53 protein-coding genes (2 of these 53 running past the window's edge) are annotated in these 56797 nt (G+C 68.4%); 20 read left to right on the top strand and 33 right to left on the bottom strand.

The window, feature by feature from the left end; translation table 11 throughout:
* A protein-coding gene (locus AB0I43_RS07360; protein ID WP_357431531.1) for a serine hydrolase domain-containing protein crosses the window boundary here: on the top strand, positions 1-648 show its 3' portion. It extends 429 nt beyond the left edge of the window; only the last 648 of its 1077 coding nucleotides appear in the window; its start codon lies off the left edge, out of view; its stop codon occupies positions 646-648.
* Positions 649-688: 40 nt separating this feature from the next.
* Here AB0I43_RS07360 and AB0I43_RS07365 read toward each other — a convergent pair whose 3' ends face one another.
* A complete protein-coding gene (locus tag AB0I43_RS07365; RefSeq protein WP_357431533.1) occupies positions 689-1867 on the bottom strand; it encodes an MFS transporter in 1179 nt (392 codons plus the stop codon).
* A 146-nt stretch (positions 1868-2013) separates the two neighbouring features.
* On the opposite strand from AB0I43_RS07365, the gene AB0I43_RS07370 reads away from it, so the two are divergent.
* Positions 2014-2598, top strand: coding sequence for a dihydrofolate reductase family protein (locus tag AB0I43_RS07370; RefSeq protein ID WP_357431535.1), 585 nt, complete (start codon positions 2014-2016; stop codon positions 2596-2598).
* A gap of 20 nt (positions 2599-2618) precedes the next feature.
* On the opposite strand, the gene AB0I43_RS07375 is transcribed toward AB0I43_RS07370, so the two are convergent.
* The 6 genes from AB0I43_RS07375 to rpsF all read right to left on the bottom strand — a co-directional run bounded on the left by AB0I43_RS07375 (position 2619) and on the right by rpsF (position 8654).
* Positions 2619-3623, bottom strand: coding sequence for an RNA polymerase subunit sigma-70 (locus AB0I43_RS07375; protein ID WP_357431537.1), 1005 nt, complete (start codon positions 3621-3623; stop codon positions 2619-2621).
* A gap of 9 nt (positions 3624-3632) precedes the next feature.
* Entirely contained in the window at positions 3633-6269 is a 2637-nt protein-coding gene (dnaB, locus tag AB0I43_RS07380; protein ID WP_357431539.1) for a replicative DNA helicase, read from the bottom strand.
* Between the two features lie 642 nt (positions 6270-6911).
* The gene (rplI, locus tag AB0I43_RS07385) at positions 6912-7364 is read right to left on the bottom strand and encodes a 50S ribosomal protein L9 (RefSeq protein WP_356972022.1); all 453 of its coding nucleotides are present in this window, start codon (positions 7362-7364) and stop codon (positions 6912-6914) included.
* Between the two features lie 16 nt (positions 7365-7380).
* Entirely contained in the window at positions 7381-7632 is a 252-nt protein-coding gene (gene rpsR, locus AB0I43_RS07390; RefSeq protein ID WP_209885537.1) for a 30S ribosomal protein S18, read from the bottom strand.
* Between the two features lie 50 nt (positions 7633-7682).
* The gene (locus AB0I43_RS07395; protein ID WP_356972023.1) at positions 7683-8237 is read right to left on the bottom strand and encodes a single-stranded DNA-binding protein; all 555 of its coding nucleotides are present in this window, start codon (positions 8235-8237) and stop codon (positions 7683-7685) included.
* A 129-nt stretch (positions 8238-8366) separates the two neighbouring features.
* Complete coding sequence (gene rpsF / locus AB0I43_RS07400) at positions 8367-8654, bottom strand: 30S ribosomal protein S6 (protein WP_356972024.1); 288 nt, start codon at positions 8652-8654, stop codon at positions 8367-8369.
* 168 nt (positions 8655-8822) lie between these two features.
* Here rpsF and AB0I43_RS07405 point away from each other — a divergent pair, with 168 nt between their 5' ends.
* Positions 8823-10277, top strand: a complete 1455-nt coding sequence (locus AB0I43_RS07405; RefSeq protein ID WP_357431541.1) for a hypothetical protein — start codon at positions 8823-8825, stop codon at positions 10275-10277.
* 36 nt (positions 10278-10313) lie between these two features.
* Entirely contained in the window at positions 10314-11276 is a 963-nt protein-coding gene (locus AB0I43_RS07410; protein ID WP_356972026.1) for a DUF389 domain-containing protein, read from the top strand.
* A 3-nt stretch (positions 11277-11279) separates the two neighbouring features.
* Here the strand turns inward: AB0I43_RS07410 and AB0I43_RS07415 are convergent, their stop codons facing one another.
* Positions 11280-11810: an ABATE domain-containing protein gene (locus AB0I43_RS07415; RefSeq protein WP_356972027.1), complete on the bottom strand. Its 531-nt coding sequence runs from the start codon at positions 11808-11810 to the stop codon at positions 11280-11282.
* Between the two features lie 82 nt (positions 11811-11892).
* Here AB0I43_RS07415 and AB0I43_RS07420 point away from each other — a divergent pair, with 82 nt between their 5' ends.
* A complete protein-coding gene (locus AB0I43_RS07420; protein ID WP_356972028.1) occupies positions 11893-12777 on the top strand; it encodes a DMT family transporter in 885 nt (294 codons plus the stop codon).
* Positions 12778-12829: 52 nt separating this feature from the next.
* Here the strand turns inward: AB0I43_RS07420 and AB0I43_RS07425 are convergent, their stop codons facing one another.
* Both AB0I43_RS07425 and AB0I43_RS07430 read right to left on the bottom strand, forming a co-directional pair.
* On the bottom strand, positions 12830-13951 hold the full coding sequence (locus AB0I43_RS07425) for a DUF475 domain-containing protein (protein WP_357431543.1): 1122 nt from the start codon (positions 13949-13951) through the stop codon (positions 12830-12832).
* Positions 13952-14124: 173 nt separating this feature from the next.
* Entirely contained in the window at positions 14125-14700 is a 576-nt protein-coding gene (locus AB0I43_RS07430) for a TerD family protein (RefSeq protein ID WP_356972030.1), read from the bottom strand.
* A 270-nt stretch (positions 14701-14970) separates the two neighbouring features.
* Here AB0I43_RS07430 and AB0I43_RS07435 point away from each other — a divergent pair, with 270 nt between their 5' ends.
* Genes AB0I43_RS07435 through AB0I43_RS07450 form a run of 4 tightly spaced genes read left to right on the top strand, consistent with a single transcriptional unit; the run spans position 14971 to position 20942 of the window.
* Positions 14971-16110: a hypothetical protein gene (locus AB0I43_RS07435; protein WP_356972031.1), complete on the top strand. Its 1140-nt coding sequence runs from the start codon at positions 14971-14973 to the stop codon at positions 16108-16110.
* Positions 16111-16168: 58 nt separating this feature from the next.
* Complete coding sequence (locus AB0I43_RS07440) at positions 16169-17380, top strand: HpcH/HpaI aldolase/citrate lyase family protein (protein WP_356972032.1); 1212 nt, start codon at positions 16169-16171, stop codon at positions 17378-17380.
* Positions 17377-20103 (top strand): phosphoribosyltransferase domain-containing protein, encoded by a 2727-nt coding sequence (locus tag AB0I43_RS07445; RefSeq protein ID WP_356972033.1) that lies wholly within the window; start codon positions 17377-17379, stop codon positions 20101-20103. Before AB0I43_RS07440 ends, AB0I43_RS07445 begins: the two co-directional genes overlap by 4 nt.
* Positions 20103-20942: an HAD family hydrolase gene (locus AB0I43_RS07450; protein ID WP_356972034.1), complete on the top strand. Its 840-nt coding sequence runs from the start codon at positions 20103-20105 to the stop codon at positions 20940-20942. Before AB0I43_RS07445 ends, AB0I43_RS07450 begins: the two co-directional genes overlap by 1 nt.
* A gap of 60 nt (positions 20943-21002) precedes the next feature.
* Here the strand turns inward: AB0I43_RS07450 and AB0I43_RS07455 are convergent, their stop codons facing one another.
* From AB0I43_RS07455 to AB0I43_RS07480, 6 genes are all read right to left on the bottom strand, one after another.
* Complete coding sequence (locus tag AB0I43_RS07455) at positions 21003-21410, bottom strand: hypothetical protein (protein ID WP_356972035.1); 408 nt, start codon at positions 21408-21410, stop codon at positions 21003-21005.
* A 123-nt stretch (positions 21411-21533) separates the two neighbouring features.
* The gene (locus AB0I43_RS07460) at positions 21534-22586 is read right to left on the bottom strand and encodes an alpha/beta hydrolase family protein (protein WP_356972036.1); all 1053 of its coding nucleotides are present in this window, start codon (positions 22584-22586) and stop codon (positions 21534-21536) included.
* A 112-nt stretch (positions 22587-22698) separates the two neighbouring features.
* Entirely contained in the window at positions 22699-24195 is a 1497-nt protein-coding gene (locus tag AB0I43_RS07465) for a hypothetical protein (RefSeq protein ID WP_356972037.1), read from the bottom strand.
* Between the two features lie 75 nt (positions 24196-24270).
* Entirely contained in the window at positions 24271-25032 is a 762-nt protein-coding gene (locus tag AB0I43_RS07470; protein ID WP_356972038.1) for an AIM24 family protein, read from the bottom strand.
* Between the two features lie 3 nt (positions 25033-25035).
* A complete protein-coding gene (locus AB0I43_RS07475) occupies positions 25036-25737 on the bottom strand; it encodes an AIM24 family protein (protein ID WP_356972039.1) in 702 nt (233 codons plus the stop codon).
* A gap of 9 nt (positions 25738-25746) precedes the next feature.
* Entirely contained in the window at positions 25747-26370 is a 624-nt protein-coding gene (locus AB0I43_RS07480) for an AIM24 family protein (RefSeq protein WP_356972040.1), read from the bottom strand.
* Positions 26371-26564: 194 nt separating this feature from the next.
* Between AB0I43_RS07480 and AB0I43_RS07485 the strand changes: the two genes are divergently transcribed.
* Positions 26565-27830, top strand: a complete 1266-nt coding sequence (locus AB0I43_RS07485) for a TerD family protein (protein ID WP_356972041.1) — start codon at positions 26565-26567, stop codon at positions 27828-27830.
* Between the two features lie 31 nt (positions 27831-27861).
* Positions 27862-29433 carry a TerD family protein gene (locus AB0I43_RS07490; RefSeq protein WP_356972042.1) on the top strand — a complete coding sequence of 524 codons (1572 nt, stop codon included), beginning with the start codon at positions 27862-27864 and terminating at the stop codon, positions 29431-29433.
* A 1-nt stretch (position 29434) separates the two neighbouring features.
* Here the strand turns inward: AB0I43_RS07490 and AB0I43_RS07495 are convergent, their stop codons facing one another.
* From AB0I43_RS07495 to AB0I43_RS07505, 3 genes are all read right to left on the bottom strand, one after another.
* On the bottom strand, positions 29435-31141 hold the full coding sequence (locus AB0I43_RS07495; protein ID WP_356972259.1) for a glycosyltransferase 87 family protein: 1707 nt from the start codon (positions 31139-31141) through the stop codon (positions 29435-29437).
* Between the two features lie 129 nt (positions 31142-31270).
* Entirely contained in the window at positions 31271-33445 is a 2175-nt protein-coding gene (locus tag AB0I43_RS07500) for a transglycosylase domain-containing protein (RefSeq protein WP_356972261.1), read from the bottom strand.
* Positions 33446-34190: 745 nt separating this feature from the next.
* On the bottom strand, positions 34191-34580 hold the full coding sequence (locus AB0I43_RS07505) for a DUF5318 family protein (RefSeq protein WP_356972263.1): 390 nt from the start codon (positions 34578-34580) through the stop codon (positions 34191-34193).
* A 198-nt stretch (positions 34581-34778) separates the two neighbouring features.
* Here AB0I43_RS07505 and AB0I43_RS07510 point away from each other — a divergent pair, with 198 nt between their 5' ends.
* Positions 34779-35336, top strand: a complete 558-nt coding sequence (locus AB0I43_RS07510; protein WP_356972043.1) for a PadR family transcriptional regulator — start codon at positions 34779-34781, stop codon at positions 35334-35336.
* Complete coding sequence (locus tag AB0I43_RS07515) at positions 35329-36441, top strand: inositol-3-phosphate synthase (RefSeq protein ID WP_356972044.1); 1113 nt, start codon at positions 35329-35331, stop codon at positions 36439-36441. The genes AB0I43_RS07510 and AB0I43_RS07515 overlap by 8 nt, the downstream gene beginning before the upstream one ends.
* A 63-nt stretch (positions 36442-36504) precedes the next feature.
* Here AB0I43_RS07515 and AB0I43_RS07520 read toward each other — a convergent pair whose 3' ends face one another.
* From AB0I43_RS07520 to AB0I43_RS07545, 6 genes are all read right to left on the bottom strand, one after another.
* Positions 36505-36930 (bottom strand): GyrI-like domain-containing protein, encoded by a 426-nt coding sequence (locus AB0I43_RS07520; RefSeq protein WP_356972045.1) that lies wholly within the window; start codon positions 36928-36930, stop codon positions 36505-36507.
* 2 nt (positions 36931-36932) lie between these two features.
* Positions 36933-37394: an effector binding domain-containing protein gene (locus AB0I43_RS07525; RefSeq protein WP_356972046.1), complete on the bottom strand. Its 462-nt coding sequence runs from the start codon at positions 37392-37394 to the stop codon at positions 36933-36935.
* 272 nt (positions 37395-37666) lie between these two features.
* Complete coding sequence (locus AB0I43_RS07530; RefSeq protein WP_356972047.1) at positions 37667-39925, bottom strand: transglycosylase domain-containing protein; 2259 nt, start codon at positions 39923-39925, stop codon at positions 37667-37669.
* Between the two features lie 167 nt (positions 39926-40092).
* A complete protein-coding gene (locus AB0I43_RS07535) occupies positions 40093-40968 on the bottom strand; it encodes a carbohydrate ABC transporter permease (protein ID WP_356972048.1) in 876 nt (291 codons plus the stop codon).
* The gene (locus AB0I43_RS07540) at positions 40968-41885 is read right to left on the bottom strand and encodes a sugar ABC transporter permease (RefSeq protein WP_356972264.1); all 918 of its coding nucleotides are present in this window, start codon (positions 41883-41885) and stop codon (positions 40968-40970) included. Before AB0I43_RS07540 ends, AB0I43_RS07535 begins: the two co-directional genes overlap by 1 nt.
* A 99-nt stretch (positions 41886-41984) precedes the next feature.
* The gene (locus AB0I43_RS07545; RefSeq protein ID WP_356972049.1) at positions 41985-43286 is read right to left on the bottom strand and encodes an ABC transporter substrate-binding protein; all 1302 of its coding nucleotides are present in this window, start codon (positions 43284-43286) and stop codon (positions 41985-41987) included.
* Positions 43287-43434: 148 nt separating this feature from the next.
* Here AB0I43_RS07545 and AB0I43_RS07550 point away from each other — a divergent pair, with 148 nt between their 5' ends.
* Both AB0I43_RS07550 and AB0I43_RS07555 read left to right on the top strand, forming a co-directional pair.
* Positions 43435-44277 (top strand): DUF2786 domain-containing protein, encoded by an 843-nt coding sequence (locus tag AB0I43_RS07550; RefSeq protein ID WP_356972050.1) that lies wholly within the window; start codon positions 43435-43437, stop codon positions 44275-44277.
* A 166-nt stretch (positions 44278-44443) separates the two neighbouring features.
* Entirely contained in the window at positions 44444-44950 is a 507-nt protein-coding gene (locus AB0I43_RS07555) for a TIGR04338 family metallohydrolase (RefSeq protein ID WP_356972051.1), read from the top strand.
* A gap of 12 nt (positions 44951-44962) precedes the next feature.
* Here AB0I43_RS07555 and AB0I43_RS07560 read toward each other — a convergent pair whose 3' ends face one another.
* Together AB0I43_RS07560 and AB0I43_RS07565 are read right to left on the bottom strand one after the other, a co-directional pair.
* On the bottom strand, positions 44963-45931 hold the full coding sequence (locus AB0I43_RS07560; RefSeq protein ID WP_357431545.1) for an o-succinylbenzoate synthase: 969 nt from the start codon (positions 45929-45931) through the stop codon (positions 44963-44965).
* 48 nt (positions 45932-45979) lie between these two features.
* Complete coding sequence (locus AB0I43_RS07565) at positions 45980-47149, bottom strand: acetyl-CoA C-acyltransferase (RefSeq protein WP_356972053.1); 1170 nt, start codon at positions 47147-47149, stop codon at positions 45980-45982.
* A gap of 92 nt (positions 47150-47241) precedes the next feature.
* Here AB0I43_RS07565 and AB0I43_RS07570 point away from each other — a divergent pair, with 92 nt between their 5' ends.
* Entirely contained in the window at positions 47242-47742 is a 501-nt protein-coding gene (locus AB0I43_RS07570) for a helix-turn-helix domain-containing protein (RefSeq protein WP_356972054.1), read from the top strand.
* Positions 47743-47860: 118 nt separating this feature from the next.
* On the top strand, positions 47861-48136 hold the full coding sequence (locus AB0I43_RS07575) for a hypothetical protein (RefSeq protein ID WP_356972055.1): 276 nt from the start codon (positions 47861-47863) through the stop codon (positions 48134-48136).
* 48 nt (positions 48137-48184) lie between these two features.
* Here the strand turns inward: AB0I43_RS07575 and ugpC are convergent, their stop codons facing one another.
* The gene (gene ugpC, locus AB0I43_RS07580; RefSeq protein ID WP_356972056.1) at positions 48185-49264 is read right to left on the bottom strand and encodes a sn-glycerol-3-phosphate ABC transporter ATP-binding protein UgpC; all 1080 of its coding nucleotides are present in this window, start codon (positions 49262-49264) and stop codon (positions 48185-48187) included.
* A gap of 123 nt (positions 49265-49387) precedes the next feature.
* Here ugpC and AB0I43_RS07585 point away from each other — a divergent pair, with 123 nt between their 5' ends.
* The 3 genes from AB0I43_RS07585 (at position 49388) to AB0I43_RS07595 (ending at position 52495) form a co-directional block, all read left to right on the top strand.
* Positions 49388-50182, top strand: a complete 795-nt coding sequence (locus tag AB0I43_RS07585) for an LLM class F420-dependent oxidoreductase (protein ID WP_356972057.1) — start codon at positions 49388-49390, stop codon at positions 50180-50182.
* Positions 50183-50260: 78 nt separating this feature from the next.
* Complete coding sequence (locus AB0I43_RS07590; protein ID WP_356972058.1) at positions 50261-52057, top strand: ABC transporter substrate-binding protein/permease; 1797 nt, start codon at positions 50261-50263, stop codon at positions 52055-52057.
* Positions 52058-52195: 138 nt separating this feature from the next.
* Positions 52196-52495 (top strand): hypothetical protein, encoded by a 300-nt coding sequence (locus tag AB0I43_RS07595; protein ID WP_356972265.1) that lies wholly within the window; start codon positions 52196-52198, stop codon positions 52493-52495.
* Positions 52496-52564: 69 nt separating this feature from the next.
* Here AB0I43_RS07595 and AB0I43_RS07600 read toward each other — a convergent pair whose 3' ends face one another.
* The 5 genes from AB0I43_RS07600 to AB0I43_RS07620 form a co-directional block, all read right to left on the bottom strand.
* Positions 52565-53338 (bottom strand): inositol monophosphatase family protein, encoded by a 774-nt coding sequence (locus tag AB0I43_RS07600; protein ID WP_356972059.1) that lies wholly within the window; start codon positions 53336-53338, stop codon positions 52565-52567.
* Positions 53335-54180 (bottom strand): DUF5919 domain-containing protein, encoded by an 846-nt coding sequence (locus AB0I43_RS07605; protein WP_357431547.1) that lies wholly within the window; start codon positions 54178-54180, stop codon positions 53335-53337. Before AB0I43_RS07605 ends, AB0I43_RS07600 begins: the two co-directional genes overlap by 4 nt.
* Before the next feature lie 733 nt (positions 54181-54913).
* A complete protein-coding gene (locus AB0I43_RS07610; RefSeq protein WP_357431549.1) occupies positions 54914-55336 on the bottom strand; it encodes a hypothetical protein in 423 nt (140 codons plus the stop codon).
* Positions 55337-55372: 36 nt separating this feature from the next.
* Complete coding sequence (locus tag AB0I43_RS07615) at positions 55373-55729, bottom strand: nuclear transport factor 2 family protein (protein ID WP_357431551.1); 357 nt, start codon at positions 55727-55729, stop codon at positions 55373-55375.
* A 106-nt stretch (positions 55730-55835) separates the two neighbouring features.
* Positions 55836-56797 carry the 3' portion of a CHAT domain-containing protein gene (locus AB0I43_RS07620; protein WP_357431553.1) on the bottom strand. Its footprint extends 301 nt past the window's final position, so the window shows 962 of its 1263 coding nt (coding positions 302-1263); its start codon lies beyond the right edge, outside the window; its stop codon occupies positions 55836-55838.

Below are 56797 nucleotides of genomic sequence, written 5' to 3' on the forward strand. Positions count from 1 at the left end.
GAAGAACTGGTGCGGGTCGCGCTGGCCAACCCCGCGCGGTTCGAACCCGGCACCGACTGGAGCTACTCCAACACCAACTTCGTGCTGGCCAAGCTGGTCATCGAGCGGGCCACCGGCAGCACGCTGGCCGCCGAGATGCAGCGGCTGATCCTCGGCCCGCTCGAACTGACGGGCACGGTCGTCCCGGAAACCTCGACCGAGATCCCCGAGCCGCACGCGCACGCCTACTACCGATTCACCGACGCCGCGGGCGCCGAGCAGATCGTCGACGTCACCAGCCAGAACCCGTCCTGGATCTCCGGCGGCGGCGACATGATCTCCACGACCCGCGACCTGCACACCTTCATCACCGCCCTGCTGTCCGGGCGGCTGCTGCCGGAGGCGCTGCTGGCGGAGATGCTCACTCCCGAGGCCAAAGTCGGTTACGGCCTGGGCGTGTTCATCCAGGAGACCGGCAGCGGCACCGTCATCACCCACAACGGCGGGCACGGCGGGCACGGTGCGCTGATGTACAGCACCCGCGACGGCGCCAAGACCCTGACCGCCGCCCTGAACTACGTCGACGACGCCGACCTGTCGCTCTCGGCGGAGTTCCAGCAGGCGACCCAGCGGCTGGTCGGCGAGGTCTTCGGCCCGGTCGCCGAATAGCGCCGGAGGCCACGCCGAACCAGGCGTGGCCTTCGCCGTGTCAGCAGGAGGCGGTGTCGTCCGCCCGCGTCATGACCATGGCCGCGCCGATGGCTCCCGCGGCGAGCAGCGCGGTCAGCGGCCAGCCGAACCAGGTCACCGCCGCCGCGCCGAACGCGGTGCCCGCGCTGCCGCCGACGAAGTAGACCACCATGTAGGCGCTGTTGAACCGGGCCGGGGCACCGGGATCGAGGGCGAGCACGGTGCTCTGATTGGCGACTTGCGCGGCGAACAGGCCCGCGTCGAACAGGGCCAGGGCGAGGACCGTCGCGACCACGCTCGGCAGGGCGACGCCGAGCACCAGCGCGGCCGCCGCGGCGAGCGCCAGGCCCCCGAGGATCACCCGGCGCGCGCCGAACCGATCGGTCCACGCTCCGGCGACCCGGGTGGCCACGATCCCGAGCAGACCGGCCGCCGCGTACCAGCCGATCCGCTCCGCGGACAACGAATACGGCGGCTGCGACAGCGCGACCGCCACCCCGGCCCACACCGCACAGAAGGCGAAGAACCACAGCGCACCCCGCACGGCCGCGAGCCGCAGCGCCGGAAAATGCCGCCACAGCCCCGGCATCGACCGCAGGGTGCCGAGATACCCGCTGCTCGCATTCGGTGCGACGGCCGGAATCAGCAGCGCCGCCACCGCCAGCGCAGCGCACCCCACCGCCAGCGTCACCAGCGTGCCCCGCCAGCCCACCGCGTCCGCGAGCCAGCCGCCGACCATCCGGCCCGCCAGAATCCCCGCCGAGATCCCCGCCGTCACCGCCCCGAGCACCGTCGCCCGCCGACCGGGCGCCGCCAGCCGCCCCGCCAGCGAACTGAGCGCCGCGCCCACCGACGACGCGGCCCCGATCAACACCATCGCGCCGCCCAGCAACCACACCGACCCGGCCACCGCACTCGCCGCCAGCATCGCGGCCAGCGCCCCGAACTGCACACTCAGCAGGCGTCGCGCCGGCATCTGATCGATCAGCGGAACCACCAGCGCCAGCCCGGCCAGATAACCCAGCGGCCCACCCGCCAAGGCGAAGCCGACCGCCGCCACCGAAACCCCGAGCGCTGCCGCGACTTCGGCGATCGCGGGCTGCAAAGGATAAATCGCCGACGTACCCCACGCGGCCGCCACCGCCAGGAACACCACCACCGGCGCGCCCAGCCCCGCCTGTTTCGTCTCGAATGCCATGCCTCGACGCTAAGCAGCGAACCAGCCCGAGTCCGGCGGCTTTTCGCCCTGAACAGCCCGAACGCGGAGCCGCGGAGCGCACCGATCAGGTTTTCCCGCCGCGCTCGTCTGTACAGGTGCGAAATCGACTCACGAAAGGCTCAACCATGCGCAAACTGACCTTCGCCATGAACGCGACGCTGGACGGCTACATCGCCGCCCCCGGCGACGACCTCGGCTGGAGCGCCGGGGAGGGACCGGACTCCTCGCCGGACGACGAACTGTTCCAGTGGTGGTCCGACCGGGTCGGCGCGACGGACCTGGCGCTCTACGGGCGCAAACTGTGGGAGGTGATGAGCTCGCACTGGCCGACCGCGGACCAGCAGCCCGGTGCCAGCCCGGCCGAGATCGAGTACGCCCGCCGCTGGCGGGACATGCCGAAGGTGGTGTTCTCCGCGACCGCCGGCGCGGTCGACTGGAACACCCGCTGGGTCACCGGCGACGCGGTCGCCGAGATCACCCGGCTCAAGGCCGAAGACGCGGGCCCGATGGACATCGGCGGCGCGATGCTCGCCGGCGCGGCCATGCGGGCCGGACTGATCGACGAATACGTGCTCGTCACCATGCCGGTGCTGGTGGGCGGCGGCACGCCGTTCTTCACGGCGCTGGACAACTGGGTGAACCTGACCCTGGCCGAGACCAGGACGTTTCCGGGCGGCGTGGTGCTGACCCGATACGAGACGCGGCGCTGACGATGTTCGAGGGTGCTCGATCACAGCGTTTGCGGTAGCGCCAACCACGGTTTGCCGGTGGCGTCGAACCCGGTCAGCTCGGCGATCTTCCCGTCGACGATGTGCAGGACCGCGAGGTTGAACAACCGGTACTCCGGGTCACCGGGGACGCGCCGGTACAGCACGGCGGCGGGCATGCGGTTGACCGTCGTGGCGACGCAGCGCCAGTCGTCGTAGCCGGGCTGGAAGAGCCCGCCGGAGACCCAGCCGTCCACCGCGTCCTCGGCCGTGGTCGCGGTGCCCGGCTCGGGCAGCATCGCGAAGCGCAGGTCCTCGCGCAGCAGTGCGGTCAGCCCGGCGAGGTCGTTGCGTTCGTGGGCCGTCATATACGACTTCACCACGTCGCGTTCGTCATTCGACACCTCGTGGATGGCGGGGCTGCGCCAGTCGAGGCGGCGGCCGGGCAGCTCCGCGCGCACCGTCACGCGCGCCCGTTGCAGAGCACTGGTCACCGAGGCGACCGTCAGCTCGAGGGCGTCGGCCGCCTGCGGCGCCGGCCAGCCGAGGATGTCGCGCAGAATGAACACCGCCCGCTGCCGCGGCGGCAGATGCTGGACGGCGACGATGAATGCCAGCTCGATCGTTTCCCGGGCCACCACCGAATCCTGGGGATCCTCGGGCAGCATCCGGTCAGGGTAGGGCTGGAGGTAGAGCACCTCGGTGCCGACCGCCGTCGGATCGGCCGGCACCGGCGTCCGGTCCTTGCGCTTGGCCAGGAAGTCGAGGCAGGCGTTCGTCGCGATCCGGTACAGCCAGGTCCGCAGCGCGGCGTGCCCCTGGTACGACTCCCGCTTGTGCCACGCTCGCAGCAACGTCTCCTGCGTCATGTCCTGCGCGTCTTCGTAATTCGCGAGCATCCGATAGCAGTGCACCTGCAATTCGCGCCGATACCGCTCCGTGAGCAGCGCGAACCGCGCCGAATCGCCGGAGCGAACCACCTCGAGGACCGTCGCCTCGTCCCCGTTCGGCACTCCAGCGTCGGCCATGGCGCCGCGCTACCCCCGTGCCATGTCCACGAAGCGGCTCAAATGCAGCTGGTGGGCGACGGTGATGGTGGCGGTGGGGCCGTTACGGTGCTTGCCGAGGATGAGGTCGGCCTCGCCGCCGCGCGGGTCGTCACGTTCGAAGGCGTCCGGGCGGTGCAACAGGATGACCATGTCGGCGTCCTGCTCGAGCGAGCCCGATTCGCGAAGGTCGGAGACCATGGGGCGCTTGTCGGTTCGCTGTTCGGGACCACGGTTCAGCTGCGAGATCGCGATGACGGGAACTTCGAGTTCCTTGGCCAGCAGTTTCAGGTGCCGCGAGAATTCCGAGACTTCCTGCTGCCGCGATTCGACTTTCTTACCCGACGACATCAGCTGGAGGTAATCCACCACTACCAGCTTCAAATCGTGCCGCTGCTTCAACCGGCGCGCCTTCGCCCGGATCTCCATCATCGTCAAGTTCGGCGAATCGTCCACGAACAGCGGCGCTTCACTGATCTCACTCATCCGCCGCGCCAGCTTCGTCCAGTCGTCGTCACTCATCCGACCGGACCGCATATCACCCAATTTGATTTTCGCCTCGGCCGAAAGCAACCGCATCACGATCTCGGTCCGGCTCATCTCCAACGAAAAAATAACGCTCGCCAAACCGTGCTTGATAGAGCAACTCCGCATGAAATCCATGCCGAGTGTGGAATTGTGGGTCGGCACCATGGCACGGCCGGCCAGGTAGAGGTGATCGGCGTTGTCGACCTCGACGCAGCGTACCGGCACGCTGTCGACCCGGCGGACGTCGACGATGTACCGCGAGCCCGAACGGGCCGTGCTCTTGGCGGCACGCCGTTCCTTGTGCAGCAGGGCTTTCCGATAGAGGCCGAAGACTTCGTCCTCGGTGGCGAAAGTGACGGTGTACGCCGTCGAGGAAGCCTCGGTGCGCCCGCGCACCCGCTTGGTCGAAACACCGCAGCGATAGCCCAGGCTGACCACGAGTTCGCACACATCGTGGAACAGCCGCTCATCGGTGACGGAGAACTGAACCGATCCGCCGTGTGTCACCGTGCCGTCGGTATCGAGCAGGCCCGCGAGCAGCGCGCGACGCTGCGGCTCCGAGGCGCGCAGGTACTCCACCGGAATGTGCTTGTCGCCCAGGACACCGATCGTCCGTAGCCGAGCCTGCACACTGCCGACGCTGTTGCGGCACTCCTGGCACAGCCGCAGCCCGATCGACGGCCCGCCGCAACGTGGGCAGCTCGGCGCGGGAACCGGCTCGGAGAAGAAGCGTGCCTTGCCGCCACACGACTTTCCGCAGGTGCGGATTTCACTGGTGAACGGGATGAATTCCGCGCCGCAAACCACACATTCCCGCGCGGAGATCGGCTCGTCGGCGGGCAGATGCAGGTAGTAGCGCAGCGCCGTCGATCGGGAGGGAACCGCGACGATGCCCTCGGCCTCGACGCGCGCGATGATCTCCGGGTCGGCCGAGGTGAGTTGCGCGGCGGCCGAGGTGCCGTCGCCCAGCCACGCACCCAGGGTGTAGGGCGGCACCAGCAGCGATCGGCTCGGCAGCTGAAGGGGTTTCGCGTTGGTGACCGAATGGTTGAGCCGGGCGTCAGCGGTGGCACAACGCAGCGTCCGCGCGATCTCCGCTGTGGTCCGGACCTCGGCGAACGTGCGCTGATTGCGGTAGCGGTTATATCCGCGCGCGGCCTGCTGCGCGGAACGACGCGAGCGGCGCGTCTCGGTCAGCCACTGGTGCTGTTCGTCGGCGACCAGCACTGTGCCGTCGGAGAATTCGACCTCGTAGCACGGCCGATCGGTCATCACCTCGGTGGCGGCGAGGACCCGGGTAGGTCGGCCTGCGGCATCGAGGAGTTCGTCGCCGACACGCACCGCGCCCATCGTGGTCCACCCGGTGGGCGTCGGCAGCGGTGTATCCAGGGCCAGGGCCTTGCCGACGCCCGGGCGCGCCGCGACGATGATCATCTGGCCGGGGTGCAGGCCGTTGGTGATCTCGTCGAGTTCGGTGAAGCCGGTGGGGACGCCGAGGGAGATGCCGCCGCGGGAGGCGATGGAATCGATTTCGTCCATGGTGGGCTGGAGGAGTTCCTCCAGGGGCATGAAATCTTCGGTGGTGCGGCGCTCGGTGACCTCGTAGATCTCGGCCTGGGCGCGGTCGACCACCTCGGCGACGTCCTGGCCGTCGGCGCCGGCGTAGCCGAACTGGACGATGCGGGTGCCGGCCTCCACCAGGCGGCGCAGAATGGCCTTCTCCGCGACGATTTCGGCGTAGAAGCCGGCGTTGGCGGCGGTGGGGACGGTCTGGGTCAGGGTGACCAGGTACGGGGGGCCGCCGATGCGCTTGAGCTCGCCGCGGCGGTCCAGGCCGGCGGCGACGGTGACCGGGTCGGCGGGTTCGCCGCGACCGTAGAGATCGAGGATGGTGTCGTAGACGGCCTGGTGCGCGGGGCGGTAGAAATCGCCGGGGCGCAGCACCTCGACGACATCGGCGATGGCGTCCTTGGACAGCAGCATGCCGCCCAGCACCGACTGCTCGGCCGACATGTCGTGCGGGGGCTGCCGGCCGAAATCTTCGCCGGGGGGTTCGGGCGGGAATTCCGAGGTGTGCCCGCGGTCATCGACGACTGCCACCAGACTCGACCGTCCTCTCGTCCCCTCGACCGGGATCACACTATCGATGAGTTGTTCTACTCCCGGGTACCGACACATCGGCCGAGCTGCCCACGCCACCAGGCGGTTTCGCCGCCGCTCACCGGCGGAGGCCAGCAAACCGTTGCGGCGGGGTGCAACCCGATCTTCGTACCCGTTGCTGCGACGAACCTAGGCGACGTCTCGGCGGGTCGCCAAACCGACCTGTGTACACAACTGTGGATAACTTGGGGAGTGTTCACCCAGCCGTGTGCAGCCGCTGTGGACTACTTGGGGAAAACCCAGGTCACACCGCAGAAACGTGCAGCTGGGAAATGGTTTCCCAGGCTATCGACATGTGGATTAATAAAGTGACGGCGTGTCGTTCGAGATGAACAACCGGGCGTGTTGGGTGAACGCGGGATGTGGAGAAGGCTGCCGCGCCTCACATTGCGATCGGTCTGTTTTCTAGTAATCCACAGGCCGAATAACCGGTGGTGGTACCAGGTCCGAAAAAGCGCCCGAGTTATAGCCGGGCGTCGCATGCGAGACAGAGCTAACTCGCGGTTATTAGGAATGGCGACCGCGGACGCGCAACCGAAGACCACCCCCGCGCAGTACGCGAGGGTGGTCTCGGAACCGAACTCAGTTGGCCGCGACCTGCAGGTCGAACTTGGCGACCACGTCGGGGTGCAGGTGCACCACGACGCCGTGCTTGCCAACGGTCTTGATGTGCGACTTCGGCAGCTCGATGCTGCGCTTGTCGACCACGGGGCCGCCGGCGGTCTTGATGGCCGCGGCGACATCCGCCTGGGTGACCGAACCGAAGAGCTTGCCGGTGCCGGCGGTCTTCACCGACAGCCCGACCGACTCCAGGCCCTCGATGGCCTGCTTCAGCTCGTTGGCGTGATCGAGGTCGCGCACCTTGCGGGCGTCCTGCGCCCGGCGGATGCCCTCGACCTGCTTCTGCGCGCCACGGCTGGCGACGATGGCCAGGCCGCGCGGCAGCAGGAAGTTCCGGCCGTAGCCGTCCTTGACCTCGACGGTGTCGCCGGGCGCACCGAGGTTGTCCACATCAGCAGTAAGAATGAGCTTCATTGCGATGCTTCCCTTCTCAGCGAGCCGTGGAGACGTAAGGCAGCAGGGCCACCTCACGGCTGTTCTTGACGGCAACGGCGACATCGCGCTGGTGCTGCACGCAGTTGCCGGTGACCCGGCGAGCGCGGATCTTGCCGCGATCACTGACGTACTTACGCAGCAGCGTGGTGTCCTTGTAATCGATCTTCACGGTGCCGGACTTGGCTTCCTTGCAGAAAGTGCAAGCCTTCTTCTTCAGCACCTTTTCGCGCGCGGGCGCTTTAGGCATGGTTTAACTCCGTTTGGTTATCGGGCCCGAGGCCCGAGGTATGCCGTTCGTCAGAACGGCGGTTCGTCATCAACGCGGCCGCCGCCCCCGAAGGAGCCGGCCGCGGGCGCACTGCCCCAGGGATCGTCTTCGGCGCCGCCGGAACGACCGCCGCCACCACCGGAACCGGAGGAGGAGGACGCGGCGAAGTTGTTGCCGCCGCCACCGCCACCGAAGCCGCCTCCGCCGCCGCCACCGCCGCGATTGGCCTTGTTGACCTTCGCGGTGGCGTAACGCAGCGAGGGACCGACCTCGTCGACCTCGAGTTCGACGACCGTGCGCTTCTCACCCTCACGGGTTTCGTAGGAGCGCTGCTTCAGTCGGCCGCTCACGATCACTCGCGAGCCTCGGGTCAGCGATTCGGCGACATTTTCCGCAGCTTCGCGCCAGATGTTGCAGCGCAGGAAAAGCGCTTCGCCGTCTTTCCACTCATTCGAATTACGGTCGAACACACGGGGAGTCGACGCGACGGTGAAATTGGCCACCGCCGCCCCCGCGGGCGTGAATCGAAGCTCGGGGTCAGCCGTCAAGTTTCCGATGACGGTGATGACCGTGTCGCCTGCCATGTGGTTCCTCCTGCTCGGTGTGCAGTCCGCCTTGCACTCGCTTTGCGCTAGAGCCTAGGCATAGGCACCGACGCTAGCCATGCGGGATCCCGGCTGAAATCGGGCCGGGACGACCGCGTCAGGCCGCGATCACTTGCCGTGGCGCAGAACCTTGGTGCGCAGCACCGACTCGTTCAGGCCCAGCTGGCGGTCGAGCTCGCTCACCGTGGCGGGGGTGGCGGTCAGATCGACCACCGCGTAGATGCCCTCGGCCTGCTTCGAGATCTCGTAGGCGAGCCGGCGACGGCCCCAGATGTCGACCTTGTCGACCTTGCCGCCCTCGGTCTTGACGACGTTCAGCATGTTGTCCAGCGACGGACCAACAGTGCGCTCGTCCAGACTCGGGTCGAGGATAACCATCACTTCGTAATGACGCACGGACCAATCACCTCCTGTGGGCTAAATCGGCCACGGACGGTCCGTGGCAGGAGGGTTCGTTGCGTCAGCAACCCGACAAGGCTACATGCTCCCCAGGTCAACACTGAAATCGATACAACAGGACTGGGGGAGGAGCGCGAGCGCGCGCGGCCACCTAGGGTGGTGCGCATGTCGACCGGACCGGCTGTCAGCGACCTGGTTTCGGACCGCGAGTCTCCGTGGTCCGCTCCGGCGCGCGGCTCCGAAGCCGTATCCGGGCGTGACGCGGACCACAGGCTGCGGGCGGCCACGGCCCGGCGCTTCGTCCGCCCGTCCCTGGTCCTGGTCGTTTTCCTGCTCTGCGCGCTCACCCTGATCCTGGCCTACGCGAACAAGGCGCGCTGCGCGGGCGGAGAGTTCTACGGTGACGGCCGCAGCACGGCCTTCGACGTCGTCAAGGATTCCGACGTCTGCTACTCCGACATCCAGTTCCTCTGGCTCGGCCGCGAGATCGATCAGCACGTCTTCCCCTATATCCACGGCGGCATCACCGCGGCCGGTGAGCTGACGGGCGGCGCGGTCGAATATCCGGTGCTCAGCGGCCTGCTGATCTGGCTGGGCGCGATCGGCGCGGGCAACGACGCCGAATTCCTGGCGCATTCGGCCTGGCTGCTCGCGCCGTTCGGGCTGCTGACGGCGGTGCTGCTGGCGCTGCTGGCCGGGCGCGCGGCCCTGCTGTGGGCGGCCGGCCCGCCGCTGGTGCTCTACGGCTTCCACAACTGGGATCTGCCGGTGGTGTGCACGGTGGTCGCGGCCGTCTACGTCATGACGCTGACCAGGTATTCGATCCGCACCCGGGGCGTGCTGGCCGCGATCTTGCTCGGTGTCGGCTTCTGTCTCAAGCTGTATCCGGGGTTGTTCCTGGTGCCGCTGCTGATCTATGTGCTGATCGGGGAGGGCCCCGTCCGCCCGCGCGATGTCAAGGGCGCGCTGCTGGCGGGCGCCGCGGCGGTGGGCACGGTGGTCGCGGTGAATCTGCCGTTCGTGCTGTTCGGGTACGAGGGCTGGCGCGCGTCGTTCACCTTCCAGCAGCTGCGGACCGCGGATATCACCACCAATTCCGTCTGGTACTGGGGCCTGCGCCCGCTGTTCGACGCGGATTCCGCCGGTGAGCGCTCCTTTCAGGATCTGGTGTCCTTCGCCTCGCCCGTGCTGATGCTCGCGGCGTTCGCGCTGGCGCTGTGGCTGGGCTGGAAGCGCTGTGCCGAGACGGGGAGCTATCCGTGGATCGGGGTCAGCGGCGCCCTGCTGTGCGCGTTCATGGCGCTGCACAAGGTCCATTCGCCGCAGTACACGCTGTGGCTGATCCCGTTCCTGGTGCTGCTGGCGGTGCCGTGGCCGGTGGTCGGCGCCTATCTGGTCGCGGATCTCGCGATCGGCGTCGGCGTCTTCCGGTACTTCCACGCGCTCGCCACGGGGCACGGGGTGGAGATCTCGGAAAGCATTGTGCAGTTCGGTGTCTGGGGGCGCGCGATCCTGCTGGGCATCCTGTTCTTCCTGTTCCTGCGCGCCCGATTACGCGGCGTGCGACCGGAACCGCCCGTGGTGCCGAGCTACGCGCCCGGCGCGCTGGTGGCCGTCTAGGCGGTGCCGATCGCGCCGGGGCGGCACACTGTGTGAATGCTGCACATCCGGGTCAATGCCCCGAAGGCGATGACCGACGACGTGATCCAGATCTTCGAAGCCGACGACGCCGTGACGGGTCTGTCGGTACTGCGCGGCGCTTCGCTGAAGCCGTCCGGTGACCTGATCCTCGCCGACGTCGCCCGGGAGGCGGCCAACGATGTGATCAATCGCCTGCGCGAACTCGGCGTGCACCGGGAGGGCACCATCGAGGTCGACGAGGTCCGAACCTGGCTCTCGCGCAGCGGTTTCGACGCCGAGGTGCGCACCCCGGGCAGCAGCGCCGACGCGGTGGTGTGGGCGGACGTGACCCAGCGCGCGTACGAGGAAACCGAGCTGAACTGGACCTACCTGAGCTTCATGACGCTGGCGACGGTGATCGCCTCGATCGCCATCATCTTGGATTCGCAGATCCTGGTGATCGGCGCGATGGTGCTCGGCCCCGAGTTCGGCGCTATCGCCGCGCTCGGCGTCGCGCTGGTGCGCCGGCGCTTCACGCTCTTCGGGCTGGCCGCGCGCACCCTGCTGGTCGGCTTCGCCGTGTCGATCAGCGTCACGTTCGTGCTGGCGCTGATCGGGCGCGGGCTGGGCTGGATCACCGTCGACGACGTGACCGGGCCGCGGCCGAGCACGGCGTTCATCTACACGCCCGATAAGTGGTCGTTCATCGTCGCCGTCGTCGCGGCGATGGCGGGCGTGCTCGCCATGACCTCCTCGAAGGCGGCCGGTATGGCGGGCGTCTTCATCTCGGTGACCACCGTCCCCGCCTCGGGCAATATCGCGATGGGCGCGGCCTTCGGTGTGGGAGAGGCGATTTGGGGCAGCACCCTGCAGCTGGTGGTGAACCTCTCGGGCATGGCGCTGGCGGGCTGGGCCACCTTGGCGGTGCAGCAGCGGGTGTGGACCCGCATGTCGATCCGCCGGGCCAGGTCCCTGCACAAGCCCTATCGCATGCTGTAGCGCTCAGGCGTGCCGGGCGCGGAAGTTCGCGCTCTTGGCCCGGTTGCCGCACAGCGTCATATCGCACCAGCGCCTGGTCCCGGCGCGGGAGGTGTCGACGTAGAGCCGCGTGCAGGGCGGCCGCCCGCACTGGTGCACGCGCTGCCGGTGCGGCCCGCCCAGCAGTTCGACGGCCGAGCGCGCGATGGCGGCCAGCGCCGTGTCCGGACTGCCGGTGCGGGCCAGGGTGTCGTCCGAACGCAATGTGACGTGGGGCAATTCGCCGCGCGCGAGGTCGTTGATCAGGCGGCGATCGGCGTCGGCGGGAGCATCGCCGTGCGCCGCGGCCGCGCCGAGACGGTAGACCGCTTCCCGCAGTGTCCGTGCGCGCTCCAGTGTCGCGGCGTCGCAGACCGCGGTATCGAGCAGCTGCGCGGCGACCAGCCACTCGGCCAGGGCGGTCGGTGTCGGCAGGACCTCGATGCGGTCCGTGGTCCGGTGCTGGACGGTGCCCGCGAAGTCCAGCGCGAGGTTCCCGCTCACGAACGTGAACATGCGCCCATAGTAACCATCTTGACAGGTTATGCGCACGGCTGGCACCGTGCTAACCACCTAGAGCGGTTACTCGGGAGGAATCATGAAGGCGCACGTCACCGCTGCCATGCAGCCGTTGTTCGTCCTGATGTGGAGCAGCGCCTTCATCGCGGGCATCATCGGAGTCGGCGCCGCGCCGCCGATGATGGTGCTGCTCGGTCGCTACGCGATCGGCGGCGGCCTGCTGCTGCTCTACGCGCACCTGGCGGGCGCCCGCTGGCCGCGCGGAAACACGCTGCGGCACGTGGTGATCGCGGGCCTGCTCATGCAGATCGTCCAGTTCGGCGCCTTCTACACCGCCATGAGCCAGCACGTCTCGGGCGCGGTCATCGCGCTGATCCAGGGCCTGAACCCGGTGGTCATCGCGCTGTTCGCCGGCTTCCTCGGAGAGACGGTGACGGTGCGGCAGTGGTTCGGATTCGGCATCGGCGGCGTGGGCGTCGCCCTGGCGGTGGCCGACCAGTCGAACTTCTCGGTGGCCGGGCTGGTGCTGTGCCTGATCGGCCTGCTCGGCCTCAGCATCGGCACCGTCTATCAGAAACGGTATGCGCCCCAGGTCGACTCGCGCGCCGCCACCGCGGTGCACGCCGCCGCCAGCGCGCCCCTGGCCGCCGTGCTGGTTCTCGCGACCGGGCAGTGGCAGATCTGGAACGTCCCGCACTTCGCCGCCGCGCTGACCTGGATCGTGCTGGTGAACTCGATGGGCGCGTTCCTGCTGCTCAACGCGATGCTGCGGCGCTGGGACGCGACCCGGGTCGGACGGTTGTTCTTCGCGACCCCCGCGGTGACGGCGCTGCTGGCCTGGCTGCTCATCGATCAGCCGTTGCGGCCCCTGACGATCGCGGGCCTCGGGGTGGGGCTGGTCGGCCTGGTGCTGGCCTCGGCGCGAGCCACCGCAACGGCAACCCGGGCGGTGCCGGTCCGCTGAACGCGAACGGCGGCCCCTCCGCCAGGGAGGGACCGCCGTCGCGATGCGGGAATCAGGAGACCGGAGTCGCCGACTTCTCCAGCTCCACCTCGGGAGCGTCGTCGCCGCCATTGCGCTTGTTGCGGATGATGCTGGTGATGAACGCCGCGCCGATCAGCGCGATGCCGATGAAGCCGGTGACCAGCTCCGGCACGTGCACCTTGATCGAGATGAACAGGATGATCGCCAGGGCGCCGATGGCCCAGTGCGCACCGTGCTCCAGGTAGACGTACTCGCCCAGCGTGCCCTTGCGCACGAGGTAGACCGTGATGGACCGGACGAACATGGCGCCGATCAGGCCCAGGCCCAGCGCGATGATGATCGGGTCGGAGGTGATGGCGAAGGCGCCGATGACACCGTCGAAGGAGAACGACGCGTCGAGCACCTCGAGGTAGAGGAACAGGAAGAACGCGGCTTTACCGGTGGCCTTGACCAGGGTGGACGGCCCACCGTGCTCGTGCTCTTCGACCAGGTTCTCGGTGTGGAACAACGATCCGAGACCGTCGACCGCGATGTAGACGACCATGCCGAGCAGGCCGGCCAGCAGCACGGTGGAGCGGTCCGCGTCGGCGGTGAGGAACTCGGCGGTGAGGATCAGGGTGATGCCGGCCACGACGACCGAGAGCATGTCCAGCTTGCCGGCCTTGGCCAGCGGCTTCTCCAGCCAGGTCAGCCAGGTGATCTCGCGCTCGGAGAAGATGAAGTTCAGGAACAGCATGAACAGGAACATGCCGCCGAACGCGGCGATCGTCGGGTGCGCGTCGGTGAGCAGCTTCTCGTAGCTGGGGCTGCCGTCGGGGAAGGTGAGGGCGTCGTTCTCCGGCGGGTTCAGCGCGAGGTCGAGGGCACGCTTGGGATCCAGCCCGGCGGTGACCCAGACGATCGCGAGCGGGAAGACCAGGCGCATGCCGAAGACGGCGATGAGCACGCCGATGGTGAGGAAGATCTTCTGCCAGAACTCGCTCATGCGCTCGAGGATCGTGGCATTGATGACGGCGTTGTCGAAGGACAGCGACACCTCGAGAACGCCGAGGATGGCACAGAGAATGAACGCCTCGGGGCCGCCGTAGAGGAAGGCCACGATCAGCGATACCACCGTGACGGCGATCGAGAGTCCGTATATGCGCAGGACCACTGGGGACCTTTCGTGTTATGTCTGAAGGGGATCTGAAAGCGGGGTCTTTTCAGCGTGGTCGCTGACGCACTGGATGTCCAACTGCCGCCCCCGAATTTGCACGTCACTGATCGTGGCGTACACACACGAGGGAGGGGGCCCGGCGGCGAGCCCCCTCTTCGTTCGCGTCGTCTTTAGACGTTGACGCCGTAGTCGCGGGCGATACCGGCCAGGCCGGCGGCGTAACCCTGACCGATGGCACGGAACTTCCACTCGGCGCCGTTGCGGTACAGCTCGCCGAAGACCATGGCGGTCTCGGTGGAGGCGTCCTCGGTGAGGTCGTAGCGGGCCAGCTCTTCGCCGTTGTCGCGGTTCACGACGCGGATGTAGGCGTTGCGGACCTGGCCGAACGACTGCTGACGGGAGTCGGCGTCGTAGATCGACACGGGGAAGAAGATGGACTCGATGGTCGGCGGAGCACCGGCCAGGTCGACGTTGATGACCTCGTCGTCGCCCTCGCCCTCACCGGTCTTGTTGTCGCCGGCGTGCTCGATGGCGCCTTCCGGCGACTTCAGGTTGTTGAAGAACACGAAGTGCTGATCCGAGAGGACCTTCTTGTCCGCGCCGGTCGCGATGGCGCTGGCATCGAGGTCGAAGTCGGTGCCGGTGGTGGTCCGAACATCCCAGCCGAGGCCGACGGCCACCTTGGTGAGGTTAGGCGCCGCCTTGGTAAGCGAGACATTGCCGCCCTTGGACAAACTGACACCCATGCGGGAATCCCTTTCAATAGTCCGTCTAGTGGTCCCAGCATGTCCGAATAGCCGGGTACGCCAACGACAGTAGTAGGTTTCTGCGGACTTGCGTAGGAACTGGGTTAACGGTCGTCTGCTGGGAGATCTCTATCCGGGTTCGAGCGGCTGTCGCTGTACACCGCATACGATCGGGGCGTGGCAGGCCGTAGACGCGGTTGGTTCCAGTCCTCGGAGCCGAACGAATGGATAGCTGACGCCCGGACACGTCTGACCGAGGCGTTCCTCGACATGGACCGCCGCCAGAGCGCGTCCGAGGCGGCGGTGCACGCCTCCGAACAGGTGTTCCCGGAACGCGGGCACGCGGCGCTGTGGGAGCCGGTGCGGGCCCGGTGCTACGCGGCCGCGGGCGCCTATCTGAGCCTGACCGAGGAACTGGACACCGCCGAGCGCGAGAAGACGGCGTTCCCGCAGGGCCAGGCCCGTGCCGACGCCGTGACCAGGCAGTTGATCGACGCGGCTCGCGGCGTCGACGAGTTCTACCGCGGCCAGCAGGCCCAGCTCGAGCACGCCCTGACCGTGCTGGGCTCGGTGCCGCAGCTGGCCCAGCAGGTCAAGCACACCGCCGCCGGCGTGCGCGCGCAGGCGGCCGAGAGCGAATACGCGAGCTATCCGTCGGTGCTGGCCCGGGCGGCGGCCGTGGATGAGGCTCTCATCACATTGGAGGCCGCCGAGCTGGGCTCCGGCGCGACCGGGCGCGGTGTGGCCGGCAAAGTGCGTGAAGCCGCCAACCGGCTGGAGTCAGTTACCGCCGAACTGGCAGATGCGTTGGCACAGGCACCATCTCGGCTCGGGGCCGCGCGCACCGCGATAACCTCGGTGAATACCAGGTTGGCGGCGGTCCGGACCAGGGCCGAGCGCCTCGATCCGGCCCAGTCGGCGTTGCTGCGTGAGTTCAATGCTGCAAGTTCGGCCGATCTAGCGAACAATGGGCGCGAGAGCCAGCGAGACATAGGCGCTGCCGCCACGGCCCTGGAGCGGGCCCGGGCGGCAATGGCCGAGAACAACCCGGAGTTAGCACTTGAACTGACCGCAACCGCGCGGGGGCATCTCGCCGAAGCCGAACGCCAGGTCGATGCCGTCACGAAACGCCTCGCCCTGCTGCGCGAGGTGCGCGCGGACCCGCAAGACAAGGCCAAAGCCGTACGCTTCCGGCTACGAGACGCGCAGATGCTCGCCGTCGGTCGCGGGCTCGTAGCCGAGTGGGGATCCGTGCTCGACGCACAGGCCGACCGGATCGACCGAATAACCGAATCACTGTCGGGGCGGCACCCCGATTACTGGGCCTATGTGACGGAACTCGATGCCGTCACCGAATTCATAGCCGGGGTAGTGGATCGCATGAGAAAACAAGCAGGACCAAGCCGCTAGCGCTCGCTCGCGGGACGCTCGAAAGGGTCAGGGAATTGAAGTTGGGGATGGGGCACCGGTGACCGCAGGCATCGCCTTCCAGCAGGAGGTCTCTCTGCGGAAGCGTGTGCCGCTACGACATTTTCGGCAATTACAGGGACCGGATATCCGACATCTGTTCCATCGGCAGCCGGAGGCGTTCGGCGACAGTTCTGATCGGGAATTACTCGCAATCGCTTTGGGGGCAACACTTTACGCGCCGGCCACCCGGCCGGACCTGGCCGAGACCATCGCCAAGCGGGCCGCGCGCGGCGTGTGCTCGATGGTGATCGACCTGGAGGACGCGGTCGCCGACCACGAGGTGGAGTACGCCAAGCGGCAGGCCGTCGCGGCGCTGGACCTGCTGGCCACCAGCGTGGAACCCAATCCGCTGGTCTTCGTGCGGGTGCGCGACGCCGACACGGTGAACGAGATCGTCGACCAGCTGGGGCCGGGCGCGGGGGTGCTGACCGGCTTCGTCTTCCCCAAGTTCGACAGTTCCACCGGCGCCAAGTACCTCGACGCGCTGGAGGCGGCGGCCGAGCGGATGCAGCGGCCCGTCTACGGGATGCCGGTGCTGGAATCGCGGGCGCTGGTGCACCGGCAGACCCGCGACCAGGAACTGGCCGAGATCGCCGCGCTGCTGGCCGAACACCGGGACCGGGTGCTGGCGGTGCGGGTGGGCGCCACCGACATGTGCTCGACCTTCGGCATCCGCCGCGACCGCGACCTCACCATCTACGACGTGCGGGTGGTCGCCGACGTGATCGCCGACATCGTCAACTACCTGGGCCGCGCCGACGGCACCGGCTTCGTCATCACCGGGCCGGTGTGGGAGTACTTCGCCGATCACGAGCGCATGTTCCGGCCGCTGCTACGTTCGGCGCCGTTCGAGGAGTCCGACGCGGTGCCGTTCCGGCAGTACCTGGTCAGCCGGGATCTGGACGGGCTGCTGCGCGAGATCACCCTGGACCGGGCCAACGGTATCCAGGGCAAGACCGTCATCCATCCCTCGCACGTGGCCGCGGTGCACGCGCTGTCGGTGGTCACCCACGAGGAGTACTCCGACGCGCTGGACATCCTGCAGGTCGAGGTGGGCGGGGTCGCGGCCTCGGAGTACCGGAACAAGATGAACGAGATGCGCCCGCACCGGAGCTGGGCCCGGCAGACGCTGCTGCGCGCCCGGGTGTTCGGCGTGGCCAACAAGGGAGTGTCGTTCGTGGATCTGCTGACGGCGTTGGTGAAGGTATGACCGGCGCACTGGACGGCCGCGCGTCGTCGGCATTGCCTTGGGCGACCAGGGAATTCGGGATCGAACTGCGGCACGTCCGGTCGCACGGCGAGGCAATGTCGATCCCGGCTCTGGTCGAGCCCGGCCTGCGGCGGAACAAACGCCGCGCGCATTTGCTCGTGTCGACGGTGCTCGGCAAGCACCTGCCGACCGAGCCGCAGATCGTGCTGGACGCCGGTGACCGCCTGGGTGATCTGGTCCGGGCCGTGACGGGTGACCAGGCGGTCGTGGTGCTCGGGTTCGCTGAAACCGCAACGGGTCTCGGGCATATCGTGGCCGCGCGCATCGGCGCGAGCTGCTACCTGCACTCGACCCGCCGCGACGTACCGACAGCAGCGACGCTCACCGGTTTCGAGGAGGGACACTCGCACGCCACCTCGCATCTGCTGCAGCCGATGCCCGCCGAGATCTTCATGAACGATCAGCCGCTGGTGCTGGTGGACGACGAGATCTCCACAGGCGCGACGGCGATCGACGCGGTGCGCGCCCTGCACGCCTTCGCGCCGCGCGCGCACTACGTGCTCGCCTCGCTGGTGGACATGCGCACCGAGGCCGATCACGCGGCGTTCGAGGCCGCGGCCGCCGAGCTGGGCGCGCGCATCGACACCGTCTGCCTGGCCTCCGGGCGCACCATGCTGCCCGAGGGACTGATCGACGCCGTCACCGCGTTGCCGGAGCCGAGATTGAATCCCGTTGCCGCGCAACGCGGAACCTGTGTCCGCCTGGAACTGCCCTGGCCCGCGGCGGTGCCCGAGGGCGGGCGGCACGGAATCCTGGAGTCGGACACGGCCGCCTTCGAGTCCGCGGTGGCCACCGCCACCGCGGCCTTGCGCGCCCGGCTGACCGCCCAGGCTCCCGGCCGGCCCGCGATCGTGCTGGGCCACGAGGAACTCATGTATCTCCCGCTGCGCTTGGCGGCGGCCCTCGCGGAGTCCGGTATACCCACCCGTTTCCAGACCACCACCCGCTCGCCCGCCTACGTGCTGGACGAACCGGGCTACCCGCTGCGCCGCGGATTCCGTTTCACCGCACCGGAACCCGACTCGGAAGCCCCGCGCTACCTGTACAACGCGCAATGGCCCGAGGACCTCGACTCCGAATTGCGCGCGCTGGACGCCGCGGCGACAGCCACCGATCCGGCTGGCGCTGACGCGAACCTCCGCGCACACGTGCCCGCGACCGGCACGGCGGCGACTTCCGAAGCGCTCGTCGAGGCGACCTCGCCGACGCTCGACGCTCCGGCCGCGACCGCACCCGGCGGTGACGCGGTGCTGGTGCTCGTGATCGACCAGCCCGCCGACACACCCGAACTCGTCGCCGATGGCGGCGTGGTCGACGTTCTCACCGCCTCCGGAGCCGACGTCCTGGTCGCCGTGCTGCCCGGCGCGGATCCCCGTGCACTGTATGCCGAACGTGCTCGGTCATCGGGCGATGCGGAGCATCCCACCGCGTTCGCGGATCACGCGGGCACGGGCACGACCGCGGCGTCCGAGATTCCGTTCTCCGGCCACACCGACCGCCGTGGCACGAGAACGACCCCCGCGGCGATGCCGCCCGGCACCACCCGGGAACTCCCACCGCCCCTGCACGGTCCCGAGTTCGGATCGTATGCGGCCGAAGAGGTTTCGTGGCTGCTGAAAGACCTCTCCGAGGTCGATCTGGAAGCCGATGTCGCCGAACGGGAACAGCGGATCCAGGCGGGGGAGGCGCACTACGCCGAGTCGCTGCCGATCGAGTACCAGCCCGACGCCGCCTACCGTGAGCTGTTCGACAAGGTGCTGGCCGAGAGCGCCGAGCGCTTGGCGCTCGCCGTGGCCACCGTGTCCGAACTCGTGGTGGCCGAACGCGGCGAGGACATCGTGCTGGTGTCGCTGGCGCGCGCCGGTACGCCGGTCGGCATTCTGATGAAGCGCTGGCTGAAGTCCGCGCGAGGTCTCGATATCCCGCACTATGCCGTCTCGATCGTGCGCGACCGCGGCATCGACGCGGTCGCCCTGGATTACCTTGCCCGCCATCATGATCCGGCCTCGATCGTGTTCGTGGACGGCTGGACCGGCAAGGGCGCGATCACGCACGAATTGAACGACGCCTTGGACGTCTATCACGCGGCGGGCGGAGCGCGGTTCAACGGCGAACTCGCCGTCCTCGCCGACCCCGGTCACTGCGTGCGCACCTACGGCACCCGCGACGACTTCCTGATCGCCTCGGCGTGCCTGAATTCCACGGTGTCCGGCCTGATTTCGCGCACCGTGCTGAACGACACCCTGATCGGGCCCGGCGATTTCCACGGCGCCAAGTTCTATCGGGACCTCGCCGGTGACGATGTCTCCGGCCACCTGCTCGACAGCGTGAGCGCGGCTTTCGGCAGCATCCGGGACCAGGTGCCCACGGCGGTGGCCGCCGTGCGGGCGAGCGACCGCACCCCCACCTGGTCCGGCTGGGCCTCGGTGGAGCAGGTGCGGGCCGAATACGGCATCGCCAGCGTGAATTTCGTGAAGCCCGGCGTCGGCGAGACCACCCGGGTGCTGCTGCGGCGGGTGCCGTGGCGGGTGCTGGTCCGCGAGGCCGACGCGCCCGAGCACGCGCACCTGCGCCTGCTCGCCGCGGCCCGCGGGGTGCCGGTGGAAGTCGTTTCCGACCTGGCCTATTCGTGCATGGGATTGATCAAGGAAGTTCGCGAGTAATGCTATTGGGTACACCCCGAAGACAGACCCTGGTCGCCACCGACCTCGACCGCACGATGATCTACTCCCGCAACGCCATGAGCGCCGGGGCCGAGGTGCCGACGGTCTGCGTGGAGCACCTCGAGGGCGCGCCGCTGTCGTTCATGACCACGGCCGCGGCGCTGCGGATGCAGACGCTCACCGAGCCCGCCGCGGTGGTGCCGACGACCACGCGCACCATCAAGCAGTTCAACCGGATCCGGTTGCCCGGCGCCCCGTGGCGCTACGCGATCACCAGCAATGGCGGCAATATCCTGGTCGACGGCGTCCCCGACATGCGCTGGCGCATCGACGTGGACGCCAAGGTCCGCGCGGGCGGCACGACGCTGTCGGAGGTGAGCGCCGAATTGCGCTCGCGGATCGACGATTCCTGGGTTTCCAAGTTCCGCATCGCGGACCACCTGTTCGCCTACCTGGTGGTGAAACCGAAGCTGGTGCCCGCGGGTTTCCTGGCCGAATGGGATTCCTGGTGCCAGGCGCGCGGCTGGTCGGCCTCGCAGCAGGGGCGCAAGATCTACACGATGCCGCAGGCGGTGTGCAAGAGCATCGCGGTGGCCGAGGTGCGGCGTCGGCTCACCGAGTCCGGGGAGCTGGCCGCGGGCGCGACCACGCTGGCCGCCGGGGACGGCGCGCTGGACGCGGAGATGCTGCGGGCCGCCGATTCGGCGATCCGCCCCCGGCACGGCGAGCTGGAACAGTTGAATTGGACCAGCCCGAATCTGACGGTCACCCGGGCCTCCGGGATCCTGGCGGGCGAGGAGATCATCGATTGGCTGATCCGGGCCTCGCCCGCGGCCTGAACAGACGGCGGCCGGGCCCCGGTGTGCACCGGGGCCCGGCCGAATTCGCCTATGCGGCAGCTATTTCTGGCCGAGGGCCGCGCTGCCGGACTCGAGGAGCTCCTGCAGCGGGTTGGCGGCGGCGCCGACCTGAACGTTCTTGTTCAGCAGCTCGACGGCCGGGGAATTGACGGTGCAGCTCTCGCCCTCACCCACGTAGAGGTGCACGCGCACCTGGTGCGCGCCCGCCTGCAGGTTCGCGAGGACCGCGGAGGGCTTGTCCGGCGTCAGGATGACCGACTGCAGCTTCTCGTCCAGCAGGACGGTGCCCGACCAGCATTTGTCGTCGGTGTTGTTGATCGAGACGGTGATGTCGTCCTTGCCGCCGACGGCATCGGCCGTCCGGGCGGCGGAAGCGGTGCCGGCGAGCATCGTGATCGTCGCGGCGGCGAGGGCGGTGGCTCCGGTGGCAAGCTTGAGAGTACGCATAGTTCCTTTCCGAGGTTCCCCCTTGCCCAGCGATCATAGGACGATCCGAGGTGCTTGTCTCGCATCGAATGATGTTGTCACAAAAGGGGTTTCGGCTCTGGAAGAGCGGGTAAACGCGCTCGGTTACGGGGCGCTGAACAGGCCCTTCTCCAGCGTCGGCCAGGACGACTTCAGATCGTCCTGCCAGTAACCCCAGGAGTGCGTGCCGCTGTCGCGGTAGACGAAGGTCGCCGGGATGCCGAGCTGGTTCAGCCGGTTGTTCATGTTCTGGTTGGACCAGTTCACGCCCGCCTCGATGATGCCGCCCAGCGCGACCGTCTTCGGCGTCTCCTCCGGCGGCTCCATGCGGAACTTGCCGCCCGGCTTGTCGTACTCGCCGGGGATGCCGTTGCCGGTGGAGAAGAACAGGTGGGTGCCGCGCAGCTTGTCGGCGTTCACCATCGGGTCGTTGGCGGCCCAGAGCGGGTTGTTCGGCTCGCCCCACATGTTGCGGGTGTCGCCGCCGCCCCAGGTTTCCACGGTCAGCTTCACCATCTGCTGGCCGATCGGGTCGCTGACCTGCGCGATGCCGCTGTAGGTGGCGACACTGCGGAACAGGCCCGGCTTGTGGATGGCGAAGTTCAGCACCGAGGTGCCCGTCATCGACAGCGCCGCGACGGCGTTGACGCCGTTGGTGCCCAGCGCGGCGTCGATCAGCACCGGCATCTCCTCGGTGACGAAGGTCTGCCACTTGTTCACCCCGAGCACCGGGTCCGCGGCGATCCAGTCGGCGTAGAAGCTCCACGCGCCGCCGACCACCTGCACCACGTTGATGTTCTTCTCGCCCAGGAACTCCAGCGCGTCGGTGTTGCGCTTCCAGGAGGCGTCGTCCATGCCGCCGCCGGCGCCGTTGAACAGGTACAGCGTCGGCCGCGGCACCGAGGTGTCGGCGGGGCGCAGCACGTCCACGGAGATGTTCTTGTTCATCGCCGCCGACCAGATCTGCATGCGCACGTTGCGCGCGTCCTTGGTGGCGATCTTGTCCACATAGGACCCGTCCGCGGACTTCAGCGCGGGTTTGACCACCCCGGGATTGGTGATCACCGGATCCGCCGTCGCCGGCGCCGCTCCGGCGCCGAGCACCGCCGCGCCCAGTAGCGCCGCCAGCGCAATCCGCTTACCCCGCCGGTGCGACATCAGGCCCTCGATTCTGCTTGCTGCGGACCAGCTTTGGCCCGTCGATCAATTCGTTCCCACCTTAACCGCGCGGCCCCCGGATCCCACCCACGGGAATTGGGGGCAGTGCGGTTCAGCGGCCGTCGCGCAGCGACACCAGGCCGCCCAGCGTGCCCAGGTAGGCGGTGCCGTCGGGGCCGAGCGCGATGCCCGCGTAGTTGTTGTTGAAGCCGACGCCGCTGCCGGACAGGCGTTTCCAGACCAGCTCGCCGGTCCGGTAGTCCAGGGCGGTCCAATACCAGGGATCGGTGGCCTGGGTGCCCTTGGTGTAGGTGTAGATCAGCCCGGTGGCCAGCGACAGCTTCGGCACCACCGAGGGCGCGGCCTCGGTGGTGTTGGTCCACACGAGGTGGCAGCCGTTGCCGTCGTCGTCGAGGTCGACGCGGGCGAAGCCGGGTGTGGTGGTCGCCCCGAGCATGGTCGCGTCCGGTCCGGTGTAGCCGTAGTTGTTCTCCACGATCAGCGAGCGGCCCGCGCCGATCAGCGAATTCTCGGTGTTACTGGCGCCTTTGGCGAAGACCGGCACGCTGCACACCTGGCGCTGCGCGGCGTCGGGGGCGGTGCGATAGACGACGACGTGCATCGGATCGGAGTTGTCGGTGATGGCGACGTAGCCGCCGGGCAGCACGGTCGGGGTGGTGCCGGTGCCGTCGTCGACCTGGCCGGGTTTGTGCTGCCCGCCGTTGGCGTAGGTGACGCGCCAGGTGACGGCCGGGGTCTTGCCGGGGCCCGCGTCGAAACGCAGCAGTTCGCGATTGGTCGCGATGTAGACCTCGCCCGCGGCGCCCACCGCGAAGGAGTTCTGGATCTGCCCCTGCGCGCCGTTGCCGAGCCGGATCACCTGTGTCGCACCGGTTTCCAGATCCAGGGTGCCGACCACGCCGTTGGTCTTGGCCACGAACCAGAGCAGCCCGTTGGCGTCGGGCAGCGCGGAGTTCAGGGTCTCGCCGGGGCGCAGCACGGTGGTCAGGTCGTAGTCGCGCACCAGGGTGAAGCCGGTGGCGGTCGGGTTCTGCGCGAGCACCAGGATGTGGCCGTTCCCGGTGCCGACGACGGCCCGGTCCTGGTGGTCGACGTAGAAGTAGGCTCCACCGCCGAAGTTGGTGAAGAAGCCGGGCTTCAGGATCTCGCCGGGCGGGCGGCCGGGCAGCGCGTATTTGCCCAGGACCTGGAGTGAGCGCGGATCGATCAGGTACAGCCCGGGCTGGGCGCCGAGGCAGGTGGCGATGATGCGGCCGGCGCGGTCGAAGGCCACCGAACCGCACTCGCTGGCCAGGAACAGCGAGTTCACCCGGGTACCGACCCCGAGCGGGCCGGGCCGGGTGTAGGTGTCGCTCATCCAGCCGTCGTTGTGCAGGCCGGAGTTGCCGTTGGGCGCCAGGAACAGATGCTGCGGGATCGCGGCGAGGCCGGTGATCGGGTCGGCCGTGGCCGGATCCCCGACGAATTCCGGCACGTCCAGCGGCGGCACCGACGGGATCGGCCCCGCGCCCGCACTCGCCGGGACCAGCAGACAGGCGGCGAGCGCGGCGGCGAGCGGCGCTGCCCGGCGCAGGATCTTCGGTGACACGCGCCACACGCTAACAGTCGTCATGGGCACTTGACCAACAATCTCGCTGAATGAGACTCGCTGGTTAGCCGCCGATCAGTACTGCTGCTGCCCCTGCAACTGCTGCATGATGGTCGCCTGCAACCGCTGCAACCCGCTCGGCCCGATTCCGCTCTGCAACTGCCCCTCGATGCTGCGCACGAGCATCGCGTCGTTCATCACCTTCTCGCTGGACTGGATGAGCACCGTACCGGCGCCGGTGAAGTCGAACTGCCGCTCCTCGCCGGAGTTGGCGCCCATCCGCGCCGCGCCCGCCGCCAGGAAGCTGGTGATCCAGCGCTGGTCGTAGTGATGGCTCGGCGACGGGCAGTCCGCCCAGCCCACCAGCGATTCCGGGTCCACCCGCAGCGGCGGCTCGGCGAACATCACCGGGCCGTTGGAGGAGGCCAGGAACTTGCCGGTGCCGATCAGGGTGAGGAAGCCGGGCACGATCGACTGGTTCAGCGACAGCCCCGGCTCGAAGGCGAGCAGGTTCGCCGCCCGGACGGTGAGGTTGCCGTCCTCCAGGTCGTAGGAGTTGATGTTGTAACCGCGGTCGCCGATGATCAGCTTGCCGTGCCCCTCGGCGACCACGTAGTCGCCGGTGAACAGCGGCGCCGAGAACTGCTGCGACACCATGTGCATCAGCCCGCCCTGCAGGCCGTGGGTGAGCGCCTGGAAGTTCATCTGCCCGTAGTAGGCGATCATCGCGCCCTTGCGCATGAACCACGGCTTCACCAGGTCGATGCAGTAGGCGTAGTCGTTACCCGGGATGTTGTCGCTGTCCCCGAGATTCATCGGGTTGTAGATCTGGGCCATGGGTCACAACTTCTCTTCGGAGGCCTGCACGTAAACGACACCTTGTCCGACGCAATGCAATTGCATCGCCTCGCCGGAACCTCGGCCGACCGCGTCGCGCCAGCTCATCGCGGACTTCAACTCGGTCTGCACGTTGCCGTAGGCGGCGACGAAGGCCTGCGGATCGACCACGACCGGATTCGGCCCGCCCACCTGCAGTTCCAGGAAACCGCCGTGCGCCAGCAGCACCGCCGCGCCCTGCCCGGACAGCTGGGTGGTGAACATGCCCTGCCCGGTCAGCGCGCCGGTCGCGGCCCCGCGCAGCGCGCCCATCAGGCCACCGCCGCCGCCTCCGCCACCACCGGAGCTCATCACCGAGACCACCGAACTCTGCAGCGCCGCGGTATTGGCCAGCAGGCGTGAGGCTTCCACGCGCAATACCGCGCCCGGCTGCATCTGCACCACCTGGATCTCCAGGCCGGCGAACCCGTAGTGCACCTCGCCGGTGCCCTGCGCCAGCATGGTGCGCTCGTGCTCACCGGCCATCATCCGCCCGGCCATGCGCATCAGGCCGCCCCCGCCGCCCATCTGTTGTGCACCCGGAATCTGGTGCGGCGCAAAGGAAACGTCGCCGGTGTAGAACAGCATCGCGCCGTTGCGCGCGACGACGCCACCGGCCATGCCGACGTTGACCTTGACGACCTTGCTGTTGACCTTCTCGAACATCGCCTGTCCCTACCGTTCCGCCGGCTGGATCAACACCACGCCCTGGCCGTCCCATTTGATCTGGAACGCCTCACCGCCGCCCGAGCCGACCATGTCGCGCCAGCCCATATTGGTGATGAACGAGGACTGCACATTGCCCTGCGCGGCGACGAACGCGTCCGGATCGACGATCAGCGGGAACTGCGGGGTGACCTCGAGGTGGATCAGCGGCCCGCCCGCCGAGAGCAGCGCCACCTGGCCCTGCCCGCTCACCGTGGTGGTGAACAGGCCCTGCCCGGAGGACGCGCCGCTGACGCCGGCGAAGCGGACATCGGTGCGCAGATTGCCGGCGAAAGCGAGCAGCTGCTGCGATTCGACCTGCAGCGTCTCGTTGTTCAGGTTGATCACCGTGACGTCCTGGCCGTTCACGGCGAAGAAGACACGCCCGTGGCCCTGACATTCCATCAGCGACAGTTTCTCGCCGGTGGCGCGGCGCTTCATGCCCGCGAGCACGCCGTCGCCGCCGCCGAAACCGGCGGACTTGAATTGCACATTGCCTTCGTAGGCGATCATCGAACCCGAGATCGCGCGGATACTGGTGCCGTTGAGTTGAGCCTCGACGACCTTTTTCGACTGCTCTAACAGTTGCGCCATGTGGGGAGTTGCCTGCTGTCTCGTTCGGGAACATGGGTCTGTCGCCACATTCCAACTGCTTCGGCCGCCACCCTAGTGGCCGCAGTCGAAGATCGTCCATCCACTCGATCGCTGTTAACGCGTTAGCTCCGGCGGGGACCACCACGTTTCTCGTAGAGTGACTATCGAATGCACCGACAAGCGAAGGGTCTACCTTGTCCGCAACACTCGCCAAGGGCCAGAACGGTCCGCTGGCCACCAACGACGTGGTGATCTCCGTCCAGCTGCCGGCGCCCGCGGACCTGTCCGCGCTGCTGGTCACCGAACGCGGCAAGGTTCGCTCGGACGCGGACTTCGTATTCTTCAACCAGCCCAGCGGCCCGGGCGTGAACCTGCAGCCCGCGCCCGCCGGCCAGCCCGCCTCGCTCGCGGTCTCCCTGAGCTCGGTGCCGCCGGAGATCGATCAGATCCGCGCGGTCATCACCCTCGACGACGCTTCCAGCAACTTCGGCCAGTTCGCCCCGCCGACCGCGATCGTCTCCGACTCCAACGGCACCCGGCTGTTCGAGTACCAGATCACCGGGTTGCAGAGCGAGTCGATCGTGATCGCCCTGGAGCTGTACCGGCGCCAGGGCTCCTGGAAGGTGCGCGCGGTCGGCCAGGGCTACGCCGGCGGTTTCGCGGCGCTGGTCACCGATCACGGTGTAACGGTCGAAGACAACTCCGCGGCCGCCGCGCAGCCGAGCGCGCCGCCCCCGCCGCCCGTCGCGCCGCCGACCTACCCGCCCCAGCAGCCGCAGCAGCAGCAGTACGCGCCGCCGCCCGGCCAGGGCTACCCGCAGCAGGCGCCGCCCCCCGCGCCGCCGCAGTCCACGGGTGAGGTCAGCCTGAGCAAGGACCGTCCGGTCAGCCTGGTGAAGGGCCAGAAGGTCACCCTGCGCAAGGAGGGCGGCGCCGCGCTGACCTTCGTGAAGATGGGCCTGGGCTGGGATCCGGTGCAGACCCGCGGCATGTTCGGCAACCGCACCGTCGACATCGACCTGGACGCCTCGGTGATCATGTTCGCCGACGCCAACCCCGCGGATTACGCCTACTACGGCCAGCTTTCGTCCAAGGACGGCTCGGTCCGGCACCAGGGCGACAACCTGACCGGCGAGGGCGAGGGCGACGACGAGGTGATCCTGGTCGACCTCACCCGCATCCCCGCGCACATCAGCACGCTGGTCTTCGTCGTCACCTCCTACAAGGGCCACACCTTCGAGCAGGTGCAGAACGCGTTCTGCCGCTTGATCGACGGCACCAACAACGCCGAACTGGCGCGCTATACCCTGGCCGGCGGCATGGCGTTCACGGCGATGGCGATGGCGAAGGTCTATCGTGTCGGCCAGGATTGGAAGATGCAGGCGCTGGGCGAGGGTTTCCAGGCCAAGCATCCGGGCGAGGCGATCCCGCAACTCGGCCGGTTCCTGTCGCCGAACTAGCGCATCGCCGCGAAACAGCAGGGTAGAGCCCGTGATTCAGCTCAAGGCCGGTCAGAACACCACGCTGACCGCGGATGTCCTCAGGTTCAGCGCCAAAGCCGCGGCGGCGCTGGACATCTCCGCGCTGGTGGTGGCGGAGAACCTGCGCGTGTTCGACACCGGCGATCTCGTCTTCTACAACCAGCCCGGCACTGCCGGGGTGGCGCTGGCGGGCGAGGAGGTGACGATCACGCTGTCGCAGGTGCGTGCCGACGCGCAGGCGGTGCTGCTGGTCGTCAGCGCCGACCCGGCCCCGCTCGGCGGGCTCGGCGCGGTCACCGCGACTCTATCGGAGAACGGCACGGCGACAGCCGAATTCGCGATCACGCCGCAAGCGGGCGAGACGGCGCTGATCTGCTTCGAGGTGTACCGCCGGGGCGAGGGCTGGAAGGTGCGCGCCGTCGGCCAGGGCTACGCGGGTGGCCTCGCGGTCCTGCTCACCGCGCACGGCGTCGAGGTGGACCACCCCGGCCCGGACGCGCACGTGCAGTCGGTCCAGGCCGCCACCCCGCACGGCGCCGACCAGGGCGCCATCGCCGCGCCGCAGTCGCCGGGGGCGCCGCTGGAGATGTCGCACGGCGTCGAACGCCTGTGGATGATCTTCGAGGACGCCGCCCGGTCGGCGGCCGCCCTGATCGCCGCGCGCGACTACGCCGACAACCGCCTGGACGAGGAGCTGTCCGCGGCGGTCGCCGACCCGGCCGCCCGCAACAGCGCGGCCGGGGCGGCGGCCCGGGAAGCGGCGCAGCGGCGCCACGACGAGTTGATCGCGACCGCCGAGGCGAACCATCGCCGCGACAGCGAACACCTGATCCAGGAACTCGCCGCCGCCGACGATCAGCTGCCCCCCGCGCTGGCGTCCTGGGATTCGGCGAGCTGGGATCGCCCCACGGCCAAGGCCGACGGCATCCGCCTCGGCGAGCTGTACGCGAGCGAGCGTGGGCCGCTGCGGATTCCGTACTGCGTGCCGATCCCGCTGACCCGCCCGCTCTGGATCGACACCGAGTACTCCGCGGCCGTGGTGCCCGTCGTCGGCGCGCTGCTGGCCCGGTTGCGCGCCGCCGATCCGACCCGCCGCGTGCGCCTGGACGTGATCGACCTCTCCGGGGCGTTCACCGGCCTGATCGCGCCGCTGCTCCCGCTGCTCAACGGCCCGGTGGTCACCGACCACAACGAGATCTCGGTGCGCATCAAGGCTCTCGCCGATCAGGCCGAACTCGCCGAAATGGCGTACACCAGCGGCAATTTCACCCCGCCCACCGAGCATCGGGTGCTGCTGGCGGCGGACTTCCCGCACGGTTACCAGCCGGTCGACGCCCAGCGCATCGGCGCGCTGATGCTGCGCGGCGACCTGATCGGGTTGTCCATCATGATCGTCGGCAGCGACGAATCCGAGTCCGAGGACGAGACGATCGCCGTGCTCTCCCAAGCCAGCCGCCATCTGCCCACCGTCATCGATACGCCGATGTTCGACCCGTGGACGGGCAGCGCCTGGCACCTGGAACTGGATCTGCTCCCGCCCGATCCGCACCGGCAGGCCCGGCTGCTGCGCGTCGACCAGTAGGTCAGCGGCCGAGCCGTCCGGCCGCCCGCGCCGGATGGTGCTCGCGCACGGAATCCCAGGGGCGCAACCACTCCGGCAGCCAGGCCAGCAGCGGGTCCGGCGCCCGATCGACGATGCCGCCGGTCGGGTCGTCCACGAAATCGCGGCGCACCAGATCGTCCTCGGGGCGATAGATCTGCCAGACGATCAGCGCGCACAGCCCGATCACCGCGAGATCGCGCAGCAGCACGGTGCCGGTGAACCACTGCTCCGGCAGGCCCTTCCGGTCCTGGCCGAGGTAATAGAACATGCGTGGCGCCCACACCAGCGCGTCGATCGTCATCCAGGCCAGCAGGATGCGCCTATGCGGCAGCGCGAGCACCGCCAGCGGCACCAGCCACAGCGAGTACTGCGGGCTCCACACCTTGTTGGTCAGCAGGAAGGCCGCGACCACCAGGAAGCACAGTTGCGCCAGGCGCGGCCGCTTCGGCGCGGTCAGCGCGACGTAGGCGATGAGCAGGCAGGCGACCAGAAACAGCAGCAGGGACACCGTGTTCAGAATCGTCGGGGCCTCGCCGTGGGCGAGCGTCCCGTCGAACCCGGCCCAGCCGGTGAACGAGGTGATCACGTTGTAGATCGAGTCCGGGTCCGCGTGCCGGGTGGTGTTGAGCCGGAAGAACTCCCGCCAGCCGTCGCGGAACAGCAGCGCGATCGGCAGATTCACCAGCACCCAGGTGCCCAGGGCGGCGCCCACCGCCAAGCCCGCCGAGCCCAGCGGGCGGTAGGCCAGCAACTGGACCCGGGCGGGGGTGTCGCGGATCCAGGACAGCGCCGCCGCCGCGCTGTCGATATCGCGCAGGCGCAACCCGATCCGGGCGCTGGGTATCCGGCGCATCGGGTCGGCGCGCAGGCACAGCACCACGATCGGGCCGAGCAGCAGCAGCGGATACAGCTTGGCCGCGCCGCCGAGCCCGAGCAGCACGCCCGCGAGCACCGGCCGCCGGCGGGCCCAGGCCAGCAGGCCGGTCGCCGCGAACGCGGTGGCGAGCGCGTCGAAGTTGGTGAACGCGTGCACGATCACCAGGGGTGAGCAGGCGAGCAGCGCGATGTCCCAGACCCGGCGCCCGGCCAGCGTCGCCGAGGCCCACACCGTCACCAGCCAGGCCAGCGCCAAGCCGAAGGCGATCACGTTGAAGTAGAGCACCACCTGTAAGGCGCCGGGCAGGGGAGCGGCGTCCCAGGACTTGGCGATCTGCATGCCGAGGTACTGGTACAGCCCCGACAGCACCGGGTATTCCATGTACCTGGTCTCGACCCCGCCGTCCGGGGTCTCCTCGGTCCAGCTCTTCTTGTACGGGAACGCGCCTTCGTCCAGCCGCTCCGCCCCGTACAGCGGGACGGTGTCGGAGTAGCACATGGCGGTGTACTGGCGGCCGTTGTTCCAGTCCAGCATCGGCCGCCCGTCGGAGCTGGCCGTCTGCTGGATGCACGGCGCCTTCGCGCCCCAGCCGAGGGCGAGGAACAGCACGGTGAACAGGAACAGCACCCGCAGCGGCGTCCAGAACCGGGCGCGGCCGATCAGCGCGTGCGCGCCGACCGGCCCGCCGACCACCGTGCTCAGTTGCGCCGTCAGGGAGTCGTTGCGGCTGGGCCGATCTCGCGTGTCGGCCGACCGCAGGTCGGGCGCCAACGGCGCGGCCGAGACGTAGCGCGCTCCGTTGGTGCCCACGGCGCCGAGCTCCTGCCCCCCACTGGAGCGCGGCGTACTCCCATGCTGCCGCGCGTCCGCCAGTTGCTGATCCACGGCACCCGAGGTTACAGGCGTATCAGTGGACACCCGCCGACAACCTCGGCCCGGTCACCTGTTTCGGGTGGTCGGCTGGGTGTTCCCGTTCCCGCTGTTGTTCGGACGGCTCGAGTTCGTGGTGGTCGGCTGCGACCCGTCCGACGGTGCCACCGGCTGGCCCGGCAGCGGGCCGGGATCGGAGGTCTGCGGCGACTGGGTCTCCTGCCGCTGCTGTTGTTGCTGCGGCTGCTCTTGGACGCCCAGACCCGGCAGCGTGAACGGCAGACCCGGAATCTGGATCTGGGTCGGCACCACCACCGGCGGCACGAACTGCTGCTGGGTGGTCGAGGGCGGGGTGTAGGCCGCGGACCACTCCGGGACACCGGCCTGGCCCTTGATCGGGGCCGGCTTCGGGAAGGTCTCGTTGGTGGTGCCCTGCAGGGCGCCGTCCATCGTGGACTTCCAGATGTCGGAGGGGAGGCCGGAGCCGTAGATCATGCCGCCCTGGTAGTTGCGCAGCTTGCTGTTGTCGACCGAGCCGACCCACACCGCCGTGGACAGCGACGGCGTGTAGCCGACCATCCAGGCGTCCTTGTTCTCACCGGTGTCGCCGAGCTGGGCGGTACCGGTCTTGGCGGCGGACTCGCGGCCGTTGGCCAGGTTGTGGTTGCGCGACCAGGCCGCGATCGGCTTCATGGCGGCGGTGACGTTGTCCGCCACGGCGGCCGACACGCGCTGCTCGCCGGGCACCTCACCGCGGTCGAGCAGGACCTCGCCGTCGGCGGTGACGACCTTGGTGACGAAGTGCGGCGCGTGATAGACGCCCGAGGCCGCGAAAGTCGCGTAGACCGAGGCCATGTCGAGCGGGCGCGCCTGGTACTGGCCGAGCACGATGCCGTTGTTCGGGCCGGAGCCGTCCGCCTCGGACAAGGTCTGGCCGACGCCCGGCAGGGTCTCCGGGATGCCGAGCTTGTGTCCCATGTCGGCGATCTTCTTGGGGCCGTTGCCCATATCCAGCTGCATCCGGTAGAAGCTGGTGTTCAGCGAACGCTTGAGCGCCTCGGCGATGGTGCACATGCCGCACTGCTCGCCTTCCACGTTCGTGATCTTGATGCCGTTGACGGTCAGCGGGGAGCTGTCGTACATCTGCGACAGCGGCACACCCTGCTCCAGATTCGCGGCCAGGCCGACCGCCTTGAACGAGGAGCCCGTCTGCAGCGGAGCGTTGGCGAAGTCGTAGCCCTGGCCGTCGTTGCCGCCGTAGTAGGCCTTCACCGCGCCGCTGCGCGGATCGATCGACACCACCGCGGTGCGCAGCTGCTCGGGCTCACCCTCCATCTTCTTGATGGCGGCGTCGACCGCGGCCTGCTGCATCTTCGGGTCGATCGTGGTGGTGATCTTCAGGCCCATGGTGTTGAGCTGCTGCTCGCTGATGCCCGCGGCCTGCAACTCCTTGAGCACCTGGGTCTTCACCAGGCCCTCGGGGCCGGAATCCTGCGACTTGTCGCGGGTCGTGGCCAGCGGCACCACGGTCGGGTACTGCAGCGACTGCCGTTCGGCGGCTTGCAGATTGCCGCCGCTGACCATGCCGTCGAGCACGTAACCCCAGCGCGTCTTGGCGCCCTCGGGGTTCTTCTCCGGATCCAGCGCCGAGGGCAGCTGGATGGTCGCGGCGAGCACCGCGCCCTCGGGCACGCTCAGCTCCTGCACCGGCTTGCCGAAGTAGGCCTTGGCCGCCGCGTCGATGCCGTACGCGCCACGGCCGAAGTAGATGGTGTTCAGGTAGGCGGTGAGGATCTCGTCCTTGCTCCACTGCCGGGCCATCTTCGCCGAGATGACCAGCTCGCGCAGCTTACGGGTGTAGGAGCGCTCGTCGCCGACCATGGCGTTCTTGACGTACTGCTGGGTGATGGTCGAGCCACCACCGGCACTTTCCTTGCCCAGCAGGTTGTCTCGGGCGGCGCGGGCGAAGCCCGAGATCGAGAAGCCGGGGTTGGTGTAGAAATCCCGGTCCTCGGCCGCGATCACCGCGTTGCGCACGTGCGGCGGGATCTGGTCGATGGTGACGTCGGTGCGGTTGCCCTCGGGCGGCACCACCTTGCTGAGCACCGTCTCGCCGTCGTTGCCGTAGATGAAGGCGACCTGGTTGCTCTTGATGTCGCCGGGCTTGGGCACCGACACCGCGGAGTAGGCGATCAGGAACGCGGAACTCGGCACCACGATGGCCAGCGCCATCAGCACGTACATGGTGCGGCGCACGATCTTCCACGGGAAGCGCTTGCGCTGCTGCTCGGGCCGGCGCCGACCGGGGCCCTCGCCCCCGCCGTCGCCACCGCGGCCGCCGCGGCGCGGCGGCGGACCCGACGGCGGGCCGCCGGCCGTGACGCGGCGCTCGCCGGAGGCGGGGCCGGTGGGGCGGGCGCCGCGATTGGCGCGCTCGCCGGGGCGTTCGGCGCGGCCGGTGCGCTCGACGCCGGGCCGCTCGGCCGGGCGCGGTGCGGTGATCGGGCGGGAACCCGACCCGCCGCGCGCCTCCGGGCGGCGATTGCGTTCGGCCACGGCCTCGCTCAGCGAGCCCGGCCGGCCGGGCTGCGGAAGCTTCTGCGTCGACTGATGATTGGGCGCACCCGGCTGCGGGGGGCGACCCTGCGGCGGGCGCCCCTGGGGTGCGCGGTCCTGCGGGGCGCGATCCTGCGGCGGGCGGCCCTGCGGGGGCGGACCCGGACGCGGGGGCTGCGGGCCACGCGGCCCGCCCTGCGGCGGCTGCGGCTGCCGTGCGCCCGGCGGGGGCAGCGGACGGAAACCGGGCGGCGGGCCCTGGCGTCGCTCCGGCGAGTTGGGCGGACCCGGATGTGAACCTCGCTGTGGACGGCCGCCGTGCGGTTCATCGCCGTAGGGGGAAGTCACTGACAAGATCTCCATAACTCGTATCGGATGCGTTGCTGGGTGCGGGCGGGATCGCCGCCGCGGAGTAGCTCCGCTGTCGGTTAGTTCATTCGGCGGCGGTACGCCGGTTGGCCCGGCGTCGCGTGGGAGCCGGAGCCGTGCCGAGCACATAGGACTGCACCAGATGATTCCAGCTGCAGGTCCGGCATACCTCCACGACATGAACCGAGAATTCCGAGCGTGTCTCGGCGAGACGCACCAGTTCCTCGGGGGTACGAGCGGATCCGGCCATCGGCCCGAGCTCGTCGCCGTAGACCCAGGATACGAGCGTCAGTTGCTCTTTCCTGCAGATCGGGCACGTGACCTCGCTCCCCCGGCCGTGGAATTTGGCCGCACGCAGGAGGTAGGGATTCGCATCACATACCTCGGCGACGCCGACCCGGCCCGCGTACACGTCGGCCAGCAGCGACCGGCGCCGGAGCGCGTAGTCGACCACCTGCCGCTGAATAAGCACGGACCCCAGAGTACTGGTGATCCCGGAGTGGTGACCATCGCGAGCGACCCCCGGGCGGTCGCCACGGCACCTGGCCGAAGTGCGCCGTGGCCTCGATGTGCACTCGGGTATATCGGCGCGATATAGTTGGCAATCGCATCTGCTGGTTAGGTCTGCACAGAAGTCAGGGGGTGAAGCCCGATGCTCGAGCTGGCAATTCTCGGGCTGCTCCTCGAAGCGCCCATGCACGGTTACGAGCTGCGCAAGCGGCTCACCGGCCTGCTCGGGCCGTTTCGGGCCTTCTCCTATGGGTCGCTCTATCCGACGCTGCGGCGCATGCAGGCCGATGGATTGATCGCCGAGGAGAACGTCGCGGGCGTCACCATGCGCCGCGCGCGACGGGTCTACCAACTGACCCCGCAGGGGCGGGAACGGTTCACCGAACTGCTCGCCGACACCGGCCCGCAGAACTACACCGACGACGGCTTCGGCGTCCACCTCGCCTTCTTCAACCGCACCCCCGCCGAGGCGCGGATGCGCATTCTCGAGGGCAGGCGCAGGCAGGTCGAGGAACGCCGGGAGAGTTTGCGGGAGGCGATCAAACGAGCCAGCGGTTCGCTGGATCGCTACACCAAACAACTCCACCAACTCGGTCTGGAATCAAGCGAGCGCGAAGTGCGCTGGCTCAACGAGTTGATTGCGGCGGAGCAATCGACGAACGCGGCACCACAGAAAGAGGGAAACATCGGCCATGACTGAAACCACAAAGGCTGGTAACGCCACGGAAGTACGCGTGGCCATCGTCGGCGTCGGCAACTGCGCTTCCTCGTTGGTCCAGGGCGTGCAGTACTACAAGGACGCGGACGAGACCTCGACGGTCCCGGGTCTGATGCACGTCAAGTTCGGCCCGTACCACGTGCGCGACGTGAAGTTCGTCGCCGCGTTCGACGTGGATGCCAAGAAGGTCGGCTTCGATCTCGCCGACGCGATCAACGCGAGCGAGAACAACACCATCAAGATCGCCGACGTGCCGCCGTCGGGCATCACCGTGCAGCGCGGTCCGACCCTGGACGGCATCGGCAAGTACTACTCCGAGACCATCGAGCTCTCCGAGGCCGAGCCGGTCGACGTCGTCAAGACGTTGAAGGATGCCCAGGTCGACGTGCTGGTCTCCTACCTGCCGGTGGGCTCGGAGCAGGCCGACAAGTTCTACGCGCAGTGCGCCATCGACGCCGGTGTCGCCTTCGTCAACGCGCTGCCGGTCTTCATCGCCTCCGATCCGGAGTGGGCGCAGAAGTTCGTCGACGCCGGTGTGCCGATCGTCGGTGACGACATCAAGTCCCAGGTCGGCGCCACCATCACGCACCGCGTGATGGCCAAGCTGTTCGAGGACCGCGGCGTCGTGCTGGACCGCACCTACCAGCTCAATGTCGGCGGCAACATGGACTTCAAGAACATGCTCGAGCGTGAGCGCCTGGAGTCCAAGAAGGTCTCCAAGACCCAGGCCGTGACCTCCAACCTGGAGGGCCCGCTGGCCGGCAAGGTGCACGACCGCAACGTGCACATCGGCCCGTCGGATTACGTCGAGTGGCTCGACGACCGCAAGTGGGCCTACGTCCGCCTCGAGGGCCGCGCCTTCGGTGACGTGCCGCTGAACCTGGAGTACAAGCTCGAGGTGTGGGATTCGCCGAACTCGGCCGGCATCATCATCGACGCCGTGCGCGCCGCGAAGATCGCCAAGGACCGCGGCATCGGCGGCCCGGTCATCCCGGCCTCGGCCTACCTGATGAAGTCCCCGCCGAAGCAGCTCGCCGACGATGTCGCGCGGGCGCAGCTGGAAGCGTTCATCATCGACGCCGAGTAGTCGGTCCCCGACGAAAAACCGGCCGGAGGCGAAATGCCTTCGGCCGGTTTCGTTTCGGAGGGGTCAATCCAGGGAGACGTACACCTCGACCGAGGTGGGCCCGGTGTAGCGCTCCAGTTCCGCGCGGTGCGAGCGCGTGATCGTGCCCGCCGCTTCGGCTTTGGCGACCTGCGCCCACGCGGTGCGCAGCAGATCGTAAGGCTTGTCGGAGACAACGAATTTCGCGTAGCGGCCGGTCGGGATGCGCGTCAGCACATCGCCGGCGTCTACGTCGGCCAGGCCCTGCACCTCGTAGCCGAGCACGGCGACGGCGTGATCGTTCTGGCCGATGTAGGCGGCCATCCGGGGCACCGCCTTCTCCCGGGCCAGGTAGCGATCCCAGGTGAAGTTCACCAGGTCCAGATCGCGGTTGGTCACCTCGCGACCGGCCAGCGGGATGGTGAGCCCGGCGATCAGGCTCTCCGCCAGGGTGACGATCTCGAAATCCATGCTCACTGCCCCTCGCCCTGCTCGTCCGCCAGCGCCACGAAAACCTCGGCCGTGCGCGAATCCGGATAGTGCTCCAAATCTCCGGTGTAGGAACGCACGAACTTGCCCGCGGCCTCCGCGTCCCACACCGCCCGCCAGATGCTGACGATGGTGTCGCCGAGGTTGTCGCCACTGGCGATGAATCGCGCGAACCGGCCCGCCGGCACCCGCGCCAGCACGTCACCGGCCTCCAGATCGTCGAGGCTCTTGCAGCGGTAGCCGACGATGTGGGTCAGGTAGGAGTTGATCTCCGGCGCGTGATCGACGTACGCGGTGGTCGGTGGGCCGGGCAGGGTGCGTTCCATCGTGCGTTTCCAGGCTTCCTGCACCTTGGCACGGCGCGGCCCCTCGACCGCGAGCGCTGGGCTGCGAAGTACTGTTCCCGCCACCAGCGTCTCGGGACGGTCAACGACATTGAAATCCACCGGCGTTGCCCCTATGTCTAGTCCGTTTTGCTGAGCGGCGCTCCGGGAGCCTCGTGCTCCCAGGCCTTCCCTGGCTCGTCGTTCGCGCCGCTGTTCGTCGCTCGAGCGCTATCCTTCCGCATCGCGGCGTCGGCGTCAGTGCCGACCCGTATCCGGATTCGGAGTTTTCACCCAGGTTTCGCTCTCACTCTGGCAAACGATGCTGCCATGTCGTGTGTTCCTGTGGGGCGTCGTAGGTCACAAGATCGATAAGACTCCCTGTGAAGAGCCTGTCATCGAGGTACGGGGAAGCTGAATCCGGGGAAAATCTCCACGCCCTGCTGCCCTGGTCCCGGCGGGAAAACAATGGCGGGTTCGCGCTCGGGCTGCGGCGCCTCCGGTTGGGGATCGAGGACGTCGAAGGGGCCGCCGGACGGCCTGCCCGGAATCAGGCCCTGGGTCGGAGCCGGGGCTGCGGGCTCGGGCAGCGGCTCGACCGGGGTACCGGCCAGGGCGCCGTCCATCACCTGCTTCCAGATGTCGGCGGGCAGGCCGGAGCCGTAGATGTCGGCACCGCGCGCGGTGCGGATCGGCTGGGATTGCTCGGTGCCGATCCAGACCGCGGTGGACAGCGACGGCGTGAAGCCGATCATCCAGGCGTCCTTGTTCCAGTCGCTCTCGCCGAGCTGGGTGGTGCCGGTCTTGGCGCCGGTGGGACGGCCCTCGGCGAGGGCGTGGCCGTTGGAGTAGGCGGCGATGGGGGCCATGGCCTGCACCGTGTTCTCGGCGATGGCGCGCGGGATGCGCTGCTCGCCCTCCGGAAGTTGTTCGCCCACCCGGGTTTCCGGCGCCCCGCGATCGAGCAGCACGCGCCCGTCGCCGGTCACCACGCGCTGGACGAAGTAGGGCCGGTGGTAGACGCCGGAGGCGGCGATGGTGGCGTACGCGGAGGCCATGTCGATGGGCCGGACCAGGTACTGGCCCAGCACGATTCCGTTCAGCGGGCGGCCGCCGTCCTCGGTGAGCGTCTTGCCCGCGACGCCGGGGATCTCCTCCGGGATGCCGGCCAGATGCGCCGCCTCGGCGATGGCGCCCGGGCCGTTGTACATGCTCATGGTCAGGCGGTAGTAGCTGGTGTTCAGCGACCGCTTCAGCGCCTCGGCGAGAGTGCACTTGCCGCAGCTCTCGCCGTCCACATTGGTGATCTTGGTGCCGCGGTCGGTCACCGGGGAGCTGTCCATCACCCGGTGCAGCGGGATGCTCTGCTGCTGGGCCGCGATCGCCGCGAAAACCTTGAAGGCCGAGCCGGTTTGCAGCGGCGCCTGCGCGAAGTCGTAGCCGATGCCGTCGGCGCCGCCGTAATACGCGCGCACCGCGCCCGAGCGCGGATCGATCGAGACGATCGCGCCGCGCAGCTCGGGCGGCTGCGGGCCGAGGCGATCGGTGATCGCCGCGAGCGCGGCCTGCTGTGCCCGCGGATCGATGGTGGTGGTGATCTGCAGCGCGCCGGTGTTCAGATCGCTCTCGCTGATGCCCGAGGAGCGCAGCTCACGCAGCACCTGGGTGCGGATCAGGCCCTCCGGGCCGCGCGCCTCGTTCTCGCTGGGCATCTCGGCGATCGGCAGGATGTCGGGGAAGCGGGTCGCGTCGCGGTCGCCCGGGGCCAGCACACCCATCTCGATCATGCCGTCCAGCACGTACTGCCAGCGCGCCTTCAACTCCGGCAGATGGTTTTCCGGGTCCAGCAGCGATGGGGTACGCAGCACGGCCGCCAGCACCGCGCCCTCGGCCCGCGAGAGCTCGGCCGGCGCCTTGCCGAAGTAGGCCCTGGCGGCGGCGGCGATGCCGTAGGCGCCGCGCCCGTAGTAGACGGTGTTGAGGTAGGCGGCGAGGATGTCGTCCTTGCTCCACTGCTTGGACATCTTCGCGGCGATGATGAGCTCGCGCATCTTGCGGCTCACCGTGCGCTCGGAGCCGAGGAAGGCGTTCTTCACGTACTGCTGGGTGATGGTGGAGCCGCCGCCGGCGTTCTCCCGGCCGAGCAGATTGTCGCGGCTGGCGCGCAGGAAGCCGGAGGTGGAGTAGCCGGCGTTGGTGTAGAAGCTGCGGTCCTCGGCGGCCAGCACCGCGTCGCGGACGTGCTGGGGGACCTCGGCGAGCGGGACGGGCGTCCGATTGCCGTCCGGCGGTACGACTTTGGCGAGCACGGTGGCGCTGTCGGCGGCCAGGATGGTGGCGATCTGATTGGTCTGCATCGCCGCCGGATCCGGAATCTCGGCGCTCCAGTAGGCCAGGCCGGACAGCAGGGCGGGTACGCCGACGAACAGGATGAACAGCGCGAGCACGAGTCTGCGGGCGCGTTCGGCGCGGGTGCGCGGGGGACGATCCGAACTCGGCGCCGGGCGCTTGGGAGCCGAGCGGGGCTTGCGCGCGGGCGGAGTGCGCACCGCGGGCGTATCGCGCAGGGTGGGCTCGTCCCAGCCCGCGATCGAGGCATAGGGCGCGTCGGGCTGCTTGCCTCTTCGCTTGCCGAATAACGATCGCACGAGCATCTCCTCCCGGAGCGTCGATCGAGCCCACCAGTGCAACGCAAGGTAGAGAACTGGACGTACACGAGATTATCTCGCCCAGGATGTGCGGGGATGCTATCACCGGCCGCCGACACGGCCCGATTTTCGCGTCGTCCCGGCCAAATACCGGCCGGGACGACGCGCGGGTCTCAGCTCTTGACGCCGCCGGCGGTCAGGCCGGAGATGATGCGGCGCTGGAAGATCAGCACCATGATCACCAGCGGAATCGTGACGATGGTGCCCGCCGCCATGATCGCGGCGTAGGGCGGCACCACCGGGTTGTTGCCGGAGAACCGGGCGATCGCGACCGTAACCGGCTCGGTGGAGCCGCTGGAAAGCAGTCGCGCCAGCAGGTATTCGTTCACCGCGGCGATGAAGGCCAGGATCGCGGTGGTGAACACCGCGGGCGCGGCCAGCGGCAGCATGACCAGCCGGAAGGCCTGCATCTTGCTGGCGCCGTCGATCCGCGCGGCCTCCTCGAGCTCCCACGGCAGTTCGGTGAAGAACGAGGCCAGGATATAGACCGTCATCGGCAGCACGAACGAGATGTTCGGGATGATCATCGCCTGGTATTCACCGATCCAGCCGATATTGGTGAACAGCTGGAACAGCGGCGTGACCAGCACGACCACCGGGAACATCGAGGCCGACAGGATCAGCCCGGACACCAGGTACTTGCCCTTGAAGGCCAGCCGCGCCAGCGCGTAGGCGGCGAAGATGCCGATGATCAGCGCCAGCACCGTGGTGATCGAGCCGATGACGAAGCTGTTGATCAGCGCCTTGCCGAAGTCGTTGCCGCGGCTGGTGTCGAACGCGTTGCGGAAGTTCTCCATGGTCAGGTGGGTCGGCCACGGAGTGTTGTCGAAGGTGTAGTCCGGATCGCGGAACGCGGTGACCGCCATCCAGTAGAACGGCCCCAGGCCCCACACCAGGATGATCAGCACGCCCAGGTACAGCCGCACCGAGGTGAGCCGCTTGGTCCACGGGACCGCGTTGCGGACCGGGGTTTTCGTCGCGACGGCCATCAGCGCACCGCCCCTTCTCGCTGGGCTTCCTGAGTGCGAACGGCGTTGGCGCCCAGCACCTTCACGAGCAGGAACGCGACCGCGAAGATGAGCAGGAAGGTGATGGTGGACAGCGCCGCGGCGCTGTTGGGGCCTTGGCGGAACTGGTCGACCACCAGGATCGAGGCGGTCCGGGTGTTCGGGTTGCCCTGGGTCATGATGGCGGGCAGGTCGAACATGCGCAGCGCGTCCATGGTGCGGAACAGCACCGCGACCAGCAGCGCGGGCTTGAGCAGCGGCAGCGTGATCTGGGTGAAGCGCTGCCAGGCCGAGGCGCCGTCGACCTTCGCGGCCTCGTATACGTCGCCCGGGATCACCTGCAGGCCGGCCAGCAGCAGCAGCGCCATGAACGGCGTGGTCTTCCAGACGTCGGCCGCGATGACCGCGAACCGGGAGAACCACGGGTCGGTGGTCCACAGGATGTTCGTGCCGAACACCCGATTCACCACGCCGTCGTACTGGAACATGAACTCCCACAACCGCGCCGTGACGGCGGTCGGGATGGCCCACGGGATGAGCACCGCCGCACGCAGTAGCGCGCGCCCGGTGAAGCTCTTGCCCATCACCATCGCCATGCCGAGGCCGATGGTGGCCTCCAGTGCGACGGTGACGACGGTGAAGAACAGCGTGACGCCGATGGCCAGCCAGAACTGCGAACCGAGGTTGCCGGTCGGGCAGGCCACCGTCTCACCGGTCGGCAGGGTGCACTGCTGCAGCAGCCAGTGCGTGTAGTTCGCGAAACCGGCGTTGCCGCCCTCGACGAACATCCCTGTCGCCGGGTCCAGACCCGCGTCCTTCTGGAACGACATGTAGATCGCGCGGAACACCGGATATCCGATGACCACGGCCAGCGCGACGAGCACCGGCGCGACGAACAGCCACGGTTTTCCGCTCTCACGGAAGTTGAAACGTTTGCGTGTAGCCGTCCCAGAAGGATCCGACACCGTTATCTCTCTCCTACGGTTGGGTCGGTTGCGCTACGAGCCGGCCGACTCGATGCCCTTCTGCATACCCACGATCGCGTCGTCCACGGACTTCTCCCCGCGCAGGGCGGCGGCGGCGTTGTCCTGGATGGCCTTGGAGACCGCCGGGTAGAACGGGGTCACCGGGCGCGGCACCGCGCTGGCGATCGAGTCCTTGAGGGCGGGCAGGTAGGGCATCTTCGCGATCAGCGCCGGGTCGTCGTACATGGAGGCGCGCACCGAGGGCAGCGAGCTGGCGGCCACCAGGTGCTGGGCCTCGTCGCTGATCAGGTAGCGCAGGAAGTCCAGCGCGGTCGCCTTGTTCTTGGAGAACGCGCTGATCGCCGCGTTGTAGCCGCCGAGCGTGGAGGCGCCGACGCCGTTCTCGCCGGGCAGCGGGGCCACCGAGAACTTGTCCTTCACCGCGGAGCCCTCGGAGCCGAGGTCACCGAAGGTGGAGGGCCAGCCGCGCAGGAACATCAGCTTGCCGGACTGGAAGGCGTTGGCCGACTCCGGTTCCTTGAAGGTGATGGCTTCCTTGGGGATGTCGCCGTTCTTGTACGCGTCGACCAGCGTGGTCAGACCCTTGCGGGCCTGCGGGCTGTTGACGGTCGGGGTCTTGCCGTCCGGGCCGACGAAGGTGCCGCCGAAGGCGTTGATCACCTCGGAGGTGTTCACCGTCAGGCCCTCGTAGGTCGCGAACTGCCCGGCGTAGCAGCCGATGTTCTGCGCCTTGGCCGTCGGGCACTGCTGGGTCAGCTCGGTCCAGGTCTTCGGCGGGGTCGGGACCAGGTCGGAGCGGTAGAACAGCAAGCCGCCGTTGGTGTTACGCGGGGCGGCGTAGAGCGTGTTGTTGTAGGTCGCGCTCGCGACCGGCGGGGACAGCAGCGCCGAGGTGTCGATGGAGAAGGTGTCCTTCAGCGGCTGCAGGTAGCCCTTGGCGGCGAACTCCGCAGTCCACGGAACGTCCAGCGCGACCACGTCGTAGTCGGCGGACTTGGAGCGCATGTGCTCGACCAGGTCGTCGTACTGCTGGGAGGCGTCGTTGGACTGCTCCTTGAACGTCACCTGCTCGCCGGGGTGCGACGCGTTCCAGCGCTCGATGAGCTGCTTGACCACACCGGTGTCGGTGGTGTCCTTGCCCTCGACATAGGTGATCGGGCCGCGACCCGTGAGGTTCTGGCTGGTGGGGTTCGTGCCGCTGTCGCTGGAGCAGGCACTGGTGAACGTCGCGGTCAGCAACGCGCACGCGGTGGCCGCCAGAGCGGCCCGCGGCACAAGCGACGAACGTAGGGCGGACACCTTCTTCAAAGCCATCGCGTTCACTCCAGAGTTGATCGTGAGCGGCGGCACATACTGCCGCTGCACAAGGCAAGATACATGGTGCGCGCGGAGGCCGCCCCGATTGTGCCGGTTTCGTACGCACCGGACGGGCCGTCGCGGCTCTCTCCTACGATGGCTGTCGATGACTGTGCCGAATGGGGTTCCCGACCGGATGCTCACGCGCATCGGGGGATTGCTGCGGCAGGCCGAATCCACCGACAACGAGCACGAGGCCGAGGCGTTCCTGGCCGCGGCGCAGCGCCTGGCGACCCGGTCCGCGATCGACCTCGCGGTGGCGCGGGCGCACGTGCACGGGCGCGAGCGCAGGCCGACGCCGGTGCAGCGGGCGATCCCGATCGGCGAGGCCGGAAAGAAGGGTCTGCGCACCTACGTCCAGTTGTTCGTCGCGATCGCGCACGCCAATGACGTGCGCTGCGATGTTGCGCGGACCTCGACCCAGGTCTACGCCTACGGTTTCGACTCCGACATCGATACCTGTGAAGCGCTGTATACGAGTCTGCTGGTGCAGATGGTGCGAGCTTCGGATCTGTACATCAAATCCGGGTCCTACAAATCCGCGACCGTCGAGAAGGTCGTCACCGAGAAGCGCTGGGGGCGAACGGTGCGGCGGCGGGTGCAGGCGCCGGTGGCCGCGGTGACCGCCCGGCTGAACTTCCAGATGGCCTTCGCCGCCCGGGTCGGCAAGCGGCTGGCGGCGGTGAAGACCGAGGTCGAGACCGAGGCGGTGGCGCCCGCGGAAGCCGCCACCGGCACCGCGCTGGCGCTGCGCGACAAGGAGATCGAACTCGTCGATTTCTACCGGCGGACCTCCGAGGCACGCGGCACCTGGCGGGGTCCGCAGGATTCTGCGGCGCACTCGGCGGCGGCCCGCCGGGCCGGTGATCGGGCCGGCAAGGCGGCCCGGCTGGGCAACTCGCCCGAGCTGGGCGCGGCGCGGGGTCAGCTGACCCAGCACCCGGAGTGAGGTTGGGAGTGGTCCTCGACATGTCGCGCCCGCGCTGTGAATGGTGGGGGATGTCGCGCGAAAGCGGCGGGGGTTGGGGACAATTGACGCACGGCAGGCATCGGCGCTCGCGCGGCGGCCCGCCGAGCCCCCGCGCGGTGCGGGCCGGAGGGGCGGAATTGGTGCGATGAGCGTGCGGGACAGTCAGCGGGCCAGGGTGTACGACGCCGAACAGCTGGTGCGCGGGGTCTTCGATCGGGCCGATCGTTTCGGCGGCCGGACGGTGGATCTGTACGGCTCGCAGATCACCCTGCCGATCGAGCGCCGTTTCGCCTCGGTGGCCTCGGTACAGGCCTATGCTGACAAGGTGCTCGCGCTCAATTGGGTACGGGCGCAATGGGATAGGGCCTCGGTCCCGGTGCGGGTCCGGTCGCGTGCCGGAGCGACCGCTGCCCATTACGAGGCGGCCGGCGCGGTCCTGGCGGTACCTCTGCACACCGGTGGGACCGCGTGGGCTCTGCGCGAACTCGTCGTGCTGCACGAGCTCGCGCATCATCTGGGTACCCCGGGCGAGGCCGCGCACGGCCCCGAATTCTGCTCGCGCTACCTGGAATTGGTCGATGGGGTGATCGGCCCCGAAGCGGCTCTGATCTTGCGGGCGACCCTGCTGGATTGCGGTGTGCGCTTCCACTGAGGGTGCTCCGCGTCAGGGCTGCACGAGTCGCAGGACCCGCTCGAAGCGGTGGCGCCACCAGGCGGTGCGCTCCGGATCGGGATGGCGGTAGCGCGCCAGCAGAGCGGGATCGGGGACAGGCGGTGTGCGCGGCACCGGGAGAAAGCCGTCGACCGGGCGCAGCGCATCGGCGACCACATCGCCCTCGAACAGCGAGGTGGTGCCCAGGCCGCACGCGAAATCCAGCTCCGGCAGCGCCCCGGCCAGCGCGAGTTGCGCGGCCAGGCCCACGCTGGTCTCCAATGCCGAGGACACCACGCACGGCAGGCCCGCCGCATCGGCGACTCGCAGCGCCCGCCGCACGCCGCCGAGCGGTGTGCATTTGAGCACCGCGATATCGGCCGCGCCCGCGACCGCAGCGCGCATCGGGTCCTCGGCGCGCCGGATCGACTCGTCCGCGGCGATCCGCACGTCGACCTTGCGCCGCACGGCCGCCAGTTCCTCGATCGTGCGACAGGGCTGCTCGACGTACTCCAGACCGCCTGCGGCCCGGTCGATCTCGGCGATGTGCGCGATCGCGGTGCCGACCTCCCACACCGCGTTCGCGTCCACCCGGATCGCCCCGCCCGGCCCCAGTGCGTCCCGCACCGCCTCGACCCGGGCGAGATCCTCCGCCAGCGATTCCGGATGGTCGGCGACCTTCACCTTGGCGGTGGCGCACCCGGATTCGGCCACGATCCGGTGTGCCCGCTCCGGGTCGACGGCGGGCACGGTGCAGTTCACCGGGATCCGCGTGCGCACCGGCTCGGGCCAGCCGTGCGTGCTCTGCTCGATCGCCGTCGCCAGCCAGCCGGCCGCCTCCCGGTCGTCGTACTCCGGGAACGGGCAGAACTCGCCCCAGCCGAGGTGGCCTGGGATCAGCATCCCCTCGCGCACGGTGATGCCGCGGAACCGCGTCCGCATCGGGATCGCGTACACGACGGGCTCGTTCTCGGCAGTCACCCCGCCACCCTACGACCGCCGCGGTGCGCGGGCCCGGTGGCGCCTCGGTCAGAGGCGTTCGTAGATCGTGGCGTTCGCCAATCCGCCTGCCTCGCACATAGTTTGCAGCCCGTAGCGGGCACCGCGCTCCCGCATGGCGTGCACCAGGGTGGTGGCCAGCCGCGCACCCGACGCGCCCAGCGGATGACCCAGCGCGATGGCCCCGCCGTTGACGTTCACCCGGGACAGATCCGCCCCGGTGTCCTGCGCCCAGGCCAGGACGACGGGGGAGAAGGCCTCGTTGATCTCCACCAGGTCGATGTCGGAGAGCTGGAGTCCGGCGCGCTGCAACACCTTCCGGGTCGCGGGGATGACGGCGGTGAGCATCAGCAGCGGATCGTCGCCCGCGACGGCGAAACTGTGCACCCGGGCCAGCGGCGTCAGGCCCAGCTCGCGCGCCCGCTCGCTGGTCATGATCAGCACCGCGGCGCTGCCGTCGCTGACCTGGCTGGCCGAGGCGGCGGTGATCTGCCAGCCGATCTCGGGGAAGCGCGCGGCCATGGCCGGGTCGTAATAGGCGGGGCGCAGCTTGCCCAGGGTCTCCAGGGTGCTGCCGACCCGGATGCCCTCGTCGGTTTCCAGGCCGTTGAGGGGAGCGAGCTGGGCGGTGAACGAGCCGTTCTTGGTGGCCAGCGCCGCCTTGTCATGGCTGCCCAGCGCGAACTCGTCGAGTTGCGCGCGGGTGAGCCCCCAGCGGGCGGCGATCAGTTCGGCGCCGATGCCCTGCGACACCAGTCCGTCCGGATAGCGCGCGGCGAAACCGGCCCCGGCGAAGTCCTCGGCGCCGGCCATGTTGGCGCCCATGGGAACCCGGCCCATGGATTCGACGCCCGCGGCGACCACGATGTCGTAGGCGCCGGAGATGACGCCCTGCGCGGCGAAGTGGATGGCCTGCTGACTGCTGCCGCACTGACGGTCCACCGTGGTGGCGGGCACCGATTCGGGATACCCGGCCGCCAGCGCCGCTCGCCGGGCCATGTTCGCGCCCTGCTCGCCGACCTGGGTGACGATGCCGCCGATCACGTCGTCGATGAGCGCGGGATCGATGCCGCTGCGCTCCACCACCGCGCGCAGGCTGTGCGCGAGCAGGTCGACCGCGTGGACGTCGTGCAGGGCGCCGGTGGGCTTGCCCTTGCCGATCGGAGTGCGTACCGCCTCGACGATGACCGCGTCTCTCATGGTGCTGTCCTTCCGGAGCTGACTATGTCTTTCAATAGTCAGAGTACACCTGGCCATAGTTGACAGAAGTCAGCTCGGCTATGATGTGCGTCATGGCAGCAGTGATGGAAGGACCCCTGGCCGATCTGAGTTCCTGGCGGCCCACCGAATGCTCGATCGCCAAGGCGCTCGAGATCGTCGGCACCCGGTCGGCCATCCTGATCCTGCGCGAGGCCTACTACGGCACCCGCCGCTTCGACGGCTTCGCCGCCCGCATCGGCATCACCGACGCGGCCGCCGCCGCCCAGCTCCGCAAGCTCACGGCGGCCGGTCTCCTGGAGAAGCGTCCCTACCAGGAAGAAGGCAAGCGCACCCGGCACGAATACGTGCTCACCGCGATGGGGCGCGACCTGCTGCCCGCGGTGCTGGCCCTGTGGCAGTGGGGCGATGCCTATTTGCAGCCCGGCCCCGCGCCGCTGCAACGCGTCGAGGCGGCCACGGGCAGCCCGGTGCGGGTGGAGATCCGCAGCGCCGAAGGCAAACAGATCGGGCTGGACGAACTGGGCGTGCGCGTCAACAAGGAGTGGGCGCGCGCCCACCGCACACGCCAGTGACGTTGCGCACCTGAGTAATTTCCCCGTGCCGGGACCGGTAGCGGATTGCCATGATGGAGGCATGCCGTACCAGTACCGACCGGAAGCGCAGCCGCAGCCGAGAACATGGGACGCGAGCGTGAGCCGTTTGCTCTTCACCGCCGCGGCGATTCTCGGCGGCGCCGCCGTCCTGTACGCCACCTTCGCGCTGGCCGTCACCTACTGGCAGGGCGGCGTCGCGATCACCGAAGTCCTCGCGGCCCTCGCGGTCTGCTGGGTCGCCATCGGCCTGATCCTCGGCGTGCCGCGGGTCATGGGCCGGCGCGCCCGCGAGCGCGGCCGGTCCAGCCTGGTCTGGGCGGGCGGCTCGGTCCTGCTGGTGCTGGCCTCGATCTCGATGTTCATCGCGGTCTGACCGCGTTCGCGGCGGGCGGATCCTGCCGGACCCGCCCGCGCGGTGTCGTCAGTTGAGCCGGCGGCCGTCTTCGGCGGAGAAGAAGTAGGTGTGGTCGGCGGTGGTGGACAGGTTCAGGCGGGTGCCCTTGGCCGGCGGGTTGCGCCAATCCGCCCGCGCCACAATGGTTTCACCCGGGCCGTCGTCCAGGGTGCGGCCGTAGATGTAGGCGTCGGAGCCGAGTTCCTCGACCACGTCGACCTCCATCGCGATGCCCTTGGCCAGGCCGGTGCCGAGCTCCAGGTGCTCCGGGCGCACGCCGAGCACGACCGAACCCTCGGCCGCGTCCACCACCGAGCGCGGCACCGGCAGGGCGTGCCCGCCCAGCGTCACCGCGCCGTCCTGCACCGGCAGCGTGAACATGTTCATGGCCGGGGAGCCCATGAACCCGGCGACGAAGGCGTTGGCCGGATCCCGGTACAGGTCACGCGGGGTCGCGCACTGCTGCAGCAGGCCGTCCTTGAGGACCGCGACCCGGTCGCCCATTGTCATCGCCTCGACCTGGTCGTGAGTGACATAGACCGTGGTGGTGCCGAGCCGGCGCTGCAACTGGGCGATCTGGGTGCGGGTCTGCACGCGCAGCTTCGCGTCCAGGTTCGACAGCGGCTCGTCCATCAGGAAGACCTGCGGCTGGCGCACGATCGCCCGGCCCATCGCCACGCGCTGGCGCTGACCGCCGGACAGCGCCTTGGGCTTGCGGTCCAGGTAGGGCTCCAGGTCGAGCAGCTTGGCCGCCTCGAGCACCCGGCGCTCCTTCTCCGCCTTGGCCACCTTGGCCAGCTTGAGCGCGAAGCCCATGTTCTCCGCGACCGTCATGTGCGGGTAGAGCGCGTAGTTCTGGAACACCATCGCGATATCGCGTTCCTTGGGTTCGGCGTGCGTGACGTCGTTCTCGCCGATCAGGATCCGCCCGCCGTTGACCTCCTCCAGGCCGGCCAGCATGCGCAGCGAGGTCGATTTGCCGCAGCCGGAGGGCCCGACCAGAACCAGGAATTCACCGTCGGCGATCTCCAGGTTCAACTGGTCGACGGCCGGTTTGCCGGAGCCCGGGTAGAGCCGGGTCGCGCTGTCGAAGGTCACGGTAGCCATGCTGAATCCATCCCATTCACCGGCAGGAACGTGCCGGACGATCCGAGTACAGGGTTGGCTGGACTCTACAAGGTCGGCCGGAGATCGGTAGCCTCGTTCGGGGAACTACGTGAGGAGGCTCGGATGAGTAGGCCGGTGCGTATCGGGGTCCAGTTGCAACCGCAGCATTCTCCGAAATATGGCTTGATCCGCGACGCGGTCCTGCGCGCGGAGGACCTGGGTGTCGACATCGTCTTCAACTGGGACCATTTCTATCCGCTCTACGGCGATTCCGACGGCGCGCACTTCGAGTGCTGGACGATGCTGGGCGCCTTCGCCGAGCAGACCGAACGCGTGGAGATCGGCGCGCTCGTCACCGGCGGCGGCTATCGCAATCCCGACCTGCTGGCCGATATGGCCCGCACCGTCGATCACATCAGCGACGGCCGCCTGATCCTCGGCATCGGCGCGGGCTGGTTCGAGAAGGACTACCAGGAGTACGGCTACGAATTCGGCACCCCCGGAACCCGCTTGGCGCTGCTCAAGGAATCGATGGCGCGCATCGACGCCCGGCTCGGGAAGCTGAACCCGCCGCCGACCCGCGATATCCCGATCCTGATCGGCGGCGGCGGCGAGAAGAAGACGCTGCGCCTGGTCGCCGAGTACGGCGACATCTGGCACACCTTCGCCGACCTGGACGTGCTGGCCCGCAAGAACGGCATCCTCGCCGAACACTGCGCCGCCGTCGGGCGGGATCAGGAGCGGATCGAGCGCTCGGTGCAATGGCAGGGCGCGGACGACGCGGCGAAGCTGCATGCCGCCGGCGTCACGCTGTTCACGGTGGCGACCGGCGGCCCGGATTACGACCTGTCCGTGGTCGAACAGGCGGTGCGCTGGCGCGACGAGGTGAATCCGGACGTCGGCGCCGGGCTCGCCTGATCCACCCCTGACCCGGGTGTCCTAACCCTCACCCGGGTAACTGGGTATTCGCGTGTGTCGCCGATAGGGTTGTCCGTCATGGCCAGCCTGCGTTTCCCGCGGTCCCGGGCGTTGATCGCCGTGATGTTGCTCGCCGTCGGCGTCGTGCTGACGGGGTGCGCCTCCGGCGACGACACCGCCCGCGATCTGTGTTCTCCCGCCGGGGTCGAGTCGGCGTCGGCCGCACCGAAGAACCTCGCCTCGTCGGAGACCGCGGGCCCGGACCGCTACACCACCGAGACGACCGCGCCGCTGAACTCCATCGACGTGAACAAACTCGGGCTGATCACCCCCGGCGTGCTCAGCGTCGGCACCCTGTCCGACGCGCCGCCGAGCATCTGCGTCAACTCCGACGGCCAGTTCACCGGGTTCGACAATCTGCTGCTGGAGGCCGTCGCCGCGAAGCTCGGGCTGCGCGTGCAGTTCTCGGGCACCGAGTTCGCCGGGCTGCTGGCCCAGGTGGCGGGCAAGCGCTTCGACGTCGGCTCCTCCAACATCACCACCACGGCGGCGCGACGCGAACTGGTCGGCTTCACCAACGGCTACGACTTCGGCTACTTCGCCCTCGTCGTGCGCGACGGCAGCGGGATCGGCGGATTCTCGGATCTGAACGCGGGGAAGCGGATCGCCGTGGTCCAGGGCACCGTCCAGGACGACTACGTGGTCAACACGCTGCGCCTGGACCCGGTGAAGTTCCCCGACTACAACACCGCCTACGCCAATCTGAAATCCGGGCAGGTGGACGCGTGGGTCGCGCCGTCCGCGCAGGCCGACGGCGCGATCAAGCCCGGTGACGGCACCTCCGTCGTCGAAAACGCCTACAGCCTGGACAATTTCGCGGCCTGGGCGGTCGGCAAGAGCAACCAGCCGCTGATCGACGCGCTCAACAGCGGGCTGGACGCGGTCATCGCCGACGGCACCTACGCCCAGCTCTACACCGACTGGGTGCCGCGCCAGTTCCCGCCGGGCTGGAAGCCCGGGTCGAAAGCCGCGCCCGCGCCGCAGGTTCCGGATTTCGCGGCGATCGCCGCCGAGCACGCCGGGGACGAGCAGCCGCAGCAGCAGGCCGCGCCGAAGTCGACGCTGCAGCAGTTGCGGGAGACGTTCTTCGACTGGTCGCTCTACCGCAAGGCGTTTCCCGATCTGATCAAGACCGGCCTGCCGAACACCCTGATCCTGGCGGTGGTTTCGGGCGTGCTGGGCACCGTCCTGGGCATGCTGCTGGCGGTCGCGGGCATTTCGCGCACCGGCTGGCTGCGCTGGCCGGCCCGGATCTACACCGACGTCTTCCGCGGGTTGCCCGCCGTGGTCATCATCCTGCTGATCGGGCTCGGGCTCGGGCCGGTCAGCCGCAACCTCACCGGCAACAACCCCTACTGGCTCGGGGCGCTGGCCCTGGCCCTGCTCGCTTCCGCCTACATCGGCGAGATCTTCCGCTCCGGTATCCAGTCCGTGGAGACCGGGCAGCGGGAGGCCGCCGCCGCGCTGGGGCTGAGCTACCGGCAGTCCATGCGCCTGATCATCATTCCGCAGGGCGTGCGGAAAGTGCTGCCCGCCTTGATGAATCAGTTCATCGCGCTGATCAAGGACTCCTCGCTGATCTACTTCCTCGGCCTGCTCGCCACCCAGCGCGAACTGTTCGCCGTCGGCCGGGATCTCAACGCGCAGACCGGAAACCTCTCGCCCCTGGTCGCCGCGGGTCTGGTCTATCTCCTGCTGACCATTCCGCTGACGCACCTGGTCAATTACCTGGATCGCCGGATGCGCGACAACCGGCCCAAGTCCGGGCGGACCATCGACTCGCTGGAGCGGGCCACCGTCACCGAAGGCCGCTGAACCGGACGAAAAGGCACGTCCTATCGAATTCCGGCGTGCGATTGGTTAGCGCATCCTCAGCTAATCGCATAGATGCGCATTCGCTAATGTGTCGGAGGTAGCAGAACCACCGATTCATCCACCGAGAAGAGGGAGTTTCTGATGACCACCGCGCACCTCGAGCACACCGCCCACGACCACGTGCACGGCCCCGACTGCGGCCACACCCCCGTCCCGCACGGCGACCACGTCGACTACGCCCACGACGGCCACCTGCACCGCGCCCACGACGGCCACTACGACGAGTGCGAACCCGCAGGCCACCAGCCCTGCGACAACCACGACCACATCCACGGCCCCTCCTGCGGCCACGACTCCGTCCAGCACGGCGATCACGTCGACTACCTGCACGACGGGCACCGTCATGCCGTCCACGGGGATCACTACGACGACCACTGAGCTCGGCTGCGCGGCGTGATCCGGATCTCTTCGGCGGGATCCGGATTGCCTGCGCCTGAGACCGTCGCTTCAGCGCAGTAGCGCGCGAAGCTGGGCGGCGATGCCCGGCGTTGTAGCGACGGTGTGGGGGGAATCGAAGGCATGTGGGAGCCCGGCGGAATCGGTGACAAGCGCACCACTCTCACGCGCGATGACGACACCGGCGGCGGTGTCCCACGGCTTGTTGGACAGAATTACGCAAGCGTCCGTGCGTCCTTCGGCGACCCAAGCGAGGTCGAGTGCCGCGGAGCCGAACATCCTGACCCGTTCGACATTGCGGGCAAGCGCGGCGGTCACCTCCAAGCGGTGCCCGTTCTTCTCAGAGGCGCCGGGGCCGACCGCGTAGTCACCCAGTGAAACGATTGCACCGCTGAGCTTTTCGGCACCACTGACCCTGATCGGCTGACCATTGGCGAATGCGCCGGCCCCTACAGCGCCGTAGTACTCCGAATTCAGAAATGGTGCCGCGACAACGCCGATAATCGGTATATTCCGATGGACTAGCGCGAGGGAGACGGCGCAGAGCGGAAGACCGTGAATGAAGTTCGATGTTCCGTCGATGGGGTCCAGTGCCCATAGATACTCCGCGTCGCGGGCCTCCGGGGCCGATTCCTCGCCGAGAAAACCGAAATCGGGAGTCATCTCCGCGAGCCTGCCGCGCAGCGCATCTTCGATCCGCTGATCGAGATCCGTGACGAAGTCTCGATCGCCCTTGACGTGCACTGATCCACGCTCAGCGGTTCCGAGCATCTCGGCACCCTCCGCGACCACGGCTCGGGCGATGCCCAGCAACTCCGCTGTCACCGTTTCTCCACCGTGTTCCCGTTTTCCCACATCGACGCGAAAACTCCACTGAAGCAGTCGAATACGCCGGCGGCGGGAGACTTGCGGCAGACAAAGGTCGGCGATTCCACGTCCCTGCAGGCGGGTAGATAGGGCTGCACGATACAAACCTCCGAATCGACGACCGTAATATTGAATCGCACAGGCTGGTCATAGGTTCGCAACTCGATGCGCGCGGCGGCGTCAGGTGTCGCCCCGCGACGGATCCGCTCCAGGGAGCGAATGTTGAGTTCGGTCAGATTGACGAGAACACCGGGTTCGTGTCCTTCCTCCGCTTCACGATTCCGGATATGGACGCCTCCGGGATCGAGGAAGAGGCAGCGCAGGGTTGTGCCCGACTCCACGAGCCCGCGAACGGTCGAGTCGGAAAGATGCTGGCACAGGAGATTCAGAGACAGTCCCATGGCGTCGATCCGGCGGTTCGCGCGAAGAATCTCCGTCGGCGGCATCGACTGGATGAATTCGGTCCGTGTCGGAAACACTGCCTCGACGTCGGCCGTCGTCGGCTGAGGAAGTGTTGTCGAGCGGGAGTGGTTCTCCTCGAGTGATTGGAGACCCGTATACGGCGCGAACAAATCGTTGATGGCCCAGCCGGGGAACATGGCGGTGAGGATCCGGCAGTGATGTGGATACGGGAGACCGACCAAATCTCCGGACAACCAGCGATAGAACTGGGCCTTGCGCGGACCGGCTCCTACCGACCCCGGCTCGATCTGCTCCGCAAGGTGATCGTAGTGACGGTTGAACGCCGCGACGGTTTGCAGATGACGTTGTTGCAGTAGTGCTTTGAGAACCGTTCCCACACCGACTCCCCTCGACGTCTACGGCGAATAGTTCCTGGATGAGGCACAGAAGAGACGTATTGCGCTAGATGAGGCACCGGCGGCGGCGCGGCTGGACCGTGGTGCACCGCAGACTCCGATGACGTCGCACCCATCGGAGGTTCTCATGATTCCTGAATTCGGTCTCCAGCCCTCGGACCACAGTGTCCCTCGAGACGGCCTCGACATCGAGTCCGCCGTCCTGGTGATGCAACACCATATCGAGTGCCCGATCACTATCTGCCCGATCAAGCTCTACGCCAAGACCCTGCTGGTTCGCGCAGGGCGGATGAGACCGGCTGAGCGACCGAAGTTCGGATACTGAGCAATGAGTGATCGGGGTGGGCACGCGGTCGATGACGCCATCCGTCGCAGTGTCACCGAAACCGCTGATCATGGAATCAACCTTGTGTCAATCGCAGATACCCCACTGCTCTTCGAGAGCACGTAGCTCCCCGAAGGCTTTGCTTTGCTGCTCCAATTGCTTCTTCCGGCACTCCGGCGCGTCATCGCCGAAGGGTAAGGGGGCGTTCGAATCTTGTGCGACCGGAATAGATGCGAATGAGCGTTCCACAGCGTTTCCTCTCGATCTACGAAAGTTGGGCCTTAGAGTGCTCGACTGCTCTCGCTGGCGCAACTGTCTTTCCTCGCCAGCGGTAGAAACGCGTTTGACGCGGCACCGTGATCGGTGCCGCGTCGTCGCGTGCGGTGGGGGTCAGGATGCTTTACGGATTCCCGCGTACTGCAGGGCGGCGAAAGCGCCGACCGTTGCTGCCTGCATGACCGTCCAGATCGAACCGGTCAGGTTCAGTTCCAGGGCCCCGGTGGCCAGGGCGGTGAGGCTGGCCAGGACCCAGGCGGTGTTGGCGGTGGCTACGGTGCGGGCGGCGGTGGTGTTCGGGTTGGCCGGTGCGCCGATGACGGTGACGGCGAGGGCGTAGAGGGTGAGGAAGACACCGATCCCCAGGCCCAGGGTGCGGTCGAGGCCGAGCAGGGATTCCAAGGGGCCCGAGAGGGCGAGGTAGGCCAGGCCGTTGACGCCGGTGATGAGTGCGTCCAGGCGCAGGGACAGGCGCAGCAGTTTCGGGCCGGGGGCCAGGAGGTCGGTGAGCATGGTGGGGGCGGTGGTGGTGGTCATGGTGGGTCTCTTTCTCGCAAAAGGGGTTTGAGGGGGTCAGGCGGTGGCGGGGACTTTGTCGAGGAAGCCGTAGACGGCGGAGATTTTGCCGTCGGTGATGACGGCGACGTCGAAGCCGACGATGAGGGCGGGGCCGTTGGTGGGGCCGAGGGTCCAGGTGAAGCGGACCTGGTTGTGGTGGGCGTCGATGGGGCCGGCGAGGCGGAAGGTCCAGTCGGGGAATTGGGTCTGGACCGCGGCGATGGTGGCGTCGAGTTCGGTGTGGCCGGTGACGGCGGCCATGGGGTCGGTGTAGGTGGCGTTGGTGGTGAACAGGCGGGTGATGGCGGCGTGGCGGGTGGTGGGGTCGGTGGTGTTCCAGGTTTCGAGGTACTGGGAGACGATCTCGTTCATGGCTTTTCCTCTGTGAGCTGGTGTTTCTCTGTGGTGAGAACTACGTTATGGCTCGGTGAGGGGGTGGCGAATCAGTCGTCTATAAGTACTTTTCCCGGCGACTTACCTAAGTACTTATGGTGGCCAGAGCGCTCCAGAGGATGGGGGAGTGCTCGATGCGGCCGGACGTGCGCCAGGAATCCAGCCGCGCACGCTGCCAAGTGAGGAGGGTGGCGACCGGGTCGGGCTGTTCGTGAGCGGTGTCGACGGCGCAGATGGTGTCCAGGAGCGGGCGCGCCGTGGTGTCTGCGAAACGTTGGAAGGCCAGGTCGGTGGGGAGGGGCCAGCGGGTAGCGGTGACGAGTTGCGCGCCGGCCGCGATCATGGCGGCGGTCAGGCCGAGGGCTTCGGTGAAGCGCAGGTCGCCGCCGCTTTCGCAGGCGATCAGTGCGACGCGGCTGGGGATCGGCCAAAGGTCTTTGCCCGCTGCCGGTTCCGGGGTCAGAGTGTGGGTGCCGAGCAGGAAATCTTTGGCCGAGAGCGGTCGGTGTGTGCGGGTCGCGGGCGCGAAGCCGGTGGCGTCCGCGCCGCAGGTGAGGTGCAGTTCGGCGTTTTCGCTCTGGCCGGATTCGGGGGCCGCGGCGGTGACGTGGCCGACGTAGAGCAGGCGACTCGCGCCCTTGCGGAGTGCGGTGCTGAGCCAGTCGCGGTCCAGATCGGTGCGGCGGAAGGCGTCGAAAGGACTGGCCAGCTCGGGTGTGAAGCGTTGCTGTGCGACGTATTCGGTGATGCGCTCGGTCAGCGCGGAGGGCGTGTCCATGCGGCCCAGGACCGAGCCCAGGGCGGAGTCGGCGCGGAAACCCGGAATCCGCGGGTCCAGGATCGCGACCAGCGGTAGGTGCTGGTGCTCGGCCCAGCCGCGCACGGTCCGTCCGGGTGCGCCGACGATGCTCGCGGGCGCGAGCAGGCTGAGATCGGCGAGGTCGAGCAGGCGCAACTCCGGTGCGGGAGCGAGAATCTCCCACGGCACCTGGGCGACGCGCGGTGCGGGCTGCAAACGGATCAGGGGGCGAATGCCCTGACCGTGCA

Source organism: Nocardia sp. NPDC050435 (genome assembly GCF_040655395.1).
GTDB lineage: Bacteria > Actinomycetota > Actinomycetes > Mycobacteriales > Mycobacteriaceae > Nocardia.

Coding starts and splice junctions, on each gene's coding strand:
- AB0I43_RS07365 (WP_357431533.1), bottom strand. CDS start 1,867: ATGGCATTCGAGACGAAACAGGCGGGGCTGGGCGCGCCGGTGGTGGTG.
- AB0I43_RS07370 (WP_357431535.1), top strand. CDS start 2,014: ATGCGCAAACTGACCTTCGCCATGAACGCGACGCTGGACGGCTACATC.
- AB0I43_RS07375 (WP_357431537.1), bottom strand. CDS start 3,623: ATGGCCGACGCTGGAGTGCCGAACGGGGACGAGGCGACGGTCCTCGAG.
- rplI (WP_356972022.1), bottom strand. CDS start 7,364: ATGAAGCTCATTCTTACTGCTGATGTGGACAACCTCGGTGCGCCCGGC.
- rpsR (WP_209885537.1), bottom strand. CDS start 7,632: ATGCCTAAAGCGCCCGCGCGCGAAAAGGTGCTGAAGAAGAAGGCTTGC.
- AB0I43_RS07395 (WP_356972023.1), bottom strand. CDS start 8,237: ATGGCAGGCGACACGGTCATCACCGTCATCGGAAACTTGACGGCTGAC.
- AB0I43_RS07405 (WP_357431541.1), top strand. CDS start 8,823: ATGTCGACCGGACCGGCTGTCAGCGACCTGGTTTCGGACCGCGAGTCT.
- AB0I43_RS07410 (WP_356972026.1), top strand. CDS start 10,314: ATGCTGCACATCCGGGTCAATGCCCCGAAGGCGATGACCGACGACGTG.
- AB0I43_RS07415 (WP_356972027.1), bottom strand. CDS start 11,810: ATGTTCACGTTCGTGAGCGGGAACCTCGCGCTGGACTTCGCGGGCACC.
- AB0I43_RS07420 (WP_356972028.1), top strand. CDS start 11,893: ATGAAGGCGCACGTCACCGCTGCCATGCAGCCGTTGTTCGTCCTGATG.
- AB0I43_RS07430 (WP_356972030.1), bottom strand. CDS start 14,700: ATGGGTGTCAGTTTGTCCAAGGGCGGCAATGTCTCGCTTACCAAGGCG.
- AB0I43_RS07435 (WP_356972031.1), top strand. CDS start 14,971: ATGGACCGCCGCCAGAGCGCGTCCGAGGCGGCGGTGCACGCCTCCGAA.
- AB0I43_RS07445 (WP_356972033.1), top strand. CDS start 17,377: ATGACCGGCGCACTGGACGGCCGCGCGTCGTCGGCATTGCCTTGGGCG.
- AB0I43_RS07450 (WP_356972034.1), top strand. CDS start 20,103: ATGCTATTGGGTACACCCCGAAGACAGACCCTGGTCGCCACCGACCTC.
- AB0I43_RS07455 (WP_356972035.1), bottom strand. CDS start 21,410: ATGCGTACTCTCAAGCTTGCCACCGGAGCCACCGCCCTCGCCGCCGCG.
- AB0I43_RS07460 (WP_356972036.1), bottom strand. CDS start 22,586: ATGTCGCACCGGCGGGGTAAGCGGATTGCGCTGGCGGCGCTACTGGGC.
- AB0I43_RS07470 (WP_356972038.1), bottom strand. CDS start 25,032: ATGGCCCAGATCTACAACCCGATGAATCTCGGGGACAGCGACAACATC.
- AB0I43_RS07475 (WP_356972039.1), bottom strand. CDS start 25,737: ATGTTCGAGAAGGTCAACAGCAAGGTCGTCAAGGTCAACGTCGGCATG.
- AB0I43_RS07480 (WP_356972040.1), bottom strand. CDS start 26,370: ATGGCGCAACTGTTAGAGCAGTCGAAAAAGGTCGTCGAGGCTCAACTC.
- AB0I43_RS07500 (WP_356972261.1), bottom strand. CDS start 33,445: ATGTACGTGCTGATGGCGCTGGCCATCGTGGTGCCGAGTTCCGCGTTC.
- AB0I43_RS07510 (WP_356972043.1), top strand. CDS start 34,779: ATGCTCGAGCTGGCAATTCTCGGGCTGCTCCTCGAAGCGCCCATGCAC.
- AB0I43_RS07515 (WP_356972044.1), top strand. CDS start 35,329: ATGACTGAAACCACAAAGGCTGGTAACGCCACGGAAGTACGCGTGGCC.
- AB0I43_RS07520 (WP_356972045.1), bottom strand. CDS start 36,930: ATGGATTTCGAGATCGTCACCCTGGCGGAGAGCCTGATCGCCGGGCTC.
- AB0I43_RS07530 (WP_356972047.1), bottom strand. CDS start 39,925: ATGCTCGTGCGATCGTTATTCGGCAAGCGAAGAGGCAAGCAGCCCGAC.
- AB0I43_RS07535 (WP_356972048.1), bottom strand. CDS start 40,968: ATGGCCGTCGCGACGAAAACCCCGGTCCGCAACGCGGTCCCGTGGACC.
- AB0I43_RS07545 (WP_356972049.1), bottom strand. CDS start 43,286: ATGGCTTTGAAGAAGGTGTCCGCCCTACGTTCGTCGCTTGTGCCGCGG.
- AB0I43_RS07550 (WP_356972050.1), top strand. CDS start 43,435: ATGACTGTGCCGAATGGGGTTCCCGACCGGATGCTCACGCGCATCGGG.
- AB0I43_RS07555 (WP_356972051.1), top strand. CDS start 44,444: ATGAGCGTGCGGGACAGTCAGCGGGCCAGGGTGTACGACGCCGAACAG.
- AB0I43_RS07565 (WP_356972053.1), bottom strand. CDS start 47,149: ATGAGAGACGCGGTCATCGTCGAGGCGGTACGCACTCCGATCGGCAAG.
- AB0I43_RS07570 (WP_356972054.1), top strand. CDS start 47,242: ATGGCAGCAGTGATGGAAGGACCCCTGGCCGATCTGAGTTCCTGGCGG.
- ugpC (WP_356972056.1), bottom strand. CDS start 49,264: ATGGCTACCGTGACCTTCGACAGCGCGACCCGGCTCTACCCGGGCTCC.
- AB0I43_RS07585 (WP_356972057.1), top strand. CDS start 49,388: ATGAGTAGGCCGGTGCGTATCGGGGTCCAGTTGCAACCGCAGCATTCT.
- AB0I43_RS07590 (WP_356972058.1), top strand. CDS start 50,261: ATGGCCAGCCTGCGTTTCCCGCGGTCCCGGGCGTTGATCGCCGTGATG.
- AB0I43_RS07610 (WP_357431549.1), bottom strand. CDS start 55,336: ATGACCACCACCACCGCCCCCACCATGCTCACCGACCTCCTGGCCCCC.
- AB0I43_RS07615 (WP_357431551.1), bottom strand. CDS start 55,729: ATGAACGAGATCGTCTCCCAGTACCTCGAAACCTGGAACACCACCGAC.